At 66.0% G+C, this 57,671-nt stretch carries 35 protein-coding genes (1 of these 35 running past the window's edge); 20 read left to right on the forward strand and 15 right to left on the reverse strand.

Annotated features, from left to right (window positions below; all coding sequences use genetic code 11):
• Together ACFWPX_RS02310 and ACFWPX_RS02315 are read right to left on the reverse strand one after the other, a co-directional pair.
• On the reverse strand, nt 1-6,919 hold a 6,919-nt coding region (locus ACFWPX_RS02310; protein WP_378925180.1), incomplete at its 3' end, for an amino acid adenylation domain-containing protein.
• A gap of 60 nt (nt 6,920-6,979) precedes the next feature.
• Nucleotides 6,980-7,678: an aspartyl/asparaginyl beta-hydroxylase domain-containing protein gene (locus ACFWPX_RS02315; RefSeq protein ID WP_378925182.1), complete on the reverse strand. Its 699-nt coding sequence runs from the start codon at nt 7,676-7,678 to the stop codon at nt 6,980-6,982.
• A 90-nt stretch (nt 7,679-7,768) separates the two neighbouring features.
• On the opposite strand from ACFWPX_RS02315, the gene ACFWPX_RS02320 reads away from it, so the two are divergent.
• On the forward strand, nt 7,769-8,131 hold the full coding sequence (locus ACFWPX_RS02320; protein ID WP_378925184.1) for a hypothetical protein: 363 nt from the start codon (nt 7,769-7,771) through the stop codon (nt 8,129-8,131).
• 34 nt (nt 8,132-8,165) lie between these two features.
• Here ACFWPX_RS02320 and ACFWPX_RS02325 read toward each other — a convergent pair whose 3' ends face one another.
• Complete coding sequence (locus ACFWPX_RS02325) at nt 8,166-8,564, reverse strand: low affinity iron permease family protein (RefSeq protein ID WP_378925186.1); 399 nt, start codon at nt 8,562-8,564, stop codon at nt 8,166-8,168.
• Between the two features lie 159 nt (nt 8,565-8,723).
• Here ACFWPX_RS02325 and ACFWPX_RS02330 point away from each other — a divergent pair, with 159 nt between their 5' ends.
• Together ACFWPX_RS02330 and ACFWPX_RS02335 are read left to right on the forward strand one after the other, a co-directional pair.
• A complete protein-coding gene (locus tag ACFWPX_RS02330; RefSeq protein ID WP_378925188.1) occupies nt 8,724-9,812 on the forward strand; it encodes a phosphotransferase in 1,089 nt (362 codons plus the stop codon).
• Between the two features lie 75 nt (nt 9,813-9,887).
• Entirely contained in the window at nt 9,888-10,574 is a 687-nt protein-coding gene (locus tag ACFWPX_RS02335; protein WP_378925190.1) for a hypothetical protein, read from the forward strand.
• 70 nt (nt 10,575-10,644) lie between these two features.
• Here the strand turns inward: ACFWPX_RS02335 and ACFWPX_RS02340 are convergent, their stop codons facing one another.
• Complete coding sequence (locus tag ACFWPX_RS02340) at nt 10,645-11,634, reverse strand: oxygenase MpaB family protein (protein ID WP_378925192.1); 990 nt, start codon at nt 11,632-11,634, stop codon at nt 10,645-10,647.
• A 90-nt stretch (nt 11,635-11,724) separates the two neighbouring features.
• Between ACFWPX_RS02340 and ACFWPX_RS02345 the strand changes: the two genes are divergently transcribed.
• Nucleotides 11,725-12,756: an MCE family protein gene (locus ACFWPX_RS02345; protein WP_378925194.1), complete on the forward strand. Its 1,032-nt coding sequence runs from the start codon at nt 11,725-11,727 to the stop codon at nt 12,754-12,756.
• A gap of 47 nt (nt 12,757-12,803) precedes the next feature.
• Complete coding sequence (locus ACFWPX_RS02350; protein ID WP_378925197.1) at nt 12,804-13,517, forward strand: TetR/AcrR family transcriptional regulator; 714 nt, start codon at nt 12,804-12,806, stop codon at nt 13,515-13,517.
• A gap of 71 nt (nt 13,518-13,588) precedes the next feature.
• On the opposite strand, the gene ACFWPX_RS02355 is transcribed toward ACFWPX_RS02350, so the two are convergent.
• The 3 genes from ACFWPX_RS02355 to ACFWPX_RS02365 all read right to left on the reverse strand — a co-directional run bounded on the left by ACFWPX_RS02355 (nt 13,589) and on the right by ACFWPX_RS02365 (nt 29,769).
• On the reverse strand, nt 13,589-14,263 hold the full coding sequence (locus ACFWPX_RS02355) for a DUF6875 domain-containing protein (RefSeq protein WP_378925199.1): 675 nt from the start codon (nt 14,261-14,263) through the stop codon (nt 13,589-13,591).
• Complete coding sequence (locus ACFWPX_RS02360) at nt 14,260-27,804, reverse strand: amino acid adenylation domain-containing protein (RefSeq protein ID WP_378925202.1); 13,545 nt, start codon at nt 27,802-27,804, stop codon at nt 14,260-14,262. Before ACFWPX_RS02360 ends, ACFWPX_RS02355 begins: the two co-directional genes overlap by 4 nt.
• Before the next feature lie 558 nt (nt 27,805-28,362).
• Complete coding sequence (locus tag ACFWPX_RS02365) at nt 28,363-29,769, reverse strand: serine hydrolase domain-containing protein (RefSeq protein ID WP_378925204.1); 1,407 nt, start codon at nt 29,767-29,769, stop codon at nt 28,363-28,365.
• Between the two features lie 568 nt (nt 29,770-30,337).
• Between ACFWPX_RS02365 and ACFWPX_RS02370 the strand changes: the two genes are divergently transcribed.
• Genes ACFWPX_RS02370 through ACFWPX_RS02395 form a run of 6 tightly spaced genes read left to right on the forward strand, consistent with a single transcriptional unit; the run spans nt 30,338 to nt 34,992 of the window.
• Nucleotides 30,338-31,435 (forward strand): ABC transporter substrate-binding protein, encoded by a 1,098-nt coding sequence (locus ACFWPX_RS02370; protein ID WP_378925206.1) that lies wholly within the window; start codon nt 30,338-30,340, stop codon nt 31,433-31,435.
• Nucleotides 31,416-32,507 carry a FecCD family ABC transporter permease gene (locus ACFWPX_RS02375; RefSeq protein WP_378925208.1) on the forward strand — a complete coding sequence of 364 codons (1,092 nt, stop codon included), beginning with the start codon at nt 31,416-31,418 and terminating at the stop codon, nt 32,505-32,507. The genes ACFWPX_RS02370 and ACFWPX_RS02375 overlap by 20 nt, the downstream gene beginning before the upstream one ends.
• The gene (locus ACFWPX_RS02380) at nt 32,500-33,255 is read left to right on the forward strand and encodes an ABC transporter ATP-binding protein (protein ID WP_378925211.1); all 756 of its coding nucleotides are present in this window, start codon (nt 32,500-32,502) and stop codon (nt 33,253-33,255) included. The genes ACFWPX_RS02375 and ACFWPX_RS02380 overlap by 8 nt, the downstream gene beginning before the upstream one ends.
• Nucleotides 33,252-33,866, forward strand: coding sequence for a hypothetical protein (locus tag ACFWPX_RS02385; protein ID WP_378925213.1), 615 nt, complete (start codon nt 33,252-33,254; stop codon nt 33,864-33,866). Before ACFWPX_RS02380 ends, ACFWPX_RS02385 begins: the two co-directional genes overlap by 4 nt.
• A complete protein-coding gene (locus tag ACFWPX_RS02390; RefSeq protein WP_378925215.1) occupies nt 33,863-34,486 on the forward strand; it encodes a hypothetical protein in 624 nt (207 codons plus the stop codon). Before ACFWPX_RS02385 ends, ACFWPX_RS02390 begins: the two co-directional genes overlap by 4 nt.
• Before the next feature lie 11 nt (nt 34,487-34,497).
• The gene (locus ACFWPX_RS02395) at nt 34,498-34,992 is read left to right on the forward strand and encodes a hypothetical protein (protein WP_378925216.1); all 495 of its coding nucleotides are present in this window, start codon (nt 34,498-34,500) and stop codon (nt 34,990-34,992) included.
• Between the two features lie 29 nt (nt 34,993-35,021).
• On the opposite strand, the gene ACFWPX_RS02400 is transcribed toward ACFWPX_RS02395, so the two are convergent.
• Entirely contained in the window at nt 35,022-36,083 is a 1,062-nt protein-coding gene (locus ACFWPX_RS02400; RefSeq protein ID WP_378925218.1) for a zinc-binding dehydrogenase, read from the reverse strand.
• Between ACFWPX_RS02400 and ACFWPX_RS02405 the strand changes: the two genes are divergently transcribed.
• Nucleotides 36,038-36,214, forward strand: a complete 177-nt coding sequence (locus ACFWPX_RS02405; protein WP_378926153.1) for a hypothetical protein — start codon at nt 36,038-36,040, stop codon at nt 36,212-36,214. The genes ACFWPX_RS02400 and ACFWPX_RS02405 overlap by 46 nt on opposite strands.
• A 21-nt stretch (nt 36,215-36,235) precedes the next feature.
• On the opposite strand, the gene ACFWPX_RS02410 is transcribed toward ACFWPX_RS02405, so the two are convergent.
• Complete coding sequence (locus ACFWPX_RS02410) at nt 36,236-37,444, reverse strand: acetyl-CoA C-acetyltransferase (protein ID WP_378925220.1); 1,209 nt, start codon at nt 37,442-37,444, stop codon at nt 36,236-36,238.
• 18 nt (nt 37,445-37,462) lie between these two features.
• Nucleotides 37,463-38,242 (reverse strand): IclR family transcriptional regulator C-terminal domain-containing protein, encoded by a 780-nt coding sequence (locus tag ACFWPX_RS02415; RefSeq protein ID WP_378925222.1) that lies wholly within the window; start codon nt 38,240-38,242, stop codon nt 37,463-37,465.
• A 250-nt stretch (nt 38,243-38,492) separates the two neighbouring features.
• On the opposite strand from ACFWPX_RS02415, the gene ACFWPX_RS02420 reads away from it, so the two are divergent.
• Both ACFWPX_RS02420 and ACFWPX_RS02425 read left to right on the forward strand, forming a co-directional pair.
• Complete coding sequence (locus tag ACFWPX_RS02420; RefSeq protein WP_378925224.1) at nt 38,493-39,239, forward strand: CoA transferase subunit A; 747 nt, start codon at nt 38,493-38,495, stop codon at nt 39,237-39,239.
• On the forward strand, nt 39,236-39,889 hold the full coding sequence (locus tag ACFWPX_RS02425; protein WP_378925226.1) for a CoA transferase subunit B: 654 nt from the start codon (nt 39,236-39,238) through the stop codon (nt 39,887-39,889). Before ACFWPX_RS02420 ends, ACFWPX_RS02425 begins: the two co-directional genes overlap by 4 nt.
• 263 nt (nt 39,890-40,152) lie before the next feature.
• Here ACFWPX_RS02425 and ACFWPX_RS02430 read toward each other — a convergent pair whose 3' ends face one another.
• Entirely contained in the window at nt 40,153-41,031 is an 879-nt protein-coding gene (locus ACFWPX_RS02430; RefSeq protein WP_378925228.1) for a hypothetical protein, read from the reverse strand.
• A gap of 176 nt (nt 41,032-41,207) precedes the next feature.
• Here ACFWPX_RS02430 and ACFWPX_RS02435 point away from each other — a divergent pair, with 176 nt between their 5' ends.
• Together ACFWPX_RS02435 and ACFWPX_RS02440 are read left to right on the forward strand one after the other, a co-directional pair.
• The gene (locus ACFWPX_RS02435) at nt 41,208-41,999 is read left to right on the forward strand and encodes a hypothetical protein (RefSeq protein WP_378925230.1); all 792 of its coding nucleotides are present in this window, start codon (nt 41,208-41,210) and stop codon (nt 41,997-41,999) included.
• Nucleotides 42,000-42,854: 855 nt separating this feature from the next.
• Complete coding sequence (locus ACFWPX_RS02440; RefSeq protein ID WP_378925231.1) at nt 42,855-45,143, forward strand: S8 family serine peptidase; 2,289 nt, start codon at nt 42,855-42,857, stop codon at nt 45,141-45,143.
• A 44-nt stretch (nt 45,144-45,187) separates the two neighbouring features.
• On the opposite strand, the gene ACFWPX_RS02445 is transcribed toward ACFWPX_RS02440, so the two are convergent.
• Nucleotides 45,188-46,159, reverse strand: a complete 972-nt coding sequence (locus ACFWPX_RS02445) for a helix-turn-helix transcriptional regulator (RefSeq protein ID WP_378926109.1) — start codon at nt 46,157-46,159, stop codon at nt 45,188-45,190.
• Between the two features lie 63 nt (nt 46,160-46,222).
• Between ACFWPX_RS02445 and ACFWPX_RS02450 the strand changes: the two genes are divergently transcribed.
• Both ACFWPX_RS02450 and ACFWPX_RS02455 read left to right on the forward strand, forming a co-directional pair.
• Nucleotides 46,223-47,365, forward strand: a complete 1,143-nt coding sequence (locus ACFWPX_RS02450; protein ID WP_378925233.1) for an epoxide hydrolase family protein — start codon at nt 46,223-46,225, stop codon at nt 47,363-47,365.
• Between the two features lie 88 nt (nt 47,366-47,453).
• Nucleotides 47,454-47,708, forward strand: coding sequence for a hypothetical protein (locus ACFWPX_RS02455; RefSeq protein ID WP_378925235.1), 255 nt, complete (start codon nt 47,454-47,456; stop codon nt 47,706-47,708).
• A 37-nt stretch (nt 47,709-47,745) separates the two neighbouring features.
• Here the strand turns inward: ACFWPX_RS02455 and ACFWPX_RS02460 are convergent, their stop codons facing one another.
• Nucleotides 47,746-48,861: a serine hydrolase domain-containing protein gene (locus tag ACFWPX_RS02460; protein ID WP_378925237.1), complete on the reverse strand. Its 1,116-nt coding sequence runs from the start codon at nt 48,859-48,861 to the stop codon at nt 47,746-47,748.
• Nucleotides 48,862-49,360: 499 nt separating this feature from the next.
• Here ACFWPX_RS02460 and ACFWPX_RS02465 point away from each other — a divergent pair, with 499 nt between their 5' ends.
• Together ACFWPX_RS02465 and ACFWPX_RS02470 are read left to right on the forward strand one after the other, a co-directional pair.
• The gene (locus ACFWPX_RS02465; protein ID WP_378925240.1) at nt 49,361-52,672 is read left to right on the forward strand and encodes a protein kinase; all 3,312 of its coding nucleotides are present in this window, start codon (nt 49,361-49,363) and stop codon (nt 52,670-52,672) included.
• A gap of 225 nt (nt 52,673-52,897) precedes the next feature.
• A complete protein-coding gene (locus ACFWPX_RS02470) occupies nt 52,898-56,248 on the forward strand; it encodes a DUF4185 domain-containing protein (protein ID WP_378925241.1) in 3,351 nt (1,116 codons plus the stop codon).
• 28 nt (nt 56,249-56,276) lie between these two features.
• Here the strand turns inward: ACFWPX_RS02470 and ACFWPX_RS02475 are convergent, their stop codons facing one another.
• Together ACFWPX_RS02475 and ACFWPX_RS02480 are read right to left on the reverse strand one after the other, a co-directional pair.
• Nucleotides 56,277-57,338, reverse strand: coding sequence for a peptidoglycan-binding protein (locus ACFWPX_RS02475; RefSeq protein WP_378925243.1), 1,062 nt, complete (start codon nt 57,336-57,338; stop codon nt 56,277-56,279).
• Nucleotides 57,339-57,588: 250 nt separating this feature from the next.
• On the reverse strand, nt 57,589-57,671 hold the 3' end of the coding sequence (locus tag ACFWPX_RS02480) for an NUDIX hydrolase (RefSeq protein ID WP_378925245.1). It continues 361 nt past the right edge of the window; 83 of the gene's 444 nt are visible here — the last part of the coding sequence; its start codon lies off the right edge, out of view — the gene reads right to left on this strand; its stop codon occupies nt 57,589-57,591.

Consider the following 57,671-nt stretch of genomic DNA (forward strand, 5'->3'; position numbering starts at 1 on the left):
CGCGGGTGGCGGCGTCTGCTTTGTTGTTGTGTGGGGGTCGTGAGCGCTCTGCGCCGCTCTCGGCGGGTGGGGGGTGCGCGTGGCGCAACCCCCCCCCCCCCCCCGGTAGGTCTGGATCGGTGGTGAGGGTGTCGAGGACCCGGACAAGGCACTCAGCGAAGCTGCGCACCGTCGCCGGGACGAACAGGTCGGGGAGGTATTTGAGGGTCAGGTGCAGCCGGGTGTCGACGAAGACCGTGAGGGTGAGGGGGTAATGGGTGGCATCGTGGCCGGTCACGTCGACAATCTGAATGCCGGCGACATCGGAGGTCTCGAGCAGTCCTACCCGGTCGATCGGGTAGGACTCGAACACCGTCAGGGTGTCGAAAAAGGCCGCGGGACCTGCTGCGTGTTGGATCTCGCTCAATCCGAGGTAATGGTGCCCCAGCAGCGCGACCTGCTCGGTTTGGACCCGATCGAGCAATCCGCCGAGGGTTTCGCGGTCATCGAGGGTGATCCGGACCGGCACCGTGTTGATGAACAACCCGATCATCTCCTCGATGCCGCGGATCTGCGGGGGGCGCCCCGACACGGTGGCACCGAACACCACGTCATGGCGTGCGGTCAGGGCGGCGAGCACGATGCCCCAGGCAGTCTGGACGACGGTGTTCACGGTGACTCCCCGCTCACGAGCGAGCGTCTCGATCCGGTGGGTCTGCGGTTCGGTCAGAGTGAGGTGGGTGTCGTGAGGGATCGCCGACAACTGCCTGCCCCGGTCGGCGGGGACGAGCAGGGTCGGTTCCTCGAGTCCGGCCAGTGCCGCCGCCCACACGGTCCGCGACGCGTCCGGGTCCTGCCGTTTCAGCCAGGCCAGGTAGTCGCGGTACGGGTGCACCGGCGGCAGCAGTGCGGGGTCCCCGCCGGTGCTGTAGAGGTTCAGCAGTTCCCTGAGCAGCAGTGGGTTGGACCAACCGTCGAGCAGGATGTGATGGTTGGTCCAGATCAGCCGGTGCTCGTCCGGGGCGGTCGTGACGACCAGCAACCGCAGCAGTGGGGCGGTCGCCGTGTCGAACCGGACACCCCGGTCTGCGGTGAGAATCCGGTCGAGTTCCTGCTCCCTGCTACCTATCTCGAACCCGGTCAGGTCGATCTCGCGCAGCGGTACCTCGACACGGTCCGGCACAACTTGCACGAATGCTCCGCCCGGGTCCTGGGTGAACGCGGCCCGCAGGTTCGGGTGACGTTCGAGCAGCGTCCGCACTGCCACCCGCAGCCGACCCAGATCCAGCGGGCCGTGGACGTGGAGCACCAGCTGCACCAGATACGCGTCGACCGACGGCTCCGCCAGCAGCGCGTGGAACAGCAACCCGCCCTGCAGCGGCGTCAGCGGCCACACCTCGACCAGCCCGGGGAACCGCGCCTCGATCGCCTCGATCGCCGACTGCTCGAGGTGCACCAGCGGGAAGTCCGACGGGGTGTGCCCACCGGACCCGGGTGCGGCCGCGTGCACGGTCACCGCGGTGACCGCCCGACGCCACACCCCGGCCAGATCCGTGACCTCCTCGGCGGTGAGGATCCCGGTCGGGAACCCGAACCGCGCCCGCAGCCGGGGACCCTCCGGCGTATCGGTGACGATCGCGTTGATGTCGAGCACGGCTGCCGCGGGCAGTTCCGGGTCCGGCGGGGCGGTGAGTTCACCGACCTCGTCCGCCGGGGTCCAGCCCGTCCCGCGCAGCTGCTCGGGGACCTCAGCGATCCGGCCCAGATAGTTGAACCTGATCTGCGGGTCGGGCAGTTGTCGCAGCGTCGGGCCGGTGTCGGTGTTGAGGTAACGCAGCAGCCCGAAGCCGATGCCGTGATCCGGGATCGCCAGGAGTTGTTCCTTGACCGCTTTGATCGCCGCCCCGGCGGCCGCGCCCCCAGCCAGAGCGTCGTCGACGTCGATCCCGGACAGGTTCACTCGCACCGGGGACATCGTGGTGAACCAGCCCACCGTCCGCGACAGGTCCGCGCCCGGAACCACCTGCTCCTGACGACCGTGTCCCTCCATGGTGATCAGCGTCTCGCGGGTATCGACGCCGCGATCGAGCCGCCACTTCGTCAGAGCCAACGCCAGTGCCGCCAGCAGCCCGTCGTCGACGGTGCCGTGGAACCTACCGGGCACTGTGGTCAGCAGTGTCTCGGTCACCTCGCGCGGCAGATCGACGGTGACCGTGTCGACAGTCGGGGCCAGATCCAACGCCGGATCCAGCCGCCGCGACCCCAGCACCGGATCAGGCCCGGTCACCATGGCTGTCCACAGCTCGAGTTCCGCGACCCGCTCCCGGCTGTGCGCGGCCTCGACCAGCCCGTGCGCCCACCGGCGCATGGAGGTGCCGACCGGGCCCAGCTCCGGCTCCGCGCCCGCCGCGATCCGGGACCAGGCGGCCGCGAGAGAGGGGATCAGGATCCGCCACGACACCCCGTCGACCACGATATGGTGCGCCACCAGCAGCACCCTGCCACCGGAAATGCCTGCATCACCAGTGGTTTCGGGATCGAACCACACGATCTGCACCATCACCCCGCCGCTCGGGTCCAGTCGGCCCGTCGCCGCGTCCAGCTCGGCGGCAAGGGTCGCGGCGAACGCTTCCCCGATCGTGGATTCGACCGACACCCGACGGATCAAGCGGTCCGCGGGCACTGCCCCGACCGGCCGGACCTCCACTACCCAACCGATCCCGGCTCCAGGGTCCGGGCGAAGCGTGGCCCGGAGCATGTCGTGCCGGTCGAGCACCGCCCGCACCGTGCGGACCAGCGTGTCACCGTCGAGCCCGGCCGGCGCGGTCAGCAGCACCGCCTGCGAGAACCGGTCGAAACCGGTGCCGCGCTCCAACAGCCATCCCAGGATCGGGGTGAGCGCCACCTCACCGACCCCGCCACCGGCAAGTTCGGTCGGCACCGGGCCCGCGCCGCCGCCCGGCACGGCGACCCGGGCGAGCGCGGCCACGGTCCGATGTTCGAATATCTCCCGCACGGTGAACACGAGCCCCGCGGCTTTCGCTCGCGTCACCACCTGGATCGACATGATCGAATCCCCGCCCAGAGCGAAGAAGCTGTCGTCGACCCCGACCCGATCCACGCCGAGGACCTGCGCGAACACACCGGCCACGAGCTCTTCCCTCGGTGTCGACGGCGCCCGGAACCGGGTTCCCGCCGCGGTGAAGTCCGGGGCGGGCAACGCCGCCCGATCCAGCTTCCCGGCCGGAGACAGCGGGAACTCGTCGAGCACCACCACCGCCGCAGGCATCATGTGATCCGGCAACCACTGCCTCAGAGAGGTTTTCACCGCATCCACGGCCACCACCGCACCGGGTTCGGGGACGACGTACCCGATCAGGCGGTCCCCGCTCCCGTCGTCACGGACGATCACCACCGCCTGCGCGACCGAGTCGCATCGCAACAACGCCGCCTCGACCTCGCCGAGCTCGATTCGGTAGCCATGGACCTTCACTTGGAAATCGGTGCGCCCCACCCACTGGAGCTGCCCGTCCCCGGTCCAGCGCACCCGGTCCCCGGTCCGGTACGTTCGCGCACCGGGCTGTCCGCGTGGGTCAGCCACGAAACGGATCGCCGTCGATCCCGGATGCCGGTGATAGCCCCGCGCCAATTGCGCTCCCGACACGTACAACTCGCCGACTACGCCCACCGGCACCGGTTGTAGCCGGTCATCGAGGACGTAGACCCGGGTGTTCCAGACCGGCGCACCGATCGGCACCGCGGCGGAATCCTCGTCGGTCACCTCGTGGAACGTCACGTCCACCGCCGCCTCGGTGGGTCCATAGAGATTGTGTACCGACCCGGCGGGCATCCGCTGCCGTACCTGCTGCGCCACCTGCGCCGACAATGCCTCGCCCGACGCGAACAGATACCGCAGCTTCGGCAACTCCACGACCGGCTCGGCGACGAAGGCAGTCAACATCGACGGTACGAAATGCACTGTCGTCACCCGTTCGGTGTCGATGATCCGCGTCAGATAGGTCGGGTCCCGATGCCCGTGTGGTGCCCCGATCACCAACCGCGCTCCGGTGTGGAGTGGCCAGAACAACTCCCACACCGACACATCGAAGGTGATCGGCGTTTTCTGCAACACCACGTCGGTGTGGTCGAGCCGGTACTCGGCCTGCGCCCACACCAACCGGTTCACGATCGAGGCGTGGCTCAGTGCCACGCCCTTGGGCACCCCGGTGGAGCCGGAGGTGAAGATCACGTACGCGGTGTTTCCGGGCCGCAGTGGTGAGATCCGGTCCGTATCCGAGAGCGGGGCAGTCGAATACGCCGAGACATCGAGGGTGTCGGCGGCCAGGACAGGCCTGCTTCCCGCGACCTCGACCCGTTCCAGTTCGCTGGTGAGCACACACACCGGATCGGTCGTGTCGAGAATGTAGGACACCCGATCGGCGGGCTGATCCGGATCGACCGGCACATACCCTCCACCCGCCGCGAGGACCGCGTACAGGCCGACAACCATGTCCATCGACCGCCGCATCATCACGGCGACCAGGGTCTCCGGTCCCACACCTTCGACAACCAGCCTGCGGGCGAGTCGGTTGACCCGCCTACCGAATTCGACATAGGACAAGCGTTCATCCTCGAACACCACCGCGATGTTGTCCGGCGTGCGCACAACCTGCGCGTCGAACAAGGACACCAACGTCAGATCGTCGCCTACCGCATGGTCGGTGGCATTCCAGTCACCGAGTATCAATTGCCGGTCGGCGCCATCGAGGAGGTCGATGGCACCGACCGGGAGGTCTGGATCGGAGGTGAGAGTGTCGAGGACCCGCACGAGGCCGTCGGCGAAGCTGCGCACCGTCGCCGGGACGAACAGATCTGTCGCATACCTGAACTCGGCAGCCATGCCCGCCGGTGCGCCGTCCTCGTCGAACCGCTCGGCCAGAGTCAGTTGCAGATCGACCGGTGTGTTTCCCGGATCGACCCCGATCATCTCGATCCGGAATCCCGGCAACTCCAGAACCGGCCGGGCGGTGTTCCGGCAGTCGATGGCCACCCGAAACATGGGTGCGTGCGTCGTCGACCGGACCGGCGCGAGCTCCTCGACCACTCGCTCGAACGGCACTTCCGCATGGGCGAACGCGCCCAGATCAACGTCGCGGACCAGCTCGAGCAGTTCCCCGAACGAGGTGGCACCGCGAATCGGGGTGCGCAACACCAACGTATTGACGAACGTCCCCATCACCTCGTCGAGGACGGCCTCCCCACGCACGGCTACCGCCGTGCCCACCGCGACGTCGGAGCTGCCGCACAACCGCGACAGCAACACCGCGAACCCCGCGTGCACGGTCATGAACACACTCGCCCGGTACTCCCGCGCCATGGCCGCGATCCGCCGGTGCACGTCGGCGCCGATCGAGAATTCGTACCGCGCACCCCGCAGCGACCGTCGTGCAGGGAGCGGCCGGTCGGTCGGCAACGCCAACCCGGGCAGCGCGGCGAGCGTACGCCTCCAGTAGTTCAACTGAGAGTTCTTCCTGTGCAGGCGTTCTCCCACGCGCGCACTGGTTGCATGGATCGTCCCGACCACGGTGCCGGCATCCGTCGCGATGAACTCCCCGAGCAGGTCGACGATCTGCGTGTGCTGAGTGCGTACCTCGTCGTCTCGGTACCGATGTGGATTCGCGCGGATTTCGACGACGGTCTTCGCCGGTGTCGCGTTCTGGTACATGGTGATCAGTCGATCTCCGACCGGTCCCCGGCTGAGGATGTGGATTTGCCCGACGACCGGGCCGACCTTGATCTCGTAGGGAAAAAGCATCACGTTCACCTGCGGCACGGAGAATCGAGCAGCGGTGCCGGTGGCGCCGGCATTGCGGCGGATGTCCTCGATGCCACAACCCTGGTGACGCAACGCGCCGATCAACTCACCCTGCACTCGCTGCACGAGCTCGCCTACCGAGTCCTCGGGCCGCACCCGCAGTCGCAGGGGGACGACGTTGGCGAGCATGCCGCCGGAACGACGCAGCGCAGCGGTTGTTCGCCCGGAGACCGGGATGCTGACCAGGATCTCGTCGCTGCCCGCCATCCGGGACAGGTACAAGGCGATTCCGGCGAGTGCCACGGCTGCCGACGTCGCACCGAACCGGCTCGCGGAGTCCTCGAGGCGCGCGGCTGTGGTGTCCGACAGCGGCGCGCTCTCGACGATGTTTCGGACAGCATCGGGAACTGTCTCGTATTCCGGTGTGCCCCAGTCCGACAGGCCCGCGATTCGCTCCGCCCAATACTCCCGATCGGCGGAGAACCGGCTGGAGGCGCGGTACTTCCGATTCAGCTCGAACACGGTACGCAGATCCATTGCCTTGTTCGGCTCGGCGTCCCTGCCCTCGAACGCGGCCGTGTAGAGCTGCGCAGCTCGACTGAACATCGCCGCCGCGCCGAAACCGTCCAACGCGATGTGGTGAACCCTTGCGTACCACAGGTAATCGGAGTCGCCGACCTGCAAGATCGAGATCGTGCCCAAGCGATCGACAAAAAGGTCGAACGGTGCCGCGCAGTTCTGCCGCATCCAGTTGTGTGCTGCCGCAACCGGGTCGCGCTCGCCGCGGAAATCGATGAAGCCCATCGGGTGAGCGAGCGATTGGTCAACGATTTGGAACGGCCGACCATCAACCTCGATCAGGCGAAGAAAGGGCGACTGGAACTCACGACCGGCCACCGTGGATCTCTCGCGAAGGAGCTCAGGATCCAGTTCTCCGTGCAACTCCACATAGTGGGCCATACAGAACGGCACCTCAGGTGCGAGTTGCTGGGCGAACCAGATCCCATATTGGGCCGGCGAGAGCGGAAAAGCCCCTGGCGGTACTTCCTCGGCGTGAAAGCTGGGCTGCACACGCTTCTGAGGGTGTTCAGAATTCGGGGCAGACCATTTTTCGAGGAATACCATTCAGGAAAGTCTCCTCCAGTTGGCTCACCGAGTCGAGTTTCCTGTCCGACGATGTGGTGGTCACCGGAGGTTCTTCACGAGACCCCGGCCATACAGGTAGCGGATGAACACGCTGACCAGCCGATTCACGGCATGGAAGGGGAACGGCATCGGGCGCAGCACGTCGACGATGAGGACCACCCGCAGATCGGCCGCGTCGTTGTGGACCTCGTGCTCCCAGCTGTCATCGAAGAGGATGCTTTCCCCGTCACGCCAGGTATGGGTGATGTCCTTGACCCGGATGTTCGGCGGATTGTGGGCCGGCACGACCAGCGGCAGGTGATAGCGCAGGTAGCCGCGATATGGGCCGCAATGGGCCGGGATCGATTTGCCACCTTCCAGGATCGAGAAGAAGGCCTGGAACAAGTCTGGGATGTCATCGATCACCGCACAGGTCCGCGGGCAGCGCTGCCGGTTGACGGCCGGCTTCTCCCCCATCGCGTACAGCAGAAACACTTTCCAGCGATGCGGCGTCGACGACGAAATGCGCGTTTGCGCGGCGTCGACGACGTGATATTCCGGCAGGTCCTCCCAGTCCGACAGCAATGGCATGAGCTCAGCGCGAATGCTGTCGGCGTTGCGGTCGATCTCCCGTAGAGCCGGGTAGGTCTCGTCGATGTCGAAGAACACCTCGCGGCGGCTCCCGCCGACATGCAGGTCGAGCGCAGCGTTGACGCACCGCAACGGCAGCTGACTGAGCGCGAACAGCATCGGATGCATACAGCGAGTTTATGGCGCGTGGCGGCTATTTCCTCGGTTCCGGGGAGGTCAACTGGCGTTAGGATGAGAGGGGGTGCGAGGAGCAGAAGGATGAGCACCACCAGTGTGATCGTGATCGTCGTGGCGGTAGTCGTTGTGCTCGTGGTCGGCGCCTGGTTGTTGATGCGCAAACAGCGTGAACACCAGAGAGTCGAGGCCAAGGGCATCCGCGACCACGCGGCGGAACAGGAATTCGAGGTCGGTCAGAGACAGGCGCGGGCGGAGGAGATCGCCGCCAGGAGCCGCGCGGCCAAGGCAGAAAGCGAGGCCAAAGCAGCGCAGGCCGACCAGCTCGCCCAGCAGGCGAACGTGCACCGCACCGACGCGGCCGATTCGCGAGCAGACCTGAACGAGGAGTGGGAGCGCGCCGACAAGGTAGACCCGGACACGAAACCAGATCAGTCGCAAACCTGATCTGAACCGCCGAACATCGCTGGCTCCAGTGGAGTCAGTGCCGTTCTTCGAGCCCAACAGCCTCCCGCAGCCGATTCGCAGCCGTCCGAAGCTCGGGATCGTCGAACGCGGATGAAGCCAGCAGCGCGGCCAGCGCCTCGGCGATGACATTGAGCTTCTCTTGTGCGGCCTCGCTCGCGCGGCGGCCGGCGTTTTCGAGCAGCACCACCAACATCAGCGTGAAAACGCTCGCAACGGTATGGATGGCGGCTTGCCAGATCTTGAGGTCCGTCCACCACGGCAAACTGATCAACCACACCACAACGATCCCGGTACAGATGAAGAAGAACGGAGCCTGACTCACGCGCAGTTCGGCCTGCTCGACAAACCGGTCGAACGGCGATCGGCGATCACCTCCACCACGACTTCGTGCGGCCTCGCTACGGCGCTCCATCACCGGAATTCTAGTCTCAGCCCATCGGATAGCGGAGCCCGCGAATGGAAATTCGGGTGGGTGCGCGGAGCTTCTGGACGCAGGATTACGTTTTCGAGTAACCTGAGAACCTTCCTCTCCCCTGAGAGAAGCTGATTTACGCTTCGAAGCGAAGGATCCATGTTGACCCTCGAGCATCTGCCGATCCCCCTCGACTGGGACCAGATCACCCCACAATGGATGACCACCGCACTGAACAGCCACCACCCAGGTGTCCGGGTCGCCACGGTCGAAATCGCACTGCGCGACGACGGCACCAATCGGCGGGCCCGACTCGCCCTCACCTACGACAGTGCGGAGCAGGGCCCGGCTTCGGTGTTCGTCAAGGCCGCCGACCCAGCACACAGGGAACTCATCAAACTCACCAGCGGCATGTTCCACGAACCACGCCTCTTCCGCTGCGGCGCGACCCTGCCCATAGAGCATCCCACCGTATTCGCCGCGCTCATCGACGAGGAAGCCGAGAACTTCCTGCTGGTCATGGAGGACCTCGCCCTCCGAGACGCCGACCCTCGCGACGCCACCCGTCCCCTCACGATCGAACAGGCCGCGAGCGGAGTCCGTGCACTGGCGCGCCTGCACAGCACCTTCTGGGGCGAACGACTCGATCGACACCCCGGCCTGGAATGGTTGGAACCGTTCGCACCATGGGACGGAATGGAGATCGCACCGCTCCAAGCCGCGCTGGACCGCCTCGGACCGGAGTGCCCACCCACGGTGACCAGGCTGAGCATCGGTGAGCTGATCGAGGATATCTGGAAGCCCTACATCCGCAGCCTCACCTCCGGACCGCAAACACTGCTGCACGGTGACGCCCATATCGGCAACACCTACCTCATCGACGACACCCACATCGGCTTCCTGGATTGGCAAGTCACCCGACGTGGTCACTGGTCACTGGACCTCGGCTACTTCCTGCAAGGTGCGCTCACGATCGAGGACCGGCGTGCAGCCGAGGACCGCCTCTTGGAGGACTACCGCGATGCTCTGGACCTCCCCATCAGGGAGAAACCGACACCCGAACAGGTCCGTCGCGGCTACCGCGCCTCGGTCGCACACGGTCTGACACTGTGGCTGTGCACCGCCAGCGCGGGCGAATTCTGGCAACGCCCCGATATCGCCCTGGCGCTGGCCCAACGCTATTCAGCCGCTTACGCCGACCTCGACACCGCCTCTGCCATTGCTGACCTGACGGCATCCGGCCGGTGACTGGATCACAACGCTACGTCGACCGAATATCCAGTGCCCCTATCAGTTTCGGACTCGACGTGTAGCTTCTGCGCAATGATTGCCGATGCACGCAGCTTCACAGCGGACCAGGTATCCCGCGCGGAGATCCTGGCCGCCATCGACGGTTTCCGGGAGGAACACAAGGCCGAGCAGATCACCGAGGCACTCGACGAGATCCAGAACTACAACTCCGACATCCTCTACGTGACAGGGGATCTGCACATCGCGGGGGATCTGGACCTAGGCGCCGAAGGCGCGCTCCTGCTGATCGTCAACGGGAACCTCCGCGTCGACGGCGTGTACACCGACCACGACGATCCGGAAACGTACCTGCTGGTCACCGGCGATATGCACGCCCGGGACGTGGTCACGGCGGGGTGGCTGGAAGTACACGGCGATCTACGTGTCGGCAGGCTCATCGGCGACTACAACGATTGCAGCGCCTACATCGGCGGAGATGTACTCGCCGACCTCTTCTACGGCGAGGAGCACTTCTTCACCATCGAGGGTGAGCTGGAAGCCGATGTGGTCGTCGGGCAGCCGCGTCTGATGATCGACGACGAACCAGACGGAATCGACCTCGACGATCCGACACCGCTGGAGCACTTCGACCGGGAGCTGCTGCGCACTGTCGAGGACACGGCGGACGACGGCACCCCGATCATCGAAGTCGACGGCATCGAGAACTTCCGCGAGGTGAAACGCCGGGTGATGCAAGGAGTTCCACTCAAGACTCCATAGTTCCGCTCGGTAACGAGCGCCTCCCTGCCCTGGTGAAGTCAGCGCCCGGTGGCGCCGTCGATCAATTCGGTCAACGACGAGGGTGGCCGAGGGCGGCGACTTGGATCTGATAGCCGTGCGGGGAGAGGCGTTGCAGGACTTGAGGATAGGCGCCGGTGCGATGTAGCAGCGCGGCGGTGGCGCGGCCGGCTCGTAGCGCAACGGCATCTGCGGTGGCGGAGGTGGGCAGACCGCAGGTGGCGCGGACGTGGCGGGGAATGAGGGCCAGGCCGACGCGGGCGAGTGCCGGGTAGGCCTGGAACAGGGTCGCTTTGGTGAGGCTGCCGTCGAGAGCTCGTGGATGCAGGATCGCCTCGAGCGCGCCGCGGGTTTGGGCGTTGACGCAGATCAGGTGGCGTGAAGCCGCCCAGAGTTCGCGGTACTCCTCGTGGCCGGCGGGGATACGGTCGCCCAGGGCCGCGGTGTCGATTCCATGCTCAGCGGCGGAAGCGCGCAGGGCGTCCTCGTCGACGCCGAGGGTTTCGAAAGCGATCGCTGCTTCCCGGAAGAAGCGGTCGGTGTCTTCGGGGGTGAGTCCTCCGACGAGGGTCTGGTAGGCGTAGTAGACCGAGTGCCAGCTGAGCATGTGGTTGCCCAGTTGCAGGTAGGGGTCCAGGGCGCTGTACCGGCCACCGGTCATGGGTTCGGTTCCGACGATGCGGGCGTGTAGCCGGTCGAGTCGTCGATTGGCTTTCGCGACGGTGTCGGTGTCGGCGAACACCACAGTCAGGAAGTAGTGCATGGTCCGGTTGAGCCGTCCCAGCGGGTCTTCCCGGTAGCGGCTGTGCTCCTCGAGGGCGGCGGCGCCGTGCGGGCTGGCGACCATGTCCAGCACGAACGAGCGCATGACCCCGGGGATCACGGCCGGATGCGACCACACCTTCCACGACACCGAACCCGGGCCGAACAGGCCGTCATCGACCCGGGTGGTCGGGACTTCCAGATGAAACTGCTGCTCGACCACTCGGCTGGCGATGTGCCCGCAGGGCGGGGTCGCACGCTGGGTGTGGTTTGTGGCCACGTTGCCACTCCTCTCGACAAACACAATCAGAAACGCAATGATTCTCTCTATGAGAGTACAGCATGTTTCTAGAGTGTGGAGGTGGTGGATGTGAGCATCCGTAGGCCGCTGATCGGCTTCGCAGTCTTCGCGCTGACATCGATCCTGGTGACGACAGTTGTATGGAATACCTTGGCCCGCAACGTAAAAGGTGAAACAAACACCTATACGGCGACGTTCTCCGACGTCTTGGGATTGCACGAGGGCGACGACGTGCGGATGGCGGGTGTGCGGGTCGGCAAGGTCGTGCGCATCGGGCTCGACGAACACAATCGAGCAGCGGTCACTTTCGTCGTGCAGCGTGAGCAGACGCTCTACAGCGACACCAAGGCGCTGGTGCTGTACCAGAACCTGATCGGGCAGCGGTATGTGGGCCTGGCACCGAGCGCGGAGTCCGGCGGGACCCGTGCCCCCTTGGGTGACCGCGGATCCATCCCGCTCGATCGCACCGAACCGTCGTTCGATATCTCCGGGTTGCTCAACGGATTTCAGCCACTTTTCCAGACCCTGGCGCCGGAGCAGGTCAACGCCATGGCGGAGACGCTGATTCAGGCATTGCAAGGTGACGGGGTGTCGTTGAGCGCGTTCATCATTCAAGCCGCGGCCCTGGCCAGCGACTTCCAGCGTCGCGACGCTGTGCTCTCCGACGTCATCACGAATCTGTCGTCGGTGATGACGGGTTTGGCCGCTCGGGGTGATGAACTCGAAACGCTGGTCACCCAGACCAGGGCGCTCATCGGTGGACTCGCCGGCCAAGGCCAAGCTCTACAGGCATCGACGGCCCAGATCGCCGACGGCACCACGGAGTTGACCGCCATGCTCGGCCGCATCCAGCCACGCATCGTATCGGCACAGAACAGCACCAGCCTTGCACTGACCCTGCTGCTGACCAACGGCGCGAAACTCGACCAGGCGGTCCTGGACCTGAACTCCGTACTGGCAGGCATCGGCGGCGCCTTCCAATATGGCACCCACGCCACCGGCTACCTGTGCGGCATCGACGTCTCCCTGTACGGCGTGCTGTTCCCCCGTGGAACATTCAGCCGAATCGGCGGGAGCGCCCACTCGCCAGAATGTCGTTGAAGATCACGGCATCGCTGGCTCGGCCCGTCACCGACTACTGTGGCGCTATGCGCAGTACCGATGCCACGGTGCCGCCGGCGACCGCCGCCATCGTGTTGCAGTTGCTCGCCGGCGCTACCCCCACGCCGCTGCCGCGGCACCGGCACGACCTCTCCCGCGACGACGTCCGGGAAACACAGCGTGCCCGCGTCGTCGCCACGGCGATCGAGTTGTTCGCCGACCACGGCTACTCCCAGACCAACGTCCAAGACATCACGAAAGGCGCGGGCGTTTCCCGCAAGACCTTCTACGAGCTGTACGCCAACAAGGAGGACGTCTTCCTCGACGCCTACCAGGCGGTCGGGGTGCTCATCGGCGAAGCAGGTCTCGGCGTGGATGACACCGACGACCTGTCCCTCACGCCGGAGACCATGATCGAATACGCGCAACGCTTGTTGCTGGTGATGGCCTTCGCGCCCGCGGCTACCCGGATGTTCTTTCTCGAAGCCCTCGGGGCCGGCCCGCGAGTGCGACTTCGGCGCAACCAAGCGATCGACGAGTTCGTCACCACCACCGCCCCGGCATTGCGAGACTTTCGCACCCGGTACGAACCCGATCTGCCGACGCTGACAATCGAGCAATGCCATGTTGCGGTGGCGGCCTGCATCGAGCTCATCACCCAGTACCTCGCCGATCACGAGGCGGCAACCCTGGCGCTGCTCGCTCCCCGGCTTGTCGATGCTGTACGCGCCATCGTGATTCCCAACTATCACTCTGAGTAGCCCGCGTACGCCTATCCGCCGGTTTCGGCTGTCTGGCCCAGATCGGGTTCGCCGGTGTTCCGGCAATGCTCCTACGCCGAGCTGTCGCGGGTGGCCGGGGTCTCGACGAGCTTGGCGGCGATGGAACTGCTGATGAAGCCGGGAATGGTGGGGGCGAAGAGTCCGAGGTAGGTATCGATCCATTCGTGGCGGGAATCGAGGAAGGGGAAGTCGGTGGGAACCATGTTGCGCACGGCGAGGCTGGGCAGGGGCGCATCGAGTGCGGGGAACCTCGGATTGTGCAGCCCGGCGGCGGTGCAGCCCGGATAGAATTGGCCGAGCATCAGCCCTTTGTCGACGAACCGGGTTTTCTGCTCGTCTTGGACAGCGTCGAGGTCGGCGTATTCGGTGAGGTCGGGGAAGATCGCGAGGATGGCTTTGTGTTTGTTGTCGGGTTCGCGCTGGGGTGGCATGACCGGGAACAGGTCGTTCAGATCGTCGACGATTGCGGCGATGGACTGAGGGCTGATGTGGCGGCCTTCGACGAATGAGACCCAGAGGTTTTGTTGTGCGATGGTGCGGCCGATATAGGGGCATACGGGGCCGGGTCGGCCGAGGTCACGATGGGTTCGGCAGAGATGTTCGCGAATCCATCGGCGCATTTCGGCGGCGCGGGGATGTTCGGCGCCGAGGATTGCCGGATCGGTGGAGAACAGGTTGGTCGGCCGCACGCCGGAGCGCGACCCGATAATGCCGTCGGTGTTCATGATCGCCGCCTATCTGCCGAGGTGAGATCGGACTGTCGGCCGCGATGGGTAGGGATGGAATGGCAGTGCTCGGTGATGGCCAGTCCGATCTCGCGGAGTGCCTCGGGGTCGGTCATGTTCTCGTGCCGGGTGGGAATGTGGTGGTCGGTGATGTGGCCGGCAATATGGTTGCGCATCGCGGTGGTGTCGGCAGGGCCGTCGCCTTCCGGTTCGATGGCGGTGAACAGGAGCAGGTCACCGTCGAAGAGGGCGGGGCGGTGTTTCCAGGTGAGATCGACGAGCCGGGTGTAGTCGTGGTGCAGGATCGCGAGATGCTCAGGCGTCAGGACGGTGAAGAGTCCGCCCCGTCGGTGCAGTCGCTCGGTCGCGGCCTCGATCGTGAGGTCAGCGGGGTTCTGCGGGTCGTCGAGGCCGCCGAACTCGGTGAGCATGTCCATGACGGCGGGAGTGGGCGGGCGGACACTCCCGGCGGTGACGACATGGGTGTCCATCATGGCCAGGGTCGCGACTTGGGCTCCGGCGCACCGGAGTTGGACGGCGATCGCGTGGGCAATGGTGCCGCCGAGCGAGTAGCCGAGCAGGTGGTAGGGACCGCGCGGCTGAACGGACCGGATCTCCTGCACGTAGCGGGCGGCGAGTTGGTCGAGCGTGTCGAACCGCGCTGCCGGGTCGGTCAGTGTCGGGGATTGCAGCCCGTATACGGGACGTTCGGGGTCGAGATGCTGGACCAGTCCGCTGAAACCCCAGGCCAATCCGATGGCGGGGTGGATGCAGAACAGTGGTGGCCCGGTGCCCGTCGCGCGCAGCGTGAGCAGGATCGAGAGTGCCTCGCCGGGGTCCTGCTCACCGAGGCCGCGACGGCAGGCGTCGATCCGCCGGGCCAGCAATTGCGGTGTCGGGTCGGTGAATATCCACTGGACCGCGACGTCGCAACCAGTTGACGCCCGCAGTCGCGCCACCAATCGGGTAGCGGCCAGCGAGTTGCCGCCGAGGGCGAAGAAGCTGTCGTCGACGCCGGCTCGTTCGATGTCGAGGGTCTGGGTGAAGGCGGCGCAGACGGTGGCCTCGAGCGCGGTGGACGGCGGCCGGAACCTGGAGGGTCGCGGGTCGGGCGTCGGGAGGGCTTTGTAGTCGAGTTTGCCGCTGGGGGTGACCGGTATCTGTTCGAGGATGTGGATGGTGGTGGGAATCATGTGGGTGGGCAGGCAGCCCGTGAGGTGGGCGGTGAGCGCGGTCGTGTCGAGAGTGGCGCCGGGGTTGGCAACGACGTAGCCGACGAGTTGGTCGTTGGATCGGGTGTCGATGATGACGGCGGCATTGGCGATATCGCGATGGCTACGCAGCGCGGTTTCGATATCGCCGGGTTCGACGCGGTGACCGTGGATCGCGAGCTGTAGGTCGCTGCGGCCTTTGTACCGCAGTGTCCGTTCAGCGGTCCAGGTGACCAGGTCGCCGGTGCGGTACATCCGGGTACCGGCCGGGCCGTGCAGATCGGGGACGAATCGGGCGGCGGTGGTTACGGGCTGCTTGTGGTACCCGCGAGCCAGGCCCGGTCCGGACAGGTAGAGCTCGCCGACCACCCCGGGCGGGACCGGGCGCAGTCGGCGGTCGAGCACGACGGCGCGGAAGCCGCGAATCGGTTCACCGATCGTGATTTCTCGGCCGGTCATCGTCGAGCGGGCCTCGGCGCAGGCCATGATCGTGGTCTCGGTGGCCCCGTAGGTGTTGACCACCGTCCGACCCGGTGTCCAGTGGGCCGCCAGGTCTGGTGGACATGTCTCACCGCCGAGGACGACGGTCTCGACGGTGTCGAGTCCGTCAGGGCGCATCGACGCGAGCACTGTGGGGGTGAGGGCGATGTGGGTGACGCGTTCGGTGGCGATCAGCTCCGCCAGTTCGGTGCCCGCGACTATCGGTGGCGGGGCGAGGACAAGCGTGGCTCCGGCGGCAGCGGCGCTGAGCCATTCGAGGATCGAAACGTCGAACGTCGGGGAGGCGGCGGCCAGCACCCGAGATGTCGGAGTGAGTCCGAATCGTTGCCTGGTCTCGGTGGCCAGCTCCGCTATCCCGGTGTGCGTGACGACAACGCCTTTGGGAGTTCCGGTGGAGCCGGAGGTGTAGATGAGGTAGGCCGGGTGTTGTGGCTGTAAGTGGGTTGTGCGTTCGTCGGCGGTGATCGGTTCGGTGTCGCGTGTGGTGTCGTCGAGATCGTCCACTGTCCACCAGTTGATGTCATCGGGCAGTGTCGCGCGCGCGGCTGTCGCGGCGAGTCCGATGGCGGCGCCGGAGTCGGTGAGCGTGTGGCTGATGCGTTCGGCGGGGTGGGTCGGGTCGAGGGTGAGGAACGCTGCCCCGGTCTTGGCTGTCGCCCATATCGCGATCACGAGGTCAGCGGACCGTGGAATACCAATCGCGACAACGACTTCCGGCCCCGCCCCGAGATCGATCAGGGCCCTGGCCAGCCGGTTGGATCGCACATCGAGTTCCCGGTAGGTCAGGTGTCGGCTCTCGAACACGACTGCGGTGGCATCGGGGTTCTGGGCGGCCGCCGCGGTCAGCAGATCGGCCAGTACGACAGGCGTTGTCGCGGGTTCTCCCGCGTAGGTCATCAGCTCGGTTCGTTCGGCCGGTTCCAGTATTTCGATGGCGCCGACCGGCGCTGCCGGGTCGCTGGTGACCGCTTCGAGTATCCGTATCCATCGGTGTATGAACGACTCGATCGTCGTGGCGTCGAACAGTTCTGTGGCGTAGGTGAAAGACGCTGTCACACCGGTGTGCTCGTTGTTGTCCGACAGTACGAGCTGAAGATCGAAACGCGATACCTCGTCGGGAAGATCCGCCACGACCGACACGTCGAGACCCGGCAGTTCCAAGGTCACCTGATCGAGGTTCTGGAATACCAGCATCACCTGGAACAGCGGGTGGCGGGACGGGGATCGTTCAGGTGCCAGTACGTCCACCAGTTGCTCGAATGGCACATCGGCGTTGGCGAAGGCATCCAGGTCGACTCGTTCGACACGGTCGAGCAGGTCGGTGAACGACTCACCGAGGTCGATCTCGGTCCGCAGCACCAGCGTATTGACGAACATGCCGACGACATTGTCGAGCGCGGCCTCTCCGCGGCCGGCGATGGGCGTACCGATCGCGATATCGCCGACGCCACACAACCGGGCCAACAGCACCGCCAGCGTGCTGTGGAAGACCATGAACAACGACGAACCACATTGGCGTGCAAGCATTTCCAGATCCCGTACCAGCTCCGGATGCAGTGTGTGGTCGATGGTGGCGCCTCGATGGGATGCCGCTGCGGGCCGGGGCCTGTCGGTCGGCAGGCGCAGTTCCTCGTCCAAGCCGTCCAGGGTTTCGGTCCAGTATCGGATCTGTTCGGCGGATAGTGATTCCGGATCCTCGGGCGAGCCGAGAGTGGCTTGTTGCCACAGCGCGTAGTCGGCATATTGGACCGGTAGTGGTATCCACGACGGGGCTTGTCCGTGAACCCGGGCGGTGTAGGCCGTGGTGATGTCGCGGGCCAGTGGTGTCATCGAAAAGCCGTCTGCGGCAATGTGGTGCACCACGACGGCCAGGACGTATTCGGGTGTCTCGCCGGTGTCGGCGCGGAATAATCGAGCACGCACCGGCACCTGAGCGCTCACATCGAAACCCCGAGTGACCAGCTCGGTTATCGTCGTGGCCAACCGGCTTCGCGGAACCGGCATCGGGGTGAGCTCGAGATCTACCTCATCGACGGGTTCGATCAGCTGGATCAGCATCCCGTCGTGTTCGGGATACCTGGTTCGCAGGGACTCGTGCCTGTCCAGCACGTCGACGATGGCCGCTCGGAGCGCCTCGATGTTCAATTCGCCGCGTATCCGGATCGCGATCGGCACGTTGTAGGCGCCTGAGTCCGTGTCGTATTGGTTGAGGAACCACATGCGCTGTTGTGCGGGTGCAAGGGGCACAAGGTGTGGGCGTGGTCCGGCGACCACTGCGCGATGGTGTCGTCCCGTACCGGCGTGCCCTTCGAGTCGCGCTGCCAGTGCTGCGACCGTTGATGCTTCGAACAGCAGTCGCGCCGGGACCTCGGTATCCACGATCGCTGCGAGTCGGGCGGCGATCCTGGTCGCGATCAGGCTGTTGCCGCCGAGAGCGAAAAAGGAATCCTCGGCGCCGACGCGGTCCACACCCAGTACCTCGGCGAACAAGTCGGCGATCGTGTGCTCGAGCGGGGTTCCGGGTGCGCGGAACACGGCATTGTCGGTGAACACCGGATCCGGCAATGCCGCACGATCCAGCTTGCCCACCGGTGTCAACGGGACATGATCGAGGACCATGATCGCGGAGGGAACCATATTGGAGGGCAATCGACCGGCGACGTGCTCGGTCAACGCCGCGGTATCGATCGAATGACCCGGCGCGGCAACAACATAAGAAACCAGCGAATCGGTCTCGGAACCGTTGCGGTGGCCGATGGTGGTGGCGAAACCGACGGTCTCGTGCGCGGCGAGCGTGGCATCGATCTCGCCGAGCTCGATACGCAGCCCACGAATCTTCACTTGGCAATCGGACCGTCCGAGATGCTGGATCACTCCGTCGGGCGTGCACCGGACCACGTCCCCGGTGCGATACATTCGCTCGGCGGGCATCCAGGGGCACGCGACGAAACGCCCTGCTGTCAGACCGGCCCGACGATGGTAACCACGGGCCAGCACAGGACCCGCGGTATACAACTCCCCCGCCACACCCACCGGGACCGGGTTGAGCCGCTGATCCAGCACCCACTGCGAGACACCGCGAATCGGGCCACCGATCGTCACCGGCTCCCCCGCCACCAATGGGGCGGTCAGCGTCGCGACGACGGTGGCCTCGGTAGCCCCGTACTCGTTGAACATCTCGCGGCCGCCGCACCAGCGCTCGACCAACTCGGGGCCGATGACCTCGCCACCGACCACGAGGTATCGCAAATCCGTCAGCGGCCATCGGGTGTGGTCGATGGTGGACAACGCCGAAGGCGTGATGAGGAGATGGCTGATGCGCTCGCGGTCGAGCAGTTCGCCGAGTTCGTCACCGCCGTAGGTATCGCTGGGTGCGATCACCATGGTCGCACCCAGCGCCGACAACAACTCCGCTACCGAAACGTCGAAGCTGGGCGATGCCAAATGCAGAGCGCGCGAACCGGATTCGATGCGCAGCGCGTCCCGGTGCGCGGCGGCGAGGTTGGCGAGTCCGGAATGGGTCACGGTAACGCCTTTGGGCACGCCGGTGGTGCCGGAGGTGTAGATAAGGTAGGCCGGGTGTTGTGGGCGCAGTGGGGCCATGCGTTCGGGGTCGGTGATCGACGCGGTGGATGCCGATGCTGCCGTAGCGATGTGGGCGGGGTCGTCGAGGACCAGCCACATGGTTGTGCCCTGAAGTCGGCAGCGGTGTGCCTCGAGTGTCAGTCCGATGGTGGCGCCGGAGTCGGTGAGCGTGTGGGTGATGCGTTCGGTGGGGTGGGTCGGGTCGAGGGGAAGGAATGCTGCTCCGGATTTGGCGGTCGCCCATATCGCGAGCACCAAGTCGATGGAGCGCGGTAGTGCTATGGCCACCAATGATTCCGGTCCTGCACCGAGGTGGATCAGGACGCGGGCGAGCTGGTTGGATCGTTGGTCGAGTTCTCGGTAGGTCAGGTGCTGGTCGGCGAACACGATGGCGGTGGCGTCGGGGTTCTGGATAACCGCGGCAGTCAGCAGATCGGCCAGTACGACCGGTGGTGTTGCGAGTGTTTCCGGGCGGAGTAGCAGGGCGGTTCGTTCGGCGGGTTCCAGTATTTCGATGGCGCCGACGGGTGTTGTCGGGTCGGCGCTGACCGCTTCGAGTATCCGGATCCATCGGCGGATGAACGATTCGATCGTCGCGGTATCGAACAGGTCGGTGGCGTAGGTGAAAGCTGCTGTCATGCCGGTGTTCTCATGGTTGTCCGACAGCACGATCTGCAGGTCGAAAGGGGATACTTCGCCGGGAAGGTCGACTATGGACGCGTCGAGATCCGGTAGGTCGAGTTTCGCTCGAGCCAGGTTCTGGAATACCAGCATCACTTGGAACAGTGGGTGGCGGGATCGGGATCGTTCAGGAGCCAGTGTCGTCACCAATTGTTCGAACGGGACATCCGCGTTGGCGAAGGCATCGAGGTCGATCTGCCGGACGCGATCGAGCAGGTCGGTGAACGACTCGCCGAGGTCGATTTCGGTCCGCAGCACCAGCGTATTGACGAACATGCCGACCGCATCGTCGAGCGCGGCCGCGCCACGTCCGGCGATGGGCGTGCCGATCGCGATATCGCCGGTGCGGCTCAGTCGAGCGAACAGCACCGCCAGCGTGCTGTGGACGACCATGAACAGCGACGAGTTACCTTGGTAAGCAACCCTTTCCAGTGCCTGGAGCAGGTCCGAATCCACCGCGTAGCTTGTGGTGGCACCTCGATGGGATGCCGTTGGGGGGCGCGGTCTGTCGGTCGGCAGGCACAGTTCCCCGGCCATGCCGTCCAGGGTTTCGGTCCAGTATCGGATCTGTTCGGTGGATAGCGATTCCGGATCCTCGGGTGAGCCGAGAATGGTTCGCTGCCATAGTGCGTAGTCCGCGTATTGGATCGGCAGCGGTATCCATGACGGGGCTTTTCCGCGGCTGCGGGCGGAGTAGGCGGTGGTGATGTCGCGGACCAGTGGTGTCATCGAAAAGCCGTCAGCGGCAATGTGATGCACGACGACGGCCAGCACGTGGTCCGGTGCCTCGCTGGTGTCGACGCGGAACAATCGAATGCGTACCGGCACCCGAGTTGTCACGTCGACGCGCTGAGCGCTGAACTCGGTGACCGCCGTGGTGACCTTGTTCGCGTGAACCGGTGTCGGGGTCAGCTCGAGGTCTACCTTGTCGGCGGGCTCGATCAGTTGGACGAGCGCCCCGTCACGTTCGGGGTATCGGGTTCGCAGGGATTCGTGTCGGCACAGCACGTCGACGATGGCTGATCGCAGGGCCTCGATGTTCAACTCGCCACGGATGCGGATCGCGATCGGCACGTTGTAAGCCGCCGAGTCCGTGTCGTATTGGTTGAGGAACCACATTCGCTGCTGCGCGGGTGCCAGGGGGACGAACTCCGGGCGCGGCCCGGCGACCAATGGTGGACGGAGTCGTCCTGTTCCGGTGTCCTCCGCGAGTCGCGCTGCCAGTGCCGCGACCGTTGATGCGTCGAACATCAGTCGTACCGGAACCTCGGTGCCGAGCATCGCGCCGAGGCGAGCGGCGATCCGGGTCGCGACCAGACTGTTGCCACCGAGAGCGAAAACCGAATCGTCGGCACCGACGCGTTCCACACCCAGTACCTCGGCGAACACGTCGGCGATCATGTGCTCGAACGGCGTTGCGGGCGATCGGAATACGGTGTTGTCGGTGAACACCGGATCCGGTAACGCCGCGTGATCCAGCTTGCCCACCGGGGTGAGTGGAATGCGGTCCAGGACAACCACCGCGCCAGGCACCATGTAGGAGGGCAGCGAGTCGCGCACCAGCGCAACCAGTTCCCCGGACGCTACGGGTGATGTCACCGAGACGTAGGACACGAGCCTGGGCCCGACAGTGTTATCGCGATGGACCACGGTGCGAGCGAAGGTGACCGATGGGTGGGTGAGCAGCGTCGCGTCGATCTCGCGTACTTCGACGCGGTAGCCGCGAACCTGCACCTGATCATCGACCCGGCCGAGGAACCGCAGCCTACGGTGCGCATCCAGGCATACCAGGTCACCGGTGCGATACATCCGCACACCCTGCGCACCGGGGAGGGCATAGGGATCGGCGACGAACCGGCTCGCGCTCAGCGACGGTCGGCCGTGGTACCCACGCGCCACCCCGGGCCCGGCCAGATACAGCTCACCGGGTACCCCGACCGGAACCGGGTGCAGCCGGCTATCGAGCACCAGCATCTGCATGCCGCGCACCGCGCTGCCGATACTCACCTGCTCACCCGCGCGCATCGGAGCGCTCACCGTGGCCGCGACGGTCGTTTCGGTCGGACCGTAGGCGTTGAACACCGCACGGCTCGAACTCGCCCACGCGGCAACGAGTTCCGGCCCGCACTCGTCGCCACCGACCGCGATCACGCCGAGGTTGTCAAGCCCGGCCGGGTCGAGTGTCGCCAGCGCCGCCGGGGTGATGAAGGCGCAGTCCACCTGTTCCACGGACAGCAGCCGGGTCAGCTCGACACCGCCGTAGACGTCGTCGGGCGCGATGATCACCGTCGCACCCGACAGGAAGGCAGGCAACAACTCGAAGACCGACGCATCGAAACTGGGCGAGGAGAAGTGCAGCGATCGAGTGCCCGCACCGAGACCGAACCGCTGCGCGAGTTCGGTCCCCAGACAAGCCAATCCGCGATGGGTCACCACCACGGCCTTCGGGCGTCCCGTCGATCCCGATGTGTAGATCAGGTACGCCGGGTGGTCCAGGTGGGGGGTAGCGGTCAACTCCGCGACTCCGACCGCTGCGGCCGACACCGCGGCACACTGTTCTTCGAGGTGCGGCGAGTCGATCGGCAGCCAGTGCACCTCGGCGGGAAGCGCCTCCCGATGGCCGGTATCGGTCAGACCGATCCGGACGCTCGCGTCGGCGATCATCGCTTCGATCCGCGCGGCCGGGTACTTCGGGTCGATCGGCAGATAGGCCGCGCCGGTCTTGGCGACGGCCCAGATCGAGGTGATGGCCTCGACAGACCGCGGCAGCGCCACCGCGACCACTTGCTCGGCACCGACACCCTCGGCGATCAGCACCCGCGCCAGTCGGTTGGAGCGCTCGTCGAGTTCGCCGTAGGACAGGTCGACACCCCGGTATCGCACGGCCGTCGCAGCTCGGTCACGCTCGACCGCCGCGGTCAACAGCGCGGCCGATGTCGCGGGCGGTTCGGCCGGACCGGACACGACCGGGCACAGGTCGGCCGACTCGACCGCGTCGAGCAATGGCAGATCGCCGACCGTACGACCGGGGGTCGCGATCACCGCAGCCAGGATCGCGGTGAACCGGCGGGCTAGGGCGGCGATCGTCTGGTCGTCGAAAAGATCAGTCGCGTAGCCGAATTCCGCTCGCAGCGCGCCGGACGTTTCGGTGATGGTCAGCTGCAGATCGTATTTCGTGATACTGGTGGTGATCGCCTCGATCCTCGCGCGCAGACCCGGCAGCTCGACCGTGCTGAGATCGGGGGTCCGCTGGTACGACAGCATGACCTGGAACAGCGGATGACGTGCCGGGGAGCGTTCCGGATCGAGCTCCTCGACCACGCGCTCGAACGGGATGTCGGCATTGGCGAAGGCGTCCAGGTCGCGGTCGCGGATCTGGCCGAGCACGGTGTCGAAACCGGCGCTCGGATCGATCTCGGTGCGCAATACCACCGTGTTCACGAACATGCCGACCAGCTCGTCGACTGCTGCCTCGCCGCGGCCCGCGACCGGTGTACCGATCACGACATCGGTGGTCGCGCCCAGCCGCGCCAACAGTATTGCCAGCGCGGCGTGCGCCACCATGAACACACTCGCCCCGCTGTCGGCGGCCAGCTCAGCCATCCCGCGGCGGGTATCAGCATCGATGCCGAACGCGTACGTGCCGCCCCGATGCGAGGGCACCCTCGGGCGTGAACGGTCGGTGGGGAGATCGAGTTGTTCCGGTAGGTCGGCGAGGGTGGCGCTCCAGTAGTCGAGTTGTCGGCGCATCGGGCTGTCGGGTTCGTCTGCGCTACCGAGCGCGTCCCGTTGCCACAGCGCGTAGTCCGCGTAATGCGCCGGAAGTGGTGACCAATCGGGCGCGACCCCGCGCCGACGAGCGTCGAAGGCGGTCACCAGATCCCGGGCCAGCGGCTCGAATGACCAACCGTCGCAGGCGATGTGGTGCAACACCACCGTCAGGACATGTTCGTGCGGTTGCGTCCGGTAGAGGGCCACCCGGATCGGTGGCTCCACGGCCAGGTCGAAGCCGGCCGACGCGTCCGCCACCAGCTGTGCGTCGATATCCTCCGGCGCTACCGCGACCACTGTCAGTTCATCCGACAGCCGCGCCGCCGCGTCCTCGGCCGAGCCGATGACCTGGCTGGGGTTTGCTCCTCCGGAATCGACGAATGTGGTGCGCAGACTCTCGTGCCTGCGCACCACATCGGCGAGCGCCGCGTGCAGCACCGTCGGCTCGAGCGCACCGGTCAGCCGGATCGCCAGCGGCATGTTGTACATCGCCGAGGAGCGATCGAACCGGTTGAGAATCCACAGCCGCTGTTGCGCATACGACAGCGGCAACACCTCCGGACGCACCTGTGCCCGGACGTACGAGAGCAACGACGTCGCCCCGGGGCCATCGCCGTTGGTGGACTTCATGCCCAGCCGGGTGGCCAGGTCGGCAACGGTCGGCGCCTCGAACAGGTCACCCAGCGCGATTCCCGCTTGTGGCAGTGCGGCATTGATCCGCGCCACCGCGCGTGCAGCGACGAGCGAATCGCCACCCATATCGAAGAAGCTGTCATCGATGCCGAGCTTCGCCTCGGCGCGGCCGAGCACGTCGACGAACACCTCCAGCAGCAGGTGTTCCATTTCGGTGCGCGGGGCTCGGGCGCTGCCTTGCGTTTCGTATCGCGGCGCGGGCAGCGCATCGCGGTCGATCTTTCCGTTGGGTCCCAACGGCATCGCGTCGAGCACCACGACGGTGCGCGGAACCATGTACTCCGGCAGTGCCCGTCTCAGCGCCACCCGCACCGCACGGACATCGACCGTCTGTCCCGCAGCCGCGACCACATAGCCGACCAATTCGTCACCGCCGTGCGCGGTCTGCCTGGCCAGGCAGACCGCTTGAGTGATCGATTCGTGCGCCACCAGAGCGGACTCGATCTCGCCGAGTTCGATCCGCAGGCCGCGGACCTTCACCTGGAAGTCGGTGCGGCCCAGGTACTCCAGATTCCCGTCGCCGCGCCACCGCGCCAAGTCTCCGGTGCGGTAGAGCCGCGAGCCGGGGCCGTAGGGGTTGGCCACGAACCGGCCCGCCGTCAGCGCCGGACGGCCCAGGTAGCCGCGCGCCAACTGCACACCGGCCAAGTAGAGTTCCCCCGCCGCGCCGACCGGGACCGGCCGCAGCTCGGCATCGAGCACGTACACCGGGGTGTTCCACACCGGCGCGCCGATCGGCACCACCGTGGCATCGCCCTCGCATTCCCACGATGTGACGTCCACCGCCGCCTCGGTCGGGCCGTACAGATTGTGCAACTCCACGCCCGGATATGCCGCACGGAACAGCCGCACCGTCTCCGCGGGCAACGCCTCACCGCTGCACAGCACACGCCGCAGCGCACCCGCACGGGTCGGACGGCCTGCGACGAACACCGCCAGCATCGATGGCACGAAATGGGCCGTGGTGACGCCCTCGTGCGCGAACAATGTCCGCAGATAGGCCGGATCACGATGCCCGCCCGGTGCGGCCAGCACCAGACGCGCGCCGACCTGCAACGGCCAGAAGAACTCCCATACCGACACGTCGAACCCCGCCGGAGACTTCTGCACCACCACATCGTCGGCGCCGAGCCGATAGCGATGCTGCGTCCAGCGCAGCCGGTTGTCGATCGCGGCGTGGGTGACGGCGACGCCGTTGGGCTTTCCGGTCGAGCCGGAGGTGAAGATCAGGTAGGCGGGGTGATCCGGCCGCAGCCGAATTCGCCGATCAGCGTCGGTGATGGGTGCCGAGCTCGCCCGGCTGTCCGCGGCGCTGCGCTCGATGTGGTCTATCTCCAGCTGCCGCAGGTGCGCGGGTAGCTCCACCGGATGTCGGCGAACCGTCAGCACACAGATCGGATTCGCCGCCGCCAACACGTATTCGGTGCGTTCGGCCGGATGTTCTGGATCCACGGGCAGGTATGCGGCGCCGGTCTTCACGATCGCGTACATGCCGACGACGAGTTCCAGGCAGCGCGGGATCGCCAGCGCGACAATCGACTCCGGTCCGGCACCCGCCTCGATGAGCACCCGCGCGAGCCGATTGGACTGGACGTCCAGTTCGGCATACGTCATTCGCCTGCCGTCGAATGACAGCGCTACCGCGTCGGGCGTGCGGGCGACCTGCGCGGCGAACAGCTCCGGCAGCGTGCTGGGCACCAGGTCCACCGAGGTCGCTTGCCAGCCTGCCAGCAATTTTCGCCGCTCGGCGTCATCGGATATGGCCACTGTCGCGACCGCGTCGTCTACTCCCGCGGCGAGGAACCGAGCGAAGTAACCGAGGAAACGCCGGTGGTGTACCGCGAGGTCCTCGGCTGAGTAGCGGTCCGGATTGGCCTCGAAATCCAGTGTCAACCCGCCGTCAGGGGCGTTGTAGACATTGATGGACAGGTCTTCCACCGGACCGGTGGACAGGACGTGCACCGCTGCGACCGCCGAACCGAGCCGGAGCTCGTTGGGAAACAGCATCATGTTGATCATCGGGCCGTAGAAGCCGCGTCGACCGGCCGTCGACCCCCAATCGCGCCGAATATCCTCGTGCCGGTAGCACTGATGGGCCAGGGCGGCGCTCAGCTGTTCGCGCGCGTGCCCCACCAGCTCGAGCACCGGCTCCTCGGCATCGACGAGCACCCGCAGCGGCACCACATTGGATACGAATCCCGCCGACGTACGTAGCGCTTCGGTGGTGCGCGCCGCCACCGGCAGGCTGAACAGCACCTCGTCGCGTCCGGTGACCCCGGCCAGATACCCCGCCAACGCTGCCACCAGCAGCGCGGGCCGGGACACATCGTGGCGCTGCTTGGCCGCATCGCACAGGCCACGTGTCGCCGCATCGAGCCCCGCCGACTCGACGATGCGGTGTGCGCTCGCGGGGGCAGTCCGCGTACTGAGACCGAAGGGCACAGGCGGCACCGGGAATTGGGTCCGCCAGTAACGCTGGTCCTCGGTGAAGTGCTCGGATCGCCGGTACGCCAGCTCCCCCTCGTAGATGTCGTACAGGTCGGCCGCCATCGGCGAACCAGGTTCGATGCCTGCCAGCGCCGCGTTGTACAACTCCGCCGTGCGCGCGATCAATATGGTCGCGCCGTAGCCGTCGATGGCGATGTGGTGCATTCGGCAGTACCAGAAGATCTCCGTCTCCCCGGTACGCAGCAGCACCAGTCGAATGAGCCGATCGCGCCCGATGTCGATGGGCGTGCAGGAGTCCGTCCGCATCCATGCGTGCGCGGCTGCCTGCGGATCGTCGGCATCGCGCAAATCCAGCTGTTCGAGCTCGAACGGCGCATCCAGATCGACAACCTGTCCGGGCTGATCCCCACAGCCCGCCATTCGCAGGTGCGGACTCTGCGTCTCGGCCGCGCATCGGCGAGCGGCCCGGTCGAGCAACGCGATATCGAGTTCGCCGTGGATTTCCACATAATGCGCCACCGCCAAGGGGACTTCGGGAGCCAGACGTTGCGCGGTCCAGATATCGGCCTGCCCGGACGACAACGGGAACGGACGCGTGCTGCGAGGACTAGCGGCGCCGCTGTTGCCGATCGGAGTTGCCGATGCGTTCATCAATTACCCCTTCGGTCGAGATGCTCATATCGAAGCGGGGACATCGTGAATCAGCTCGATCACCGACGATCCAGGTTGCCTTCTCATACGAAACGTCGTCGGCTGGATCAGGCGCAGGCGCACGGCGTCGTCCTGGATCAGGTCACCTGCGATGGTTAGGCGGTCCGGACCCGCCGGGACGCGCTGATGGGCGTCCATTCCGCTGTCGCGGCACTGGATTGTGACCGGGATTATCCGCCGGTGGTTTCGACGGCGAGCCTCGGTGTCATCCGCGCGAGTATGCCCCTTGCATGGACAGATCCTCGCCGTTGGCCGTTGTATTCAGCCATGAAGCAACCTGAGGCAGAGCAGAGTCATCAGACATCGAGAACCACCTTTCCTGGCAGGTATACAGCTTCGAAGCTTCCAGGATCTCACCTCGAGCCTTTCCAGCAGGGAAATCCATGGATCGTTGTTACTCCGCAATTCATCTCCAGTACACAACGGGCTCGGGGCCGATGTGCGGACCGACACCTCCGAATCCTGCTCGCACCTGTTTTGTGCAGGCCCGCTGGAACGTCATCGGCCCGTAGTGGTCGGTCCGGTAGGGCTGGGCGGGGTCGTCGCGCCGGTGCTCGGCGCGGCCGGGTCGCCCGGCACCGCATCCGCACCGTAGAAGACCGGCAGCATGGCTTTGACCAGCACCAGTGCCGACCCCTCGCCCGCCGGCACCGTCGCGAGGTTCGTGGCCACCACGATCGTGAGGTCCGATTCAGGGTCATGGCCCATGAAGGTCATGAACCCGGGCATCTGGCCGTCGTGTCCGAACAGATGTAGACCGAATCGGACGATTCCGAGACCGTAACCAGCGACATCGGGGGTTGCCGGATCGATCGGCTGGATGCTGTCCATGCGAACTCGTTGCGTCTTCTCATCCAGCAAACCGCCGTCGACGAGTGCCCGCACATACGTGGCCATGTCATCGACCGTCGATATCGCGGCACCGGCGGTCCACGTCCACGACGGGCTCTCGTCGGTCGCGTTGCTGGGTTGCAGCGTGCCCGCAACCGCGGCGGCTTGTTCCGCGGGCGGCAGGGCGTAGGTATCGATGGTGGAGACATTGGTGCCGAACGCGTAACCCTGCGGGTGCGGATCGGGGATCGTGTGGTCCTCCGCCGCGGGCAGCGAGGTGTGCTTCAGGCCCAGCGGTTCGAAGATCCGCTTCTGGAAATTCTCGGCGGCCGACATCTTCGTGATCTTCTCGATGACAAGGCCGAGCAGGATGATGTTGGTATTGCTGTAATCGAATTTCTCCCCCGGTGCAAAATTGACCGGGTGCGAGAAGGCGATCGCGAGCAACTCCTCCGGTGTCCACACCTTGTTCGGGTCACTGTCGAGCATGGCATTGAATTCCGGGTCGAATGTGTAACTGTATAGCCCGCTTCGCATTTCGGAGAGCTGAGCGATGGTGATGCGATCCCCGTTCGGCACGCCCGGCCAATATTTGGCGATCGGGTCCTCGAGCGCGAGCTTGCCCTCCTGCACCAACTGCAGGATGACAGTCGACGTCATGGTCTTGGTGTTACTGGCGATGCGGAAGTAGTCGTCCACCGTCATGGGATCGTTCGCACCGATTACTCGGGTGCCGAATGTCTCGGTCCAGTCGCCGTCCTTCGGCGATTTGACGACCACGACCGCGCCTGGAATGACATTGTCCTTCATCAGTTGGGTAATTACCGGCCTGAGGGTGGCGGCGTACGCGGGCTCGGCCTGCGAGCCACTCGGCGTGCGCGTGGCGCTGCCGCCGGAATCCGGCGAAGTCCCGCAGCCCGCGGCGATGAACAAACCCGCGGTCGCGACGAACACTGCGATATTCGTCCGGTGTCCCATAACTCTCCGATCGGCGTTTTGCTCAGGAGGGGTCAGGTGGCGCGGTGCAACTCTAACTCCACTCCATACAAAATCGGGTAGAGCGTTGATCAGCAAACCGGGCAACTATGGCCTGGAGCATCGCGGCCTGCTCACTTCTCCCCTCGATTCCGCACCACCGGCCTCGTCGGCCGACCGACCCCACGCCGGAGGGTCCACGACGGTCGGTCGTGTATCAGCTGGCGGCCAGCTCGTCCATGCGGCAGCAGTCGCGTGCTCTGCGACGGATTTTCCCCAGTTCCACATCGTTTCGCTCCTCCCCAGAGCTCATCCGCAGGTCTCACCACGCTATCCGGCCACATCGGTAGCGCGCGAACGATTTTCGGGGCCCCGGGGGGGAGCTACACGCCCTGCGCGCACCTCGCTTTTCCGACATCCGGTCGGTCACACCAGACACCACTCGACGGCGAGAAGACGATCGTTTACGCCCGATGAGCAGCGATTTTCCTCGCCTCGAGGAGGATTCGCGCGGTCCTGGTTCAGCTTGCCCACATTTTAGTTAGCTTATGCTAACCTCACCTCCGTTCACACGATTCTCCCAGTTGGGAAGGGTGAACCGCATCAAACAAGAACCGCGAGAGGCATGTCGTTGCACGCTTTACCTGGAAAATTTCGATCGCGTTCCGTGCGGCGGATCACCGCGCTGGGACTGGTTGCCGCAGCGGCCGTGTCCGGATGCTCGAGTCGCGAATCGGCGGCTTCCGACAACGCCGCAGCCGGTGCGTCACAGATCCAGCTGACAGATCAGCGCGGCAACAATGTGACGATCGACGGTGACGTGCGCAAGATCGCCTTCGCTGTCATCCCGGCGCCGTCGATCTTCGCCGCGGTGGATCGCAGCTACGACCGGATCGTGGGGATCAACCAGTCGACTCTGGCCGCCAACAAGGGCGGAATGTTCGCGACCATCTTCCCGCAGTCGGTGCAATCGACTGTGGTCGCCGGTCCCAACTTCGTCCCCAATGTCGAGACGCTGCTGCAACTCGACCCGGATGTCGTGGTGCAGTGGGGCGATCGCGGTGCCGATGTCACCGATCCGATCGAGAAGGCCGGATTCCCGGTGGTCGGATTGAAGTATGGGACGCAGCAGGATCTGGAAACCTGGATCACGCTCTTCGCGCAGATCGCGGGCAAGCCCGACCGCGGCCGGGAACTGGTCGAATGGCATCACACGGAGATCGCCGCCACCCGCGCCGAGGTGGCTGCCGAGACGACTTCGCGGCCCCGCGCGATGATGTTGTCGCGTGTCGGTGATGCGTACTCGACCACCAAGGCGAGCGGATACGACGGATTCCAGTTCGACCTCGTCGGTGCGGACCTGGTGACCAAGGACTTCGTCTCCGACGCGGCTCAGGTGACCCCGGAGCAGATCCTCACCTGGAACCCCGAGGTGATCATGCTCAGCGGGTTCGACGAAAGCACGCCCGCCGAGATCTATGCCGACCCGCGCCTGGCCGGGGTGAAGGCCGTGCAGGACCGGCGGGTGTACAAAACACCGCTCGGTGCTTATCGGTGGCAGGTTTCCAGCATCGAGTCACCGTTGATGTGGCAGTGGATGCACGAAGTGCTCTACCCCAACACTGCCGGTGCCGACCTGCGCAAGAACATCAAGACGAGTTTCGACAACCTGTTCGGCTACTCGATCTCCGAGGAGGAGATCGACAAGGTGCTGCGGTTCGACCTCAACGCGGGCTCTGCGAACTATGACCATTTCCGCGGTTGAGATCGACGCCGCGGCCGTAGCTGACGACCGGTCGACGGTCACGCGACCTCGGCAGTGGCGGGCCCCGGCGGTAGGCGTGGCGCTGATGATCGTCCTTGTCGTAGTGGCGATTACCGCGCTGGCGGTGGGCCGGTACTACGTTCCGCCCAACGAGGTCGCTCGGTTGCTGCTGGGACAGGTACTTCCGCTCCGGGAGACCTGGCTTCCACAGGAGCGCAGTGTGGTGTTCGATATCCGATTGCCGCGGGTGCTGCTCTCGATGGTCATCGGTGCCGGGTTGGCATTGACCGGCGCGGTGATGCAGGCGGTGTTCCAGAATCCGCTGGCCAGCGCGCAGGTACTCGGAGTGTCCTCCGGCGCCTCGTTCGGCGGAGTGCTCATGTTGTTCGGAGGCGTCAGCGGCGGTTACCTCGTCGGTGGCGCCTTCACCGGCGGGGTGCTCGCGCTCGTCCTGGTTCTGCTGATCGCCCGTGCCGCACCGGGATCGCCGCTGCTGATGATCATCCTCGGCGGCACCGTGGTCGGCGCGATGTTCCAGGCGATGGTGTCCTTCGTGACCTATATCGCCGACCCGCAGCAGCAGTTGCCGTCAATCGTGTTCTGGCTCTTGGGTTCCCTCGCCACGGCCACCTACGGCAAGGTGTTGATCGCATCGGTTCCGATCGCGATCGGGGCTTCGGTGGTGATCGCGCTGCGATGGCGGCTGAACATCTTGGCGATGGGCGACGAAGACGCGGTGTCGCTCGGCTTGAAGCCGACTCGGATGCGCCTGCTGCTGCTCGGCTGCGTCGCCCTCATCACCGCAGGCGCGGTGTCGGTCGCCGGGGTGGTCAGCTGGGTCGGGCTGATGGTTCCGCACCTGGTCCGGATGATGGTCGGCACCGACAACAGGATCGTGGTGCCGATGAGCGCGCTGCTCGGAGCGTCGTACCTGACATTGATCGACACGCTCTCACGCATACTCAGCACCGCCGAGATCCCGATCGGAATTCTCACCGCCATGATCGGGGCGCCGTTCTTCGTACTGCTGCTGATCCGTAATCGGCGACAGCTGTGGGGTAGCGATGCTTGAAGCGAAGTCGATGTCGTTTCGCTATTCGGCCAAGGGACCGTGGATCTTTCGCGACGTGTCCGTGGATGTCCGGCGCGGAGAAGTGCTGGCGGTGCTCGGCCCCAACGCCCGTGGCAAGACAACGATGCTCAAATGCCTGTCCGGACTGGTGGCGCCGACCGAAGGGACGGTCGAACTCGCAGGCAAGGTCGGCTTCGTGCCGCAGAGTCATGCGGTCGTCTTCTCGTTCTCGGTGACAGACACCGTGCTCATGGGCCGAGCGCGTCGGGTCAAGATCTACGGCACACCGACCCGCGGCGACCGCCACGCCGCCGCGGCCGCACTGGCCCGGGTGGGAATCTCCCACCTCGCCGAGCGCGACTACGCCCGCCTCAGCGGTGGCGAACGGCAGCTGGTACTGATTGCCCGGGCACTGGTCTCCGATTGCGACACCATCGTTCTCGATGAACCGGCCTCGGCGCTGGATCTGCGCAACCAGGCGCGGGTGTTGACGCTGCTCCGGTCGCTCGCCGACGAAGGTATGGCGGTGGTGATGACGACCCATCATCCCGATCACGCATTGCACATCGCCGAGCGAGTGGTGCTGATGGTCGACTCCGGTGATCAGCGCGTGGGCCCGACCCGAGAGTTGCTGACCGACAACGTGTTGAGCGAACTGTACGAGCTCGCCATCGTGACCGCCGATGTCCAGACCTCGACGGCGGTGCGCCGGTTGATCGTTCCCGACTTCGGCCGGGGTGTGTCATGACGGTGTTGCGTGCGGTGATGGTGCCGGGTGCCGTCGAGTCCGATGGCTGGCGGCACATCGATCTCTACGACCTGCCCCAGGTCGATCTCACCGAGGTGACCGGGATCTATCTCGCCGCGGATGTCGATCAGGAGTTTCTCGCCGAGATTCGGGAGTTGTTGGGCCGGTTCGTCTTCGAGGGCGGTCGGGTGGTGGTCAACGGCCACGTCCAGCGGGTATTTCTCGACGGTCTGACCCGCTGGCGGAAGCTGGAGTTCCGCAAGCCCGCCGATCTCGCGCTGACTCGGGTGTCGGAGCATCCGGTGTGGGCGGGCATCGATCCTCGAGCGCTGCTCTACAACACCGGCACGCCGGGTCGGCTGACGTTCGAGGAGATCTCGCGCATCGGAGTCGCCGGGTTCTACGGTCGCGGCTACTACCTCGACCTCCCCGACGACGCGCAGATCGTCCACACGATCGGACCGACCGCTGGTCCGATCGACTACGCGTATCGGCTCGGTGCGGGACACGTGCTCGTGCACGGCGGCAATGATCTCCTGCAGTTCGCGGGCGCCGATCGCGGCACGAGTTTCCTTACCGGACAGCTGTTGTCGTGGTTGGGGCAACGATGAGCGCGATGCCACGGGTGGCTTTCGTGCACGGCGGCACCCACGCGCAGTTGGCGACACTCGCCGACCCGGCGTTGGCGCCATACCGGATTCGGCCCGTGCATATCCGCAAGCTGGAGCCGGTCGCACTGGCCGACGCCGATGTGGTGGTGGTCAGTGATCGACTGCGCCCGGATCTGCTGATACCGAGATCGCCGGTGTTGCTGGAGTGCCTGGCTCGGGGCGCGACAATGGTGGTGTTCGGTGAGAACGGTGTCGGCGAATGGCTACCCGGGGTCCAGGAGGAAAGTCGGCAGACCAACTTCTGGTGGTGGCGAACCGGCGAGGATCATCGGATCCGGCTGCGTGCACCGCATCATCCGGCCTGGCCCTACTTCGCCGATCGATCAGTGATCTGGCACTTTCACGGCGTGCTGAAACCACCGCAGGGTGCGGTGAGTCTGGTGGACCTCGAGACCGTCACCGGTGAACGAGACGGTTCGCTGCTCTATCTCGACGAACTCAGCACCCCCGGCCGGCTGCTCGTGACCACGATGGATCCGGTCTATCACCACGGCTCCGGATTCATGCCCGGCGCAACCCAATTGCTGTACTCCGCGATGCAGTGGGCCACGCGGAGCTGAGAGGAGATCGAATGTCGCTACTGGTTCTCGAGGGCACGACCACCCTGGATTTCACCTTCGACGACGTGCTCAAATACCACGGTCCCGGCTACCCGGGTGGTGTGGCGCACGGCTACACCGCGATGCGGGTGGCGCTGCCGAACCTGGCTCCGGCGGTGAATCGGCGAGAGGTGAAGGTACGGACGGGATTCCGTGGACCCGGCGGGCGCGATGCCGTCGAGATGGTGCTGCGCGCCGTCACGGAGGGGCAGTACACGGTGACTGCTGAACTGGAGAAGCCCGAACGTGGGGTAATGCTCGAGCGCTATGTCTGGGAGTTCGCCTACCGCGGTGACGTTGTGACAGTGCAGTTGCGCGACGACGGCTTCGTCGTCGAGGAGTTCATCGTGCTCTCACGCAAGCCCAACCGAACCGACGACGAGGAGGCACATCTCGCACAACTCAAGCTGGAGATGACCGACCGGCTGTTGCGGCGGGATCCCCAGGAGGTCTATGAGGTGGTGTGACAGCCCGCGGCAACGCCTGTCCTGACCGATTACACGCCGGGGTCGATAAGGATCTTGCCTTCCACCTTCCCGGCGGCGAGCCGATCGAGTGATGCGCCGAGCTGTGCGAGTCCTACCGGGGTTTCGGCGAACTCGGTGCCGAGCAGCGGGGCTGCCGCCAGGATGTGCAGCGCGGCGGGGAGATCGGTGTCGCAGACGTGTGCCAGCGTCGTGTCGAGGGTGATCTCGCGGAAGATCATCGAGTGCATGTCGAGGACGGGATTGTCCTTGGGAATGCCGACGGCTTGGACACGACCACCGTCGACGACCATCTCGAGTGCCGCCGCCAGCTGGCCGGGCGCCCCACTGGCCTCGATCACGACGTCGGGTTTGCGGCCGTCGAGTGCGTCGATGACATCTGCGGCGATGGATTCCGACGGAGCGAGGGTGCGATCGGCGCCGAGGCGTTGCGCGCGGTCGAGGCGGCTACCGGGGAAGTCGATGACGGTGATGTCGAACTCGCCGAGGTGTCGCAGTCCGGCGAGGACGAACGAGCCGATCGCGCCGGCGCCGATGATGACGACGTTGTCACCCTCACGCGCACCGGACCGGCGGGCCGCGTGGATGCCGACGGACAGGGGTTGGGCGAGTCCGGCGTGGTCAAGGGGCAGCCCGGTGGGCAACGGGCGCAGTGTTTTCGTCGGGACCGCGACGAATTCGGCCATGCCACCGTGGACGTTCAGCCCGAGGGTTCGGTACTGCGTGCACTGGTTGGTTCGGCCTTCGCCACATCGTCGGCACTTACCGCACCAGACGCCGGCGCCACTGGCGACCAGGCTGCCCGCGGTGAGGCCGGAATCCGGGTCGGCCTCGACGATCTCGCCGACGAATTCGTGGCCGGGGATGATCGGACCGAGATGTCCGCTGTGTGGGTGGCGGCGTTGCACGGGAAAGGTTTTCGGCCCGGCGATCCACTCGGAGGCGTCGGTCCCGCAGATCCCCGATCGCAACACCCGCACGAGTGTTTCCGCGTTGCCCGAACCAGTCGAGCGAACCCGCGCGGGGCGTGTGGTTCGTCGCGGGCCGCCACGAGTCCGGCCCCACCCGGGCATGGGTAGCCGCACAGCTCGGTGAGACCGACACCGAATCGCCACTGCGCGTGACGAATGCGGTCGACGCACTGGATCTGCTCGGTGCCACCGCCGTGCGACCACCCTCGGCCGAGCCCGGCCGCGACAGCTAGTCGCGACCGGTCCCGGGCGGATCAGAGGCGTTCGAAAACAGCCGCCAGCCCTTGCCCGCCGCCGATGCACATGGTTTCGAGGCCGTAGCGGCCCTCGCGGCGGGTCAGTTCGTGCAGCAGGGTGGCCAGGATTCTGGCACCGGTGGCGCCGACCGGATGGCCGAGGGAGATCCCCGAGCCGTTGGGGTTCACGCGCGGGTCGTCGGGTTCGGCCTTCCAGGTCCGCAGCACGGCCAGTGTCTGCGCGGCGAAGGCCTCGTTGAGTTCGATCACGTCCATGTCGTCGAGCGTGAGATCCAGCCGTGCGAGCGCTTTTTCGGTCGCGGGCACCGGTCCGATGCCCATGGTGGACGGCGGTACTCCCGCGACCGCCCACGACGCCAGTCGAGCCATAGGGCGCAGCCCTAGTACTTGTGCACGCTGCGGTGTCGTCACGATACAGACGGCCGCGCCGTCGTTCTGACCGCTGGAATTTCCCGCTGTCACGGTGGATTCGGGATCGACACCGAGACGGATCGGGCGCAGCTTCGCCAGCGTGTCGAGGTCGGTATCGGCTCGTGGGTGCTCATCGGTGCGCACCAGCAGCGGTTCCCGTTTACGTTGCGGCACAGCGACACTCACCAGCTCCGCCTCGAAGCGGCCATCGCGTTGCGCGGCGACGGCACGCTGGTGCGACTGCACGGCGAGCGCGTCCTGGTCCGCGCGGCTGATGGCGAACTGCGCACGCAGGTTCTCCGCGGTTTCGATCATGCCGCCATCGACCGGAAAGTTCTTGCCACCAGCGGTGATTCGAGCGCGGGCGAGGCGGTCGTGCAGGACCGGACCGTCACCGCGGATACCCCAGCGGATGTCGGTGGCATAGAACTCGGTGCGGCTCATGGATTCCACGCCGCCCGCGAGGACGAGATCGCTGCCGCCGGATTGCACCTGCATGCAGGCTTGCAGCACCGCTTGCAGGCCGGATCCACAGCGCCGGTCCACCTGGATGCCGGGCACCCCGATGCCGAGGCCCGCGTCCAGCGCGGCGATGCGGCCGATCGCGGGTGCCTCGCCGTTGGGCGAGGACTGGCCGAGGATGACGTCGTCGACGGTCGCGGAGTCGAGTCCGGTGCGGGTGATCAGTTCGGTGATCACGGTCGCGGCGAGGTCTTGCGGGGCGATGTCCTTGAAGACTCCGCCGAATCGGCCGACCGGGGTTCGCAGGGGTTCGCAGATAACAGCTTCGGGCATAGCGCTTCCTCGTAGGTGTCAGGTGTTGGATCGGATCCGGGTGAGGTCGTGCTCGATCGCGGCACCGGTCTCGAGCAGGGCGGGGATCAGAACGTCGCGGACTTCACCGAGCGTGTAGCGGGCGGCCTGAGTGGAGATGTTCACCGCGGCGACGACCACGCCGTGCTGGTCACGCAGGGGCGCGGCCATCGACCGCAGTCCTCGCTCGAGCTCCTGATCGACGACGCAGTAGCCGTCTGCGCGGACCTGCGCCAACTCGGCACGCAGTTGCCGTTTCGTGGTGACGGTCGTGTCGGTGAGGGGCGTCAGGTCGACCTTCGCCAGATAGTTCTCCAGCGCGTCGGCGTCGAGGTCTGCGAGCAGAACCCGCCCCATCGAGGTGGCGTAGGCGGGGAAACGGGTCCCGATGTTGATCGACACCGTCATGATCCGGCTGACGGGTACACGGGCGACGTAGACGATGTCGGTGCCGTCCAGGATGGACACCGAGGTCGACTCACGAACCTTCTCGGCCAGCGCCTCGAGGTGCGGGCCCGCCAGGTCGGGCAGGGTCAGGCTGGACAAGAAGCTGTACCCGAGTTCGAGCACGCGCGGCGTGAGCCAGAACTGGTTTCCGTCGGAGCGCACATAGCCGAGTTCGACGAGGGTGAGCAGGAAACGCCGTGCGGTGGCCCGCGTCAGGTCGGTGGCGTGGGCGACCTCGCTGAGGGTGCGCCGTGGATGCTTCGCATCGAAGGCCCGGATGACGGCAAGGCCGCGCGCGAGGGACTGCACGTAATCCGGCGACGGTTCTGTCATGGCCGTAACTCCTTCTCCCACAGGGCCCGATGGCGTCCACCCGCGGCGAACGTCTGTACACCGAGCCGGGCCCGAGGCTACGTCGCGGCGGTCCGACACAAGGCTCGGCATGCACGAAGGACGGATGTTCATTATGCGAACAAACGTGCGCATCATGAACACGCTATGCCCACAGCTTCATCCAACGCAAGCGTTCGCGATGCGAACACTAGTGCGCAATGCGAACATGCCGTCTAGTATCGCCGGTGTGATGGACAAAGTCATTGCGACGGCAACCGAGGCCGTCGCCGATATTCATGACGGCGCGTCGTTCGCGGTCGGCGGGTTCGGTCTGGTCGGGGTGCCGCAGGTACTCATCGACGCCGTACTCGCACACGGCGCCACCGATCTCGAGGTTGTCAGCAACAACTGCGGCACCGCGGGCGTCGGATTGGGTGTGCTCCTCGAAGCACACCGGATCCGCCGCACGACCAGTTCCTACGTCGGATCGAACGCGGAGTTCGCGCGCAAGTTCCTCGCCGGCGAACTCGAAGTGGAACTGACGCCGCAGGGCACGCTGGCCGAGCGGATGCGGGCGGGCGGTGCGGGCATTCCGGCGTTCTATACCCCCGCGGGCGTCGGCACACAGGTCGCCGACGGTGGTCTGCCGCTGCGCTACGACGGCGACGGCGGGATCGCGCTGGCCAGTCCCGCGAAGGAGACCCGGGTCTTCGGCGGGGTGCCCTACGTGCTCGAACACGCGATCGTCACCGATTTCGCGCTGGTGCACGCGTGGAAGGGCGACCGCCACGGCAACCTCGTCTACCGCCGCAGCGCGCGCAACTTCAATCCCCCGGCCGCCACGGCAGGCCGGATCACCATCGCCCAGGTCGAGCATCTGGTGGAACCGGGCGAACTGGATCCAGACGAAGTGCACACCCCCGGCATCTACGTGCAGCGAGTGGTGCACGTGGGCAGAGTCGAGGTCGGAATCGAGAACAGGACGGTGCGGGCATGACCTGGACACGCCAGGAGTTGGCGGCCCGAGTGGCCGCCGAGTTGAGTGACGGCCAGTACGTGAACCTCGGCATCGGTATGCCGACGGTGGTGCCGAACTACCTGCCCGACGATGTCACGGTCGTTCTGCATTCGGAGAACGGGGTCCTCGGCGTCGGGCCGTACCCGACCGACGAAGAAGTCGATCCCGAGCTGATCAACGCGGGCAAGGAGACGATCACCGTACTGCCCGGCGCCTCCTACTTCGACTCCTCCCAGTCCTTCGGAATGATCCGCGGCGGCTGCGTCGATGTCGCCGTTCTCGGCGCGATGCAGGTCAGCGCCAACGGCGACCTGGCGAACTGGATGATTCCGGGCAAGATGGTCAAGGGCATGGGTGGCGCGATGGACCTGGTCCACGGCGCGAAACGGGTCATCGTGATGATGGAACACCGGTCCCGCAGCGGCGAACCCAAGATCGTCGAGCGCTGCACCCTGCCACTGACCGGGCTGGGTTGCGTGCACCGCATCATCACCGAGATGGCGGTGCTGGATATCGGCCCCGACGGGCTGACACTTGTCGAAACCGCGCCGGGAGTCAGCGAATCCGACGTTCGAGCGGCCACCGGAGCAGATTTCACGGTCGCGCTCGCTACCGCGTCGGCCCGGTGAGATCCGGTGTGAAGCCCACATCGAACGGGGGTGTGGGCTTCACGGGATCGGACGACAGAGCCAAGGTGGTCCCCACCAGCCGCGCCGTTCCCGGGCGCGAGATCAGGTCGGAAACCTGCCCGGCCAGCACCATCAGATCCGATCGCAGGCCGCGACATCACCGATGGTCAAGCCCTCGATGCCGTGCTCGGTGACCTGCTCGAGGGTTGCCTGATCTCGCGCCCGGGAATGGCGCCCCGACCGCTGCGACCGACACTTCCGGATCAGCGCAGATACGCCGCGATCCAGTTGCCGAATTCGGTCGCGAGATGCCACTGGTGCTCGGTGACATACAGGCCGGGCACGGCCGCGGGGAACGCGACCTTCAGCTGACTGCGGAACCCACCACCGGGTTCATCACGGAACTGATGACACACACCGCCGATGAGTTCACCGTCAGAGAGGGTGGCAGCTCCGGCGACCGAGAGCGGGTAGGCCGGGTCCACGGGGGCGACTACCTTCGACGGGTCGGTGTAGGTGACGAGGAACCGGCTGGCGAGCACCGCTCCACCGGTCACCTCGACGACCTCCTGCCGCCTGTCGGGCAGGGTGGCGATGATGTAGTGGTCCGGGCACGCGTCGGTCCAGAACGCCTGGTCGTTGTTCACCCGCGCGCGGTCGAACGTGTCGATGAAGCCCTGTGCGCTGCCGCGATCGCTGGCGATCTCGACCGTCGCCACCACCCAGCGTCCACCCGATGCCGCGAGCGTGGCCCGGGTGGCGGTCTCGGAGGCGACGAGTTCGCCGGCGAGCAGCTCACGCAAACCCTGGGGACCGATCAGCACGCGAGCCCGTGCCAGCGCCGCGCGGGCGGCGGGAATGTCGTCGACATCTACCGCGAAGCGGGCGAGCAGCGAGTCGAGCTCACCGGTCAGCAGGCCGATGTAGTCCTTGCTCAGCCGCGCCGCGGCGACCGACAGCCGCCGCCGTTCCCACTCGACGACCTTGCCGTGGTCCACCAGGTGACCGTCGATGTATGTCCGCAGCCCGGCTGCCGACGCATCAGGGGAGGCGAAGACGGTCCCCGTACCGGCGTAGGCAACCGCCGCGGTGGCGGCCGTCGCCCCGGCGGCACGGACGATGAAGCTTCTCCTGGTCAGCATTGACCAATTCCTTTCAATCTAACGCTAGTAGATCTTGCGATAACACAGCTTCCGTTGCCCTCGTCACGATGTCAACAGGTTGCGCATAATTAACGCCACAGACACTTGCGTTTCCAGTTTCGAAAGGGCAACCTTAACGCAAGTCTCAATAGCTTTAATGAGAGGTGGTAGCCGCCATGGACGATCCCATCGAGATCCGAGCGTTCCTCGCTGAACAGAGCGTCACGCGCCAGCAGGTGCGCGCCTGGGAAGCGCGGCGTGCCGAAGCGGTGCTGAAGAAGTTCGCCAGGCGCCTGGGACACCGCGGAACAGCCGAACTCCTGCCCGATTTCACGATCGGCAGAGCGTTCGACGCGCCCCTCGATGTCCAGCGCGCCGCCCTCACTGCCATGAAGACCGAGCTGGGCCACGCGGGAATCTACGCACTGCTCAAGCGCGAACTGGCCATCTCCGAGCGGATGGCGCGGGTCGGCATCGCCGCCGGCCGGGGCCGGGTCAAGTACTCGGTCACCCGGCTTCACGTCCCCCACTACTCCGCGCAGCGATTCGCCGACTGGTTCAACAACCTGACCATCTCCAACATCGAAGTCGACATGGTCGACGCCACCCCGGACCACTACCTGCTGCGCGGCCTGCCCAACGGCCTTCAGGAAGTCGTCGAAACGACCGGCGGCTCACCCACGGCGTCGCGGTTCCTCGTCGACTACAGCAGAACCGAAACACTGACCATCCCCGCCGATCCCGACTACCCCATCCAGATCGCGGGCCAAGCCATGCTCGACGACGGTCTGGTCATCGGCGGCGTCCGCCACCAATTCCGCGACCGCGACGGCACTCTCGAAGCCCTGCTGACCTGCCAGTTCCCGGGTAGCCTGCCCGCCAGGCTCATCCACCAGCATCAATGGCACCTGGCCAGCGAGTTCAGCAACTGGATGATCGCCGCGGCCCCGATCGCGGCGACCGCCTGACGTCGCACCCAGGTACATCCCGGCCAGTCGCAGTCACCCTGCACGCTCGGCCGCGAGCACGGTGGGGTAGGTACGAGATGCTCGAGTTGTTGCAGCACATTGTGTTTGGACAGATGCCCTCCGGAGAGCCGGTTCATCAACGGCCGTACCTATGCCTCGGTGTGCTTACGGCTCACTGGCAGGAACGCTGAACGACATTCGCTCGCAATGAGTTCGGGGCATGAATGATTGGGTAGTCGGCCGCGCGAACGCGTGACAAAGCTGGTTGGCCGGCTTCCAGATTGTGCATGAAACGAGACGCGACATCGAAAGGTCGAAAGGTGCCGCGATCGACCTGTCCCGTACGCCGACCCCGCGGAGAGCCGGTGTACGGACCGCTCAGCGACGCCGTGAACTACCGGTCACATGGCCTACGCCGAGGCGTAGCCGTAGGTCGAGCGGTCCTCTTCGCGGGCAACCAGTTTGCCGTTCACGTAAATCGCTGCGCGGACGACTCGGCCCTGTGGCTTGCGATGCGCCACAGTTCTTCGGTTCGGCGATGCACACCTTCTCCACGAGCCCCGCCTGCTCGGCCGGCACCAGCACCCGCCCGGCCGGCCGGCGACATCAGGCTGTCGTCATCGAACACCGCCGACTCGGCGGCGAACCTATGCGAAACTTGCACTCGAAGTGCCATCCGAACTGGGCCGAGCGCTGTGCGGGAACTTCAATCTTCCCAGATCACAAGTCTTTTCACTCATTCCGACACACACACGAACCTGCACGCCGGTGGATCGAGGCCAAGTCTCCGGACTAGCCGGGGCGGTTCGCACCGCTCATCAGCTTCGGACAAAACATTCGTGGAGGGAGTCGGATATGGATCGCACGATCAAAGTGATCGCGACGAAGTCTGAGCAGGCCGAGCTCGCGCGGGACTACACCGTGATAGCCACCTACGACGCGTTCGCGTTGGTACAGGTCGATGAGGCAACGGCTCGAGAGTTGAGTGAGCGATACCTCGTCGAGGACATCACCGCGCAGTACGAGATTCCACTCGGACCGACCGCGACAGACTCGATCGACACCAATCTGCCTCGGATCACCGGCGCAGGGCGGCCTTCAGCCCATCCCGCCTACCAGCGCACCCGGCGTCTGGGCGCCGGGCCGCACCACTACCTCGTCCAGTTCGTAGGTCCGATCAAGCCGGAATGGCGCTCAGCCGTCGAGAACGCGGGTGCGTCGATCGTCGATGCCCGTTCGGGTTTCACGCTGGTCGTCCGCGCGACGGCCGAGCGAGTCGCGGCGATCGCCGCGTTGCCGGCAGTGCGCTGGGCCGGTCATCTGCCCGACCGCGCACGCCTCGACGTGACCACCGATTCCACGCTGCCCCGAACCAAATTGCTCCCCGACGTCTTCACTGTCGAGTTCTTTTCACCGGCCACGGCGCGCGCAGGCAAGGCGGAGATTCGCAGACTCGGACTCAGGATCATCGGAGACGGGTCGGCGACGCTCATTGTCGAGGCGCCGCAGGGCACCGATGCCGCTCGGCGAAAGCAATTGGCCGACCTGTCGGCTGTCCATGGTGTGCGGATGGTTCGGAACCGGCCGATCAATCGCATCAGCAACGACGTCGCCGCGGGAATCATGCGCGGGACCGCGGCAACGCTGGGTGGGGTTCCTACTCTCGACGGTGACGGCGAGACGGTCGCCGTGTGCGACACCGGGTTCGACACCGGCTCCACCTCACCCGTACACCCCGATTTCGGGGGCCGCGTCAAAGCCATCATGAGTTTTCCGATCACGTCGGAATTCGCCCCGTACATCAACAACGCCGGCGGCGATGACGGAGCTTCCGACCTCGACTCCGGCCACGGCACCCATGTCACAGGATCAGTGCTCGGCGACGGCGTCGCGAGTACGGCGGTGCCGGGACAACCGGTAATCCGCGGTCTGGCCACCAAAGCCAAGTTGGTGTTCCAGGCAATCGAGCAGGCCTTGGACTGGAAGAACCCCGCGTTCGTCGCGAAGTACGGTCGTTATCTGCTCGCAGGAATTCCGGTGGACCTCGCCGACCTGTTCGAACCCGCGTACAACAAGGGCGCACGCATCCACACCAACTCGTGGGGTGGGGGCGACCCGGGGGCATACGACGACCAGTGCCGTGCCGTCGACAAGTTCATGTGGGAACACCCGTCCTTCTGCATCCTGTTCGCCGCAGGCAACGACGGTAGCGACTCCGACGGTGACGGCGAGATCAATCTGGGCTCCGTCACCTCGCCCGGCACAGCCAAGAACTGCCTGACGGTCGGGGCGAGTGAGAACCTGCGGCGCTCGTTCGACAGCGAGAAGTACGGCAACTGGTGGCCGGGCGACTACCCGGCACCGCCGTACAAGCGCGCGTCGATGGCGGACAACCCGGATCAGGTCGTCGCGTTCTCCAGCCGTGGCCCGACCGCGGACGGGCGAATCAAACCCGACGTCGTTGCCCCGGGCACGTGGATCCTGTCGACGAAGTCGACGATGCTCAGCACCACCGCAACAGGCTGGAAGCCGTTCCCGGGATCCTCGAAGTACTTCTATATGGGCGGCACGAGCATGGCCACGCCACTGACCGCGGGCGCGCTCGCACTACTGCGCCAGCACCTTCGCCGCGACCACGGCACCGCGACGCCGTCGGGCGCGCTCCTCAAGGCGGCGGTGATCGCTGGTGCTCGTCGCCTGCCGGACACCGCACCCACAGGCACCTCGGCCGACAACCACCAGGGCTTCGGTTGCGTCGATGTGGCTGCCGTCGTTGCCCCGACGGCACCGTCCACGCTGCTGGTGAGTCAGGGCAAGAAGGTGTCGACCGGACAACTCCGTACCCTCGAGATCGACGTCACCTCGGGAGCTGTTCCGCTTCGGATCGTGCTCGCCTACAGCGACTTCCCCGGCGAGACGTTGGTGAACAACCTGAATCTCGTTGTCCGAGGGCCGGACGGAACGCCAAGAGTCGGAAATGCCGGGGAGGGAGCCGGACTCACGATGGACTCGACCAATAACGTCGAGGTCGTCGAAGTCGGCACACCCGCAGTCGGTAAATGGACGATCGACGTCATCGGCTCGAACGTCCCGCAGGGGCCTCAGCCCTACGCGCTGGCGATCCTCGGCGCGGCAGCCGGCTAAGTCCCAGCCGGAGTTTCCGGGGATGGAGCTCACCGGCTTCCCCATCAGTCGGGAATCGGGCGGTCGCCGCCACCCGCGGCGCGGCGGAACCTCGTCGCGAGACGATCGAACGCCACCGCTAGCTCGTCTCCGTCGATCACCTCGATGTCGACGTCGAGCTGTGCCATCGACAGCGCGAGCCGGTCCGGGTCGTTGGAACCCAGCTCGACACGGCACGTGGACTCGTCGAGCGCGACGATATCGACCGGGACGGGGATCTTCGCGGCGACCTCGGCGGCGGGAGCATGCACGAGTACCCGCGCGCGGTACCTCCAGGCCGCCTTGCTGACGCGTCCGACGACGTAATCGACGACATTGTCCGCCGGGATCACCCGCGGCCGGAACCGCGCACCCGTCGGTGCGTGCGCAACCATGCGGTCGACACGAAAGACCCGCCAGTCGTCACGGTCGAGATCCCACGCGAGCAGGTACCAGAGCGGCCCCCAGCTCACCAGCCGTTGTGGTTCGGTGTGGCGGGCCCCTTCGGCGCCCCCGTGCTTCGTGTATCCGAACCGGAGCCGTTCGTGGCCGCGGATCGCGGCGGCGACCGCGCCGAGAACCGAAAGATCAAGCGGCGGTTCAGCTCCTGGAACGACGCTCATCGCCTCGCGTACCGCCTCGACGCGCCGACGCAGGCGCGAGGGCAGTACTTGCTCCAGCTTCGCGAGCGCGGTGAGCGATGTCTCTTCGACTCCGAGCCTTCGAGTCGCGACCGCCCCCAGTCCGACCGCGACGGCGACGGCCTCGTCGTCATCGAGCAGCAGTGGGGGCATCGCCGTCCCGGCGGCCAGCCGGTACCCGCCCGCGACGCCGGGACGCGCGTCCACGGGGTAGCCGAGCGACCGCAGCTTGCCGATGTCGGCGCGCACAGTCCTCGTGCTCACACCGAGCCGGCCGGCGAGCTCGGAGCTCGTCCAGTCGCGCTTGAGCTGGAGCAACGACAGCAGTTCGAGCAGGCGAGCCGAGGTCTCCAACATGTTCTCGATCATTCCAGCAATTGCGGAAGCTAACCTGCCGCATTACCTGTGAATGTGGATGTCATGAACGAGAACAACGCACTCACACCCTTCCGCGTCGACATTCCGCAGGCCGATATCGATGACCTTCGCAACCGGCTGACACACACGCGCTGGCCGATCTCCGTGCCGGGCCGAGACGATCGCACCGACTTCAGCCGGGGCATCCCGCTGGTGTATCTGCAGGAACTCGCCGACTACTGGCGCGACGGGTTCGGCTGGCGTGCGCAGGAGGCGAAACTCAACGAGTACGAACAGTTCACGACGGTCGTCGACGGCCAGACGTTCCACGTCGTCCACGCGCGATCGGCGAACCCGCAGGCCACCCCGCTGATCCTGAGCCATGGCTGGCCGGGCTCGTTCGTCGAGTACCAGCGACTCGTCCCGCTACTGGCCGACGAGTTCCACGTGGTCGTCCCGTCGCCGCCCGGCTTCGGGTTCTCCACCCCGCTGTCAGGGACCGGTTGGGAGCTGGCCCGGACGACGGAGGCCTATGCCGAGATCATGACGCGTCTGGGCTACGAGAGGTTCGCGGCCCACGGCACCGACATAGGCTCGGGCATCATCGGCCGCCTCGCGGCGCTGCACCCCGAACGCGTCATCGGCACGCACACCGGCGCCGACCGCCGGTTGCTCGCGTTCGTCGGCGACAAGCTCCCTTATCCCGACGGTCTGTCCGAGGACGAGATGGCCCAGATCGAGGCAATTCGCACCGAGAATGCGGCCGATCGCGGGTATCTCGAGATGCAGAACCACCGTCCCGACACGATCGGCGCGGCGCTCGCCGACTCGCCCGTCGGTCAGCTCGCGTGGATCGCCGAGAAGTTCAAGACCAGGGCCGACGGCGACCACCGGACGCCGGACGAATCGGTCGACCGCGACCAGCTCCTCACGAACATCAGCCTGTACTGGTTCACCCGCAGCGGCGCGTCGAGCGCGCAGTTCTACTACGAGGGTGAGCACTCCGGACTCGACTGGGTCATGGCAGCCGAGGTGCCGTCCGGGTGGGCCGTGTTCGACACCCACCCGCTCATGCGCCGCGCGGTGGACCCGTGGAAGGCGATCGGCCACTGGAGCGAGTTCACCGAGGGCGGTCACTTCCCCGCGATGGAGGAGACGGAGCTGCTCGCGGACGACATCCGCACCTTCTTCCGCGGCATTTCCTGACTCGGCACGCGAGAATCAGAAGCCGATCCTGACCGCCACCACTCCCGCCCCGGAGTGGTGGCGGCACACTCCAACCGCGGAGCCGAACATGGACACCCCGGATAGCACTACCCGCGCAACAGCCCTGCGAACAGTGCTGCGGCGCCTCGTGCTCGGCGCGTTTGCCTGCACCGCCCTGTTGATCGTGCTGCTCGTCGGCAAGGCGGTGCTCAGCGCCACCGGATTGTCCTTCGATCCGCACGGCTATGGAATGTTCGCGGCGATCTTGTTCGCGACGGTCTTGCTACCGGTCGCGCTGGCGCTGTGGCTGCTGTACCGATCGATGCAACGACGCGGCGATTGACAGCTACGAGGCGCCGACTGGGAGTTCGACACAGGCCCTAGGGTGCCGAGCAAGCGGCAGTGTCCAAAGCACGGGAGCCTGCGTGGTAGCGATCGTCCATCAGGTCTTGGTTGAGCACGATGGTTACGGCGCGGCCGGTAGTGGGGACTACGCCGTCGTAGGTCACCGTGCCCGAGAGACCGCCCGTGTGGCCCCAGAGTTCGTTACCGCAGGACATGGTGATTCGTGCCAGACCGAGGCCGTATGCCCAGTTGCTGTCCACTCCGGTGGGCCGCACGTTTGTCATTTCGGCCAATTGGGCGGGTGGGAGCAGCTTTCCGTCCAGCAGGGCGATGAAGAAGTGGTTCAGGTCTGCGCCGGAGGCGACCATTGCGCCTGCCGCGCCTGCCCACGATACGTTCTGGCTGGTGTAGTCGACTTGTACGCCGCCGATTTCGGTGTAGCCCTTGGGATGTGGGCCGCGGATGTCGATTTCATCGGGGCTCGGGTAGTAGGTGTTGCGCAACCCGAGCGGCGCGATTATCCGGTAGGTGATCTCGGTGCCGATCGGATTTCCGGTGACCTTCTCGATCACCATCCCGACGATGGCGTAGTTCGTGTTGGAGTACGCCCATCGCGCACCGGGCTCGAAATCGGCGGGCGCGGTGAGCGCGTTACGGATGGCTTCGGCGATATCCGTTGTCCCCCATCGGACTTGCTCGGTGAGGCCGGCAAGCTGGCCCGGCTTGGGTGGCGCCCCGAACTCGGCTGCATATTCGGGGAGTCCGCTGGTGTGCTGCAACAGGTTTCGGATCGTGATCCGATTGCCGTCGATGCCCGGCCCGTGCACCACGCCCGGAAGATACCGTTCCACCGGCGCATCCAACTCGACCTTGCCCTCGGCCACCAATTGCAGCATCACGGTGGCGACGAATGGCTTGGTATTGCTGGCTATCCGGAGCCGAGCATCGTCGGCGAACGGCTCGCCGGTAGCAATATCGGCGACACCCGCGGTGGCTGTCCAGGTGTGGCCGTTATCGGTGATTACCGCCTGAGCTCCCGGATAGCCATGGCGCACCGCATTATTCAGCGCGGTGGTGATCTGTGCCCGGCCAGCTTCCTCGGCATCGGGCGAATTGTCCACGCCGCACGATGTGGCAATCAAGACCGTCATCCCCAGCATCGCAAGTTTCATCCGCATCCCATGAAACTAGGGAGAACGGCCTGCCACGAGAAGCCTGCCGACTCCCCGATACCCGGTGGTGCTGGCACTACTACCGGTGATTACGCGCGCACCGGGCTCGCGAGAGCCGACCCAACCACTGCCGAGATGACGTCGCGCTATCACTGAAATCGAGGCCAGAACCCTCGGCGCGCGGCTGCCGAGTGACCTGTTGCGCTGGCACTCGTTGAGCGCTCCGGACGGGCTGCGAACTGCTGTCGGCCCCCGGATGCGCAGCCCACGCGCACACCATCAGCGGCGAAGGTGCACGCATCCTCAAGGGCTGCCCCCCGGGTCGGCCGCGACACGGCGCGAACGCGTGACGCATCGGCGTTCAAATTTCGCCTGAAGCCGGCCTCACGAAGGTCGGGGACGGTGTCCACCGAGTTATCCTCGGTAGAGGCGAGCGCATCAGCGTACCGCCGGGAGGCCGTGACCGAATCGAGCCGAGATGGCCGACAACATGCCGACCCAGCGCAGCTCGGCCTCGGGGATTCCGGCGGAATTGACCGCCGAGGGCTTCGAGGACGCCGAGGAGATCGGGCGCGGCGGTTTCGGAGTGGTCTACCGGTGCGCACAACCCGACCTGGACCGCGTCGTCGCCGTGAAAGTGCTGACCGCCGAACTCGACCCCGACGGACTCCAACGCTTCGTACGCGAACAGCAGGCGATGGGCAGGCTGTCCGGCCATCCGCACATCGTCGCGGTCTTCCAAGCCGGCACCACCCACGGCGGACACCCCTATCTGGTCATGCCGTACCACGCGCACGGCTCGCTCGAACAGCAGATCCACACCGTCGGACCCCTCGACTGGTCGGCGATCCTGCGACTCGGTGTCAAGATGGCCGGCGCGCTCGAGACCGCGCACCGGGCCGGCATCCTGCATCGTGACGTGAAACCGTCCAACATCCTGCTCAGCGACTACAACGAACCCGAACTCACCGATTTCGGGATCGCCCGGATCCAGGGCGGGTTCCACACAACCACCGGAATAGTCACCGGCTCCCCCGCCTTCGCGGCGCCGGAGGTACTGCGCGGCGCGCAGGCGACCGCCGCCGCCGATATCTACGGCCTCGGCGCCACCCTGTTCTGCGCGCTCACCGGCCATGTCGCCTATGAGCGGCAGGTGGGCGAGCAGGTCCTGTCACAGTTCCTGCGGGTGTCCGCGCAGCCGGGGCCCGACCTCACCGACCAGGATGTGCCCGACGAGGTCAGAGCGGTCATCGAGCACGCGATGTCCACCGAACCCCGCGACCGGCCCGACAGCGCCGCCGCTCTCGGCGCGGAACTGCGCGAGGCCCAGCGCAACACCGGCGGCGAGGTCGACATACTGCGGATTCCGAGCACGGTGCGCCCCGCCACGGCACCGATCGCGCTGCCACCGCGCGCACACGAACAGACCACCGCGCCACCGACACCGGCCACGAAGTACCGCCCGCCTACCCCCGCGCGCGCCACCCTCGCCAGAAAACGCCTGCTCGAGCACCTGCGCGCGAGCGAACGCACCCGGCTCACCACCATCCGCGCGCCCAGCGGGTTCGGCAAGACCACCCTGGCCGCGCAGTGGCACGACGAATTGATCGAGCACGGAGCGGCGGTCGCGTGGCTGACCGTCGACGAGGACGACAACAACGTCGCGTGGTTCCTCACCCATCTCGCCGAGGCGATCCGCCCCGCCGTCCCCGAACTCGCCGACGACCTCGACCGGCTGCTGGAAGCCCACCCCCACGACCCGACCCGCGCCGTACTCACCGCCCTCATCGACGGCCTGCACGCCGGCGATCGTCACGTGACCCTGATACTCGACGACTGGCAGCGGGTCACCGATCCGGCCTCGGTGGCGGCGGTGCAATTCCTGCTCGAACACGGCTGCCATCACCTGCCGCTGGTCGTCACGAGCACCGCCCGGATCGAACTACCGCTGAGCAGACTGCGTATCCACGGTGATCTCGCCGAAATCGATGCCACGACAATACGTTTCGACTCCGACGAGGTACGTGCATTCCTCGCCGAAGCGGGCGGCGTGCACCTGGCGACCGAGGAGATCATCGCGCTGGCCGACGCGACCGACGGCTGGGTCGCGGCGCTGCAGCTGACAGTGCTGGCGCTGCGCGCGGGCGAGGATCCGGCGCATCTGATCGATAGCCTCGGCGCCCACCCCGACATCGGCGCATTCCTCGCCGAGAACGTGCTCGGTGCACTGGATCCGGACACACTCGACTTTCTCATGACCACCTCGATCTGCGAGCGGATCTGCGGTGGACTCGCCACCGCGCTGACCGGGCGCGCCGACGCCGCTGACGTGCTCGCCGAGATCGCCGACCGCGGGCTGTTCCTGCTACCTGCGAGCCCCGGTGGAGATTGGTACCGCTATCACCAGCTGTTCGCCGGGTACCTGTGCCGTCGACTGGCCCAGGACAGACCCACGGAGATCGCACCGCTGCGGTTGCGGGCCGCGGCGTGGTTCGCGCGGCATCATCTGCTCAATGACGCGGTTGAGCACGCACTGGCGGCCGGTGACCCCGAGCACGCGGCCGAACTCGTCGAGCAAGGCGCGGGCTACCTGCTCGAAAGGTCGAGAATGGTGACGATCCAAGGCATTCTGGCCAAACTGCCCGCCCATGTGTGCCTCTCGAGGCCACGCATCCAGCTGTTCGGTGTATGGATCAACCTGATCTTGCGCAGGCCTGAGGCCGCCACGGCATCGCTGGCCCGATTCGAAGCCGCGATGGCCACGGCTCGCCCCACTGAAGCCGAACGTATCGATCTGCGCGCGGAAGCCGATGTGGCGATCAGTGTCCGGGAGATGTTCGCCGACCGGGTGTCGGAGCTGGATGGTTTGATCGGTGACGCGCTGACCCGACCCGACGACTTCTCCCCACGGATACCTGGTGTGGCGGCCAATATCGCAGCCTATGCGGCGATCCAGCGCTTCGACTTCGCCGAGGCGCGACGCTGGCAGCTCTGGGCCGCGCCGTATCACGAGGCCACCGGCCCGTTCCTGTCGATGTACGGCCGCTGCTTCGCCGGACTCGCCGCCAGGGAACAGCTCGACATCGCCGGTGCGGACGACCTGCTCACGACCGCGCTCGACACCGCACACGCGACGATGGGTCCGGCCTCACATGCGTCTCGTCTCGCCTGCGCCCTGCTCGGGGAATTGCGTTACGAGACAGGCGACCTCGATGCAGCCGAGGATCTCCTGACACGGAGCAGAGAAATCGCGGCCGAAGGCGGTGGCGGCGTGGACTTCATGCTGGCGACCTACGCCATCGGTGCCCGGGTCCGTGCCCTTCGCGGCGACCGTGACGGCGCGAGAGACCTCCTCGACGAGGGCATGGCGCATGCCGAACGCCTCGACTTGCACCGATTGGCCGCGCGGATGAACAACGAACGAGTTCGGCTCGGCTTCGCCCTCGATCCCGGCCCGGCCGCGGCGATCCTGCGATCTCGGATGATCCGGCGCGACAACGGAATTGCCACCACCATCGACGAACTCGACGAGGACTCCGCCATCCGGCTGCTGTTGGCTGATCCCGGGGACGATGAGCACCGGCTCGCGGTCGATCGGGCCACCGCTCTCGTCGCGGGAATCGACGCGGGCCGCAGGCCGATGGCCGCTCTGCGGTCGGGGCTCCTACTCGGGAGCGCGCTCAGGAGGGCGGGCCGCGCGGGCGAGGCGGAGCGAACCATCGCACCACTGACGCGGCGGTGCGAGCGCCTCGGCCTGAGACGCCTACCGGCGGATGCATCCGCGCCCTAGAGCGACGCCAAGCGGCGGAATCAACAACAAGTTCATCGGGACGTGAAGGTGGCGGAAACGCCGCTCAGAGCCTGCTCGGCGGTATGCGTTCGGTGGTTCAGCGAACGATCAGACCGTCGAAGAATTCGAGTAGTCCACTACGCGCGTGATCATCGCCCCCGGTTACGACAATCAGGGTCTCGACCAGTGGCGAGCCCGTTGTACCGGCGAAGCGAGGAGGCTTCCATGACCACTAGGCCAGTGCACAGCACATTCCGCGTTTCGTCGGGCTTTCGCACGCCGCAGCGGCCGGACCATAACGGTATCGATATCGCCGCACCGGCCGGCACGCCGATCTTCGCACCCGTGGACGGTGTGGTCGTCGAGGGGGCTGAACGTCCGCCGGGGGCGGTGTCGGGGTTCGGGAACTGGGTGTGGCTGGACGCGCAGGACGGCCGCGGGGTGGATCTGATCTTCGGGCACATGCGTCACGCGAGCATCCTGGTGAAGGGGGGCGATCGGGTCCGGGAGGGTGAACAGATCGCGAGTGTGGGGTCGGAGGGCCAATCCACCGGTCCTCATTTGCATTTCGAGGTGTGGGGCCCGCCCGGGCGCATCGGTGGTGACCCGAGGAATCCGCAGGATTTCCTGCAGGGTGCGGTCGACCCCGGCACGCAACCCGACACCGGTACGAACGGGTCCGACCCGGAGGCCTTCCCGCTGCCGCGCGGGTTCTTCTATGGACCGCTGGAGGGCCCCGCTTCGTCGATCTCCGGGCGTCACGGCAGCGAACGGCCCGAGTGGATCGCGGGCTTGAAGCGCTGGCAGCAGGCGCGGGGCCTGCCACAGACCGGTGTTTACGACCAGGCAACCGCCGACGCGGCGCGTACGGTTCAGTTCGCGAACGGTTTCACCCCCGATGGGCTGATCGGCCCGGCGACATGGCGCGCGGGATTCACCAGCGCCCCGACCGGGGAGCTGCCATCGAGGATGCAGCTGGTCGATCACGCCGCGGCGCGCCCCGGCGCGCAGGCAGTGAAGGCCGACGGATACCACGGGGCTGTTCGCTACCTGGTGGACTCCCCCGAACGCGGCCTGATCAACAAGAAACTGACTCCTGAGGAAGCCGCGGGGTATCTCGACCTGAAGATGCCCCTTGTCAGCAATTGGCAGAAGGGAAAGAACGCCACCGCCGACTGGCGCCGCGGGTTCGATGGCGGTGTCGCCGACGCCAACGCCGCCGATGCGTGGCACCGGCACTGCGGCGGCCCGGCCTCGGCGCCGATCTTCTTCTCCATCGACGACGATCTGTCGCTGTCGGAGTGGAACACCATGGCCACTCATTATCTGCGCGGCGCCGCGTCGGTGCTGGGCAAGGAGCGCGTCGGCGCGTATTGCAAGTATCTGGCATGTGATTGGGCAGTCCAGGACGACGTCGTCGGCACGTGCCGCGACGGCAGCGGAAAACGGTTCCTGTGGCAACCCAACACCTGGCTGGGTGGTAGGCCGCTCGGCACGATCTCCGAGCACGCCTGCCTGTTCCAGCGGCTCATTCACCCGCGCGACAACGTCAAGGTCGCTGGGATCAACGTCGACGTCAACGACACCCTCACCGACGACTTCGGGCAATGGCAATACGCCGCCCAGCCGGTTGTCCCGGAACCGATCGTGGTTCCCGGCCCGATTTCCGTGCGCGAACCCGACGGCTACGACATCGCCTGGCACGCCGGGCCGGGGTCCCGCTCGGGGCATGGCGCGTACAAGCGGATCTACCTGCACACCACGGAGAATCAGGACTGGATCAGCCGCGCCGAAAACGTCGCCGACGGTCAAGCGGCCAGACGGGACGGGTCGTATCACTACATAGTCGACGACAACCGCATCATCCAGACAGTCTCCACGAAGAACGCCTCCTGGAGCGTTCCGGTACGCGGCGTCAATGACGAGAACCAGGTTTCGGTGCATATCGCCCTCGTCGGGACTTCCGGCGCGATTCCACGGTGGACGACCAGTCCGAATCCCAATAGCGAATCGAACCCGAAGAAGCGCTCCGGGTGGCTCGAGCACGACAAGATGCTCGACATGGTGGCCTTCACGATCGCCAAAATTTCCAAGGAACACCACATTCCGATCGAGCGGGTCGACATCGCCGGTGTCGGAAACGACAGGCACGGCGTCTCCAGCCACAACAACTACACCTACGGTTCGGTGAAACTGCGGGGCTTCAAGGACGGCACCCACTGGGACGTCCCCGACACCTTTCCCTACGATGTCGTCCTCGCCGCGGCGAAGCAGTACGCGGCCATCCCCGAGGACCCCGATCGTTTCCCACTTCCGAACGGGCACTACTGGGGTCCCTTGTCGGGGCCGCAGGAGTCGTGGTCGAACAGGTTCGGCAACGAGCCGCAAGCGTCGAAGGACGGTTTGCGACGGTGGCAGGCTGCCCTCGGAGTCGCACAGACCAGTGTGTACGACGACGCCACCCGCGACGCCGCGACCGCCATGCAGAAGGCCAAGGGCTGGCCGGTCACCGGCCATGTCTACGCCGGCGAGTGGTATGGCGTCATCAAGGACGGCTGGCGGTTGCCCGCCCCCGCTGCCGTCCCCACCGGCGCACGCAAGATCACCAACGCGACCGGGCCGGGCCACACCGACCAGTTCGGTATGGCCGCAACCGATCTCGGGGTGATGACCCGTACGCCCTCGGGCCGGATTCTCGCCGTCTTCGGCGACACCTTCCGCAACCCGATGGTCGGCGGTGACGACTGGCGTTCTCCGGTCGCGTTGTACTCGGACACAACGAATTTGGACAGCGGGATCGTGTGGCACGAAGCCGCGGGATCGGATCCGAACTATGCCCGGCAACTGTGGCCCTACGACCATGTGGGAGGGACGACGGCACTACCCTCCGACGTCATCACCATCGGCCAGGACATCTACCTGCACGTGATGATCAACGAGGGCCTCGGCAACGTAGTGCGCACCGAGATCTGGACGTCGAGCGACAACGGAAAGTCCTGGCGGCCCACCGGTGCCCAGTTCGACGCGGGCCTGCACAACGGGTTCGCGCAACTGTGGACCTGGGAACGCGACGACGACGGGTGGGTGTATGTCTTCTCCACCGGATTCCAGCGCGACAAGGGGATCATCCTGCGCCGCGTCCGCGAGGACCGGATCACCGACCCTGGGGCCTACATCGGCTGGGGTTGGCGCGACGGCAGCTGGAACTGGGGAAACCCACCGACACCGGTACTCGAAACCCAGCCCTCCGCGGAGAAGTTCGGCGAGATGTGCCTGCGCAAGATCCAGAACAAATGGGTTCTGGTCAACTTCGACGCCTCCACCACCGGTGGCTACGACATCGACCTGCGCCTGCTCGACACTCCCACCGACAACCTCTACCTGGTGCCGAAGACGACACCCATTCGCGGGTCGGCATGGGGAGAAGAGGGCAATGACCGGGTCGCACAACTCTACGGCCCGTGCATCATCCCCGGATCCACGCTCGACGCCGGCCTACATCTGTTGGTGTCGCAATGGAAGACCACCGACGGATGGCCTTACCGCGCAATGCATTTCAAAATTCCTGTCCGATAGCTAGCGGGGTCGGCGGGTCCGACCCCGGCTAGTCGGGCGATGTGATGTCGCGAAGGACTTGCTTGGCACGCTCGACTCCGGTGTGGCCGTCGAAGTCCGGCCAGTCGTGGTAGTGGACATGCGGATTGCGGATCAGGAACTCGGAGACGACCTGCATGGTTCGGACGGCCTTGACGAAGTCGACGCCACCGAGTCCAGTCAGCGCTGTCGGCACGGTCATTCGGCCGACATTGCCGAGCGGGCCACCGAGACGGCCACCGAGGATGTTCGATTGCAGGAACTGCAACACCGCAACCGCGAACGGCACCGACAGCTCCGCGTGGACGAGCAGGTCGTAGAACTGCTCCAGCAGCGTGTCGTCGGTGGTCGTCGAATACATGTCACCGTCGAGCACGAAGTCGAAGGTGCGGTCGCGGAATTCCTGGGGCGTGTAGTCGCCCGAGATTCCGGCACCCGGTGGGTTGTTGCCCAGCAGAGTGCGTCCCGGCGGACGGCACGGCGACCCGAAGGTGATCACGCGCCGCAGATCGTCCGCGCGGTGCGCGAGCGGCCCGCTGTCGGTCATGAGCGTCATCAGCCGCACCACGACTTCCGCACCCTGGCTGTATCCCGCGAGGATGAACGGGCCGGGATTGAGCAGGATCAGCCTGATCCCCTCCCCGACGCCGAGCGCCACCGACTCCCGGTAGCTGGTGTGCGGGTCCGGATTGAGAAATCCGCTGGCGGGGTAGGCGACCGGTTGATTGCGGACCCGACGCTCGCCCTCGAGCGCCGAGCCGACGTCGAACGGTGGTCCCTGACTCCAATGGCCCCAAGTGCCTGCGAAGCTGTAGTACAACGGCCGGGTCCCGGCTGGTGGAATCGGGTCGAAGTTCAGTCCGAGCCTGCGCAACGTCGCTGTGTCGGCCGTGCCGGGTTCGGCGACATCGAGCCCGGCACGGCGCTGAAACTCCGCGACCACCGCGGTCGTGGCTGGGCCGTATTCCCCGTCCACGACCAATCTGGAGTAGAGCGGGTAGTCACGGTTCAGCGTCGCCTGGAGTACCCCGACAAGGTCTCCACGATCTCCGGGCCTGAGGATCACAGTCATCGGAATCCCCAGACTCTCGGAGGCAACGCCCCTTCGTCGTCCGCTTTCGGATACTTCTCGAGGAATGCCACGATCCTGTCCCCCAGTGGTCCAGTCACGATATTTCGCCATCGCTCGATCGCCCGTGAGCTGGGCGGAGATCGCGAGCCGGCCTCTTGGCAATCATCCACCCAGGCTCGACCGAAAGATAGAGGTCGAGACCGATTTTTGATCGTTCCCGCGGTGGCCCAGCCCCACCGGTGTTGATCGGTCAGGGTGCAGGGAGGTCCTTGTAGGTCTCGAGGATGCTCCGGATCGAGGGAGTGACGAACAGTTCCCGGTCCAACGATGCCC

Source organism: Nocardia sp. NPDC058518, from assembly GCF_042719655.1.
Lineage (GTDB): Bacteria > Actinomycetota > Actinomycetes > Mycobacteriales > Mycobacteriaceae > Nocardia.

Coding starts and splice junctions, on each gene's coding strand:
- ACFWPX_RS02315 (WP_378925182.1), bottom strand. CDS start 7,678: ATGCATCCGATGCTGTTCGCGCTCAGTCAGCTGCCGTTGCGGTGCGTC.
- ACFWPX_RS02320 (WP_378925184.1), top strand. CDS start 7,769: ATGAGCACCACCAGTGTGATCGTGATCGTCGTGGCGGTAGTCGTTGTG.
- ACFWPX_RS02325 (WP_378925186.1), bottom strand. CDS start 8,564: ATGGAGCGCCGTAGCGAGGCCGCACGAAGTCGTGGTGGAGGTGATCGC.
- ACFWPX_RS02330 (WP_378925188.1), top strand. CDS start 8,724: ATGTTGACCCTCGAGCATCTGCCGATCCCCCTCGACTGGGACCAGATC.
- ACFWPX_RS02335 (WP_378925190.1), top strand. CDS start 9,888: ATGATTGCCGATGCACGCAGCTTCACAGCGGACCAGGTATCCCGCGCG.
- ACFWPX_RS02350 (WP_378925197.1), top strand. CDS start 12,804: ATGCGCAGTACCGATGCCACGGTGCCGCCGGCGACCGCCGCCATCGTG.
- ACFWPX_RS02355 (WP_378925199.1), bottom strand. CDS start 14,263: ATGAACACCGACGGCATTATCGGGTCGCGCTCCGGCGTGCGGCCGACC.
- ACFWPX_RS02360 (WP_378925202.1), bottom strand. CDS start 27,804: ATGAACGCATCGGCAACTCCGATCGGCAACAGCGGCGCCGCTAGTCCT.
- ACFWPX_RS02375 (WP_378925208.1), top strand. CDS start 31,416: ATGACCATTTCCGCGGTTGAGATCGACGCCGCGGCCGTAGCTGACGAC.
- ACFWPX_RS02380 (WP_378925211.1), top strand. CDS start 32,500: ATGCTTGAAGCGAAGTCGATGTCGTTTCGCTATTCGGCCAAGGGACCG.
- ACFWPX_RS02385 (WP_378925213.1), top strand. CDS start 33,252: ATGACGGTGTTGCGTGCGGTGATGGTGCCGGGTGCCGTCGAGTCCGAT.
- ACFWPX_RS02390 (WP_378925215.1), top strand. CDS start 33,863: ATGAGCGCGATGCCACGGGTGGCTTTCGTGCACGGCGGCACCCACGCG.
- ACFWPX_RS02395 (WP_378925216.1), top strand. CDS start 34,498: ATGTCGCTACTGGTTCTCGAGGGCACGACCACCCTGGATTTCACCTTC.
- ACFWPX_RS02400 (WP_378925218.1), bottom strand. CDS start 36,083: ATGCCCGGGTGGGGCCGGACTCGTGGCGGCCCGCGACGAACCACACGC.
- ACFWPX_RS02410 (WP_378925220.1), bottom strand. CDS start 37,444: ATGCCCGAAGCTGTTATCTGCGAACCCCTGCGAACCCCGGTCGGCCGA.
- ACFWPX_RS02415 (WP_378925222.1), bottom strand. CDS start 38,242: ATGACAGAACCGTCGCCGGATTACGTGCAGTCCCTCGCGCGCGGCCTT.
- ACFWPX_RS02420 (WP_378925224.1), top strand. CDS start 38,493: ATGGACAAAGTCATTGCGACGGCAACCGAGGCCGTCGCCGATATTCAT.
- ACFWPX_RS02425 (WP_378925226.1), top strand. CDS start 39,236: ATGACCTGGACACGCCAGGAGTTGGCGGCCCGAGTGGCCGCCGAGTTG.
- ACFWPX_RS02430 (WP_378925228.1), bottom strand. CDS start 41,031: ATGCTGACCAGGAGAAGCTTCATCGTCCGTGCCGCCGGGGCGACGGCC.
- ACFWPX_RS02435 (WP_378925230.1), top strand. CDS start 41,208: ATGGACGATCCCATCGAGATCCGAGCGTTCCTCGCTGAACAGAGCGTC.
- ACFWPX_RS02440 (WP_378925231.1), top strand. CDS start 42,855: ATGGATCGCACGATCAAAGTGATCGCGACGAAGTCTGAGCAGGCCGAG.
- ACFWPX_RS02445 (WP_378926109.1), bottom strand. CDS start 46,159: ATGTTGGAGACCTCGGCTCGCCTGCTCGAACTGCTGTCGTTGCTCCAG.
- ACFWPX_RS02450 (WP_378925233.1), top strand. CDS start 46,223: ATGAACGAGAACAACGCACTCACACCCTTCCGCGTCGACATTCCGCAG.
- ACFWPX_RS02455 (WP_378925235.1), top strand. CDS start 47,454: ATGGACACCCCGGATAGCACTACCCGCGCAACAGCCCTGCGAACAGTG.
- ACFWPX_RS02460 (WP_378925237.1), bottom strand. CDS start 48,861: ATGACGGTCTTGATTGCCACATCGTGCGGCGTGGACAATTCGCCCGAT.
- ACFWPX_RS02465 (WP_378925240.1), top strand. CDS start 49,361: ATGGCCGACAACATGCCGACCCAGCGCAGCTCGGCCTCGGGGATTCCG.
- ACFWPX_RS02470 (WP_378925241.1), top strand. CDS start 52,898: ATGACCACTAGGCCAGTGCACAGCACATTCCGCGTTTCGTCGGGCTTT.
- ACFWPX_RS02475 (WP_378925243.1), bottom strand. CDS start 57,338: ATGACTGTGATCCTCAGGCCCGGAGATCGTGGAGACCTTGTCGGGGTA.